This is a genomic window from Oceanobacillus sp. FSL W8-0428, from assembly GCF_038004405.1.
Classification (GTDB): Bacteria; Bacillota; Bacilli; order Bacillales; family Amphibacillaceae; genus Oceanobacillus; species Oceanobacillus sojae.
The window spans coordinates 1326441-1384111 of sequence record NZ_JBBORB010000001.1; the positions used below are offsets into that span (position 1 = coordinate 1326441).

At 37.4% G+C, this 57671-nt stretch carries 54 protein-coding genes (2 of these 54 cut by a window edge); 12 read left to right on the forward strand and 42 right to left on the reverse strand.

All coding sequences use genetic code 11. The features are described from left to right. Both MKY30_RS05840 and MKY30_RS05845 read right to left on the reverse strand, forming a co-directional pair. Positions 1–87 carry the beginning of a betaine/proline/choline family ABC transporter ATP-binding protein gene (locus MKY30_RS05840; protein ID WP_156986288.1) on the reverse strand. The gene continues 1113 nt to the left of window position 1, outside the view, so 87 of the gene's 1200 nt are visible here — the first part of the coding sequence; the start codon lies at positions 85–87; its stop codon lies off the left edge, out of view. A 367-nt stretch (positions 88–454) separates the two neighbouring features. Then, complete coding sequence (locus tag MKY30_RS05845) at positions 455–982, reverse strand: DUF2812 domain-containing protein (RefSeq protein WP_341083085.1); 528 nt, start codon at positions 980–982, stop codon at positions 455–457. A 496-nt stretch (positions 983–1478) separates the two neighbouring features. On the opposite strand from MKY30_RS05845, the gene nikC reads away from it, so the two are divergent. From nikC to MKY30_RS05865, 4 genes are read left to right on the forward strand one after another with little or no spacing between them, the layout of a single operon-like run. Beyond that, positions 1479–2384: a nickel transporter permease gene (gene nikC / locus MKY30_RS05850; RefSeq protein ID WP_147212504.1), complete on the forward strand. Its 906-nt coding sequence runs from the start codon at positions 1479–1481 to the stop codon at positions 2382–2384. Positions 2385–2400: 16 nt separating this feature from the next. Further along, entirely contained in the window at positions 2401–3357 is a 957-nt protein-coding gene (locus tag MKY30_RS05855; protein ID WP_147212505.1) for an ABC transporter permease, read from the forward strand. 40 nt (positions 3358–3397) lie between these two features. Then, positions 3398–4444, forward strand: a complete 1047-nt coding sequence (locus MKY30_RS05860) for an ABC transporter ATP-binding protein (protein WP_147212506.1) — start codon at positions 3398–3400, stop codon at positions 4442–4444. Further along, on the forward strand, positions 4419–5441 hold the full coding sequence (locus tag MKY30_RS05865) for an ABC transporter ATP-binding protein (protein ID WP_147212507.1): 1023 nt from the start codon (positions 4419–4421) through the stop codon (positions 5439–5441). Before MKY30_RS05860 ends, MKY30_RS05865 begins: the two co-directional genes overlap by 26 nt. A gap of 201 nt (positions 5442–5642) precedes the next feature. Here the strand turns inward: MKY30_RS05865 and MKY30_RS05870 are convergent, their stop codons facing one another. The 5 genes from MKY30_RS05870 to MKY30_RS05890 form a co-directional block, all read right to left on the reverse strand. Next, positions 5643–6584, reverse strand: a complete 942-nt coding sequence (locus tag MKY30_RS05870) for an ABC transporter ATP-binding protein (protein ID WP_147212508.1) — start codon at positions 6582–6584, stop codon at positions 5643–5645. A gap of 1 nt (position 6585) precedes the next feature. Next, positions 6586–7632 carry an ABC transporter ATP-binding protein gene (locus MKY30_RS05875; RefSeq protein WP_147212509.1) on the reverse strand — a complete coding sequence of 349 codons (1047 nt, stop codon included), beginning with the start codon at positions 7630–7632 and terminating at the stop codon, positions 6586–6588. A 17-nt stretch (positions 7633–7649) separates the two neighbouring features. Then, positions 7650–8672 carry an oligopeptide ABC transporter permease gene (gene opp3C / locus MKY30_RS05880; protein ID WP_147212510.1) on the reverse strand — a complete coding sequence of 341 codons (1023 nt, stop codon included), beginning with the start codon at positions 8670–8672 and terminating at the stop codon, positions 7650–7652. Next, positions 8672–9601 (reverse strand): oligopeptide ABC transporter permease, encoded by a 930-nt coding sequence (opp3b, locus tag MKY30_RS05885; RefSeq protein WP_147212511.1) that lies wholly within the window; start codon positions 9599–9601, stop codon positions 8672–8674. Before opp3b ends, opp3C begins: the two co-directional genes overlap by 1 nt. Positions 9602–9748: 147 nt before the next feature. After that, positions 9749–11425, reverse strand: a complete 1677-nt coding sequence (locus MKY30_RS05890) for a peptide ABC transporter substrate-binding protein (protein ID WP_147212512.1) — start codon at positions 11423–11425, stop codon at positions 9749–9751. Between the two features lie 391 nt (positions 11426–11816). On the opposite strand from MKY30_RS05890, the gene MKY30_RS05895 reads away from it, so the two are divergent. Beyond that, positions 11817–12155, forward strand: a complete 339-nt coding sequence (locus tag MKY30_RS05895) for a DUF3899 domain-containing protein (protein WP_147212513.1) — start codon at positions 11817–11819, stop codon at positions 12153–12155. Between the two features lie 133 nt (positions 12156–12288). On the opposite strand, the gene MKY30_RS05900 is transcribed toward MKY30_RS05895, so the two are convergent. The 11 genes from MKY30_RS05900 to MKY30_RS05950 form a co-directional block, all read right to left on the reverse strand. After that, on the reverse strand, positions 12289–13908 hold the full coding sequence (locus MKY30_RS05900; RefSeq protein ID WP_341083087.1) for a glutathione ABC transporter substrate-binding protein: 1620 nt from the start codon (positions 13906–13908) through the stop codon (positions 12289–12291). Positions 13909–14442: 534 nt separating this feature from the next. Further along, complete coding sequence (locus MKY30_RS05905) at positions 14443–16047, reverse strand: glutathione ABC transporter substrate-binding protein (RefSeq protein WP_341083089.1); 1605 nt, start codon at positions 16045–16047, stop codon at positions 14443–14445. A 287-nt stretch (positions 16048–16334) separates the two neighbouring features. After that, positions 16335–17246, reverse strand: a complete 912-nt coding sequence (gene opp4C / locus MKY30_RS05910; RefSeq protein ID WP_341083091.1) for an oligopeptide ABC transporter permease — start codon at positions 17244–17246, stop codon at positions 16335–16337. Between the two features lie 11 nt (positions 17247–17257). After that, entirely contained in the window at positions 17258–18223 is a 966-nt protein-coding gene (locus tag MKY30_RS05915) for an ABC transporter permease (protein WP_341083093.1), read from the reverse strand. 74 nt (positions 18224–18297) lie between these two features. After that, positions 18298–20031, reverse strand: a complete 1734-nt coding sequence (locus MKY30_RS05920; RefSeq protein ID WP_341083094.1) for a peptide-binding protein — start codon at positions 20029–20031, stop codon at positions 18298–18300. A gap of 95 nt (positions 20032–20126) precedes the next feature. After that, entirely contained in the window at positions 20127–21119 is a 993-nt protein-coding gene (locus tag MKY30_RS05925) for an ABC transporter ATP-binding protein (RefSeq protein WP_341083095.1), read from the reverse strand. Positions 21120–21123: 4 nt separating this feature from the next. After that, positions 21124–22140 carry an ABC transporter ATP-binding protein gene (locus MKY30_RS05930; protein WP_341083097.1) on the reverse strand — a complete coding sequence of 339 codons (1017 nt, stop codon included), beginning with the start codon at positions 22138–22140 and terminating at the stop codon, positions 21124–21126. 227 nt (positions 22141–22367) lie between these two features. Beyond that, complete coding sequence (gene dnaB, locus MKY30_RS05935; protein WP_147212516.1) at positions 22368–23729, reverse strand: replicative DNA helicase; 1362 nt, start codon at positions 23727–23729, stop codon at positions 22368–22370. 104 nt (positions 23730–23833) lie between these two features. Then, the gene (gene rplI, locus MKY30_RS05940; RefSeq protein WP_147212517.1) at positions 23834–24280 is read right to left on the reverse strand and encodes a 50S ribosomal protein L9; all 447 of its coding nucleotides are present in this window, start codon (positions 24278–24280) and stop codon (positions 23834–23836) included. Beyond that, complete coding sequence (locus MKY30_RS05945; RefSeq protein ID WP_341083099.1) at positions 24277–26262, reverse strand: DHH family phosphoesterase; 1986 nt, start codon at positions 26260–26262, stop codon at positions 24277–24279. The genes rplI and MKY30_RS05945 overlap by 4 nt, the downstream gene beginning before the upstream one ends. 156 nt (positions 26263–26418) lie before the next feature. Then, positions 26419–27351, reverse strand: a complete 933-nt coding sequence (locus MKY30_RS05950; RefSeq protein ID WP_156986299.1) for a DUF2232 domain-containing protein — start codon at positions 27349–27351, stop codon at positions 26419–26421. A gap of 1152 nt (positions 27352–28503) precedes the next feature. On the opposite strand from MKY30_RS05950, the gene MKY30_RS05955 reads away from it, so the two are divergent. The 3 genes from MKY30_RS05955 (at position 28504) to MKY30_RS05965 (ending at position 30930) form a co-directional block, all read left to right on the forward strand. Beyond that, entirely contained in the window at positions 28504–29001 is a 498-nt protein-coding gene (locus MKY30_RS05955; RefSeq protein WP_147212606.1) for a hypothetical protein, read from the forward strand. Positions 29002–29083: 82 nt separating this feature from the next. Then, positions 29084–30454 (forward strand): CitMHS family transporter, encoded by a 1371-nt coding sequence (locus tag MKY30_RS05960; RefSeq protein ID WP_339283862.1) that lies wholly within the window; start codon positions 29084–29086, stop codon positions 30452–30454. A 281-nt stretch (positions 30455–30735) separates the two neighbouring features. Beyond that, positions 30736–30930, forward strand: coding sequence for a BshB3 potential contributor to bacillithiol synthesis (locus MKY30_RS05965; RefSeq protein WP_147212604.1), 195 nt, complete (start codon positions 30736–30738; stop codon positions 30928–30930). A 209-nt stretch (positions 30931–31139) separates the two neighbouring features. On the opposite strand, the gene rpsR is transcribed toward MKY30_RS05965, so the two are convergent. From rpsR to MKY30_RS06000, 7 genes are all read right to left on the reverse strand, one after another. Beyond that, positions 31140–31370, reverse strand: coding sequence for a 30S ribosomal protein S18 (gene rpsR, locus MKY30_RS05970; RefSeq protein WP_077602766.1), 231 nt, complete (start codon positions 31368–31370; stop codon positions 31140–31142). 41 nt (positions 31371–31411) lie between these two features. Beyond that, positions 31412–31924 (reverse strand): single-stranded DNA-binding protein, encoded by a 513-nt coding sequence (gene ssb / locus MKY30_RS05975; RefSeq protein ID WP_147212603.1) that lies wholly within the window; start codon positions 31922–31924, stop codon positions 31412–31414. Positions 31925–31939: 15 nt separating this feature from the next. Beyond that, the gene (gene rpsF / locus MKY30_RS05980; RefSeq protein ID WP_077602768.1) at positions 31940–32227 is read right to left on the reverse strand and encodes a 30S ribosomal protein S6; all 288 of its coding nucleotides are present in this window, start codon (positions 32225–32227) and stop codon (positions 31940–31942) included. Between the two features lie 234 nt (positions 32228–32461). After that, positions 32462–33562 (reverse strand): redox-regulated ATPase YchF, encoded by a 1101-nt coding sequence (ychF, locus tag MKY30_RS05985; RefSeq protein WP_147212602.1) that lies wholly within the window; start codon positions 33560–33562, stop codon positions 32462–32464. A gap of 190 nt (positions 33563–33752) precedes the next feature. Beyond that, positions 33753–33950 carry a DUF951 domain-containing protein gene (locus MKY30_RS05990; RefSeq protein ID WP_341083100.1) on the reverse strand — a complete coding sequence of 66 codons (198 nt, stop codon included), beginning with the start codon at positions 33948–33950 and terminating at the stop codon, positions 33753–33755. 102 nt (positions 33951–34052) lie between these two features. Then, positions 34053–34958, reverse strand: a complete 906-nt coding sequence (locus MKY30_RS05995) for a mechanosensitive ion channel family protein (protein WP_341083101.1) — start codon at positions 34956–34958, stop codon at positions 34053–34055. 237 nt (positions 34959–35195) lie between these two features. Then, the gene (locus tag MKY30_RS06000; RefSeq protein ID WP_147212600.1) at positions 35196–36215 is read right to left on the reverse strand and encodes a YkvI family membrane protein; all 1020 of its coding nucleotides are present in this window, start codon (positions 36213–36215) and stop codon (positions 35196–35198) included. 78 nt (positions 36216–36293) lie between these two features. On the opposite strand from MKY30_RS06000, the gene yyaC reads away from it, so the two are divergent. Beyond that, entirely contained in the window at positions 36294–36893 is a 600-nt protein-coding gene (gene yyaC, locus MKY30_RS06005; RefSeq protein ID WP_147212599.1) for a spore protease YyaC, read from the forward strand. A 43-nt stretch (positions 36894–36936) separates the two neighbouring features. Here the strand turns inward: yyaC and MKY30_RS06010 are convergent, their stop codons facing one another. Then, entirely contained in the window at positions 36937–37641 is a 705-nt protein-coding gene (locus tag MKY30_RS06010) for a DUF554 domain-containing protein (RefSeq protein WP_147212598.1), read from the reverse strand. 530 nt (positions 37642–38171) lie between these two features. Between MKY30_RS06010 and MKY30_RS06015 the strand changes: the two genes are divergently transcribed. Both MKY30_RS06015 and MKY30_RS06020 read left to right on the forward strand, forming a co-directional pair. Beyond that, the gene (locus MKY30_RS06015; RefSeq protein ID WP_341083104.1) at positions 38172–39104 is read left to right on the forward strand and encodes an ABC transporter ATP-binding protein; all 933 of its coding nucleotides are present in this window, start codon (positions 38172–38174) and stop codon (positions 39102–39104) included. Further along, positions 39097–39873, forward strand: a complete 777-nt coding sequence (locus MKY30_RS06020; protein ID WP_147212596.1) for an ABC-2 transporter permease — start codon at positions 39097–39099, stop codon at positions 39871–39873. Before MKY30_RS06015 ends, MKY30_RS06020 begins: the two co-directional genes overlap by 8 nt. 97 nt (positions 39874–39970) lie before the next feature. Here MKY30_RS06020 and MKY30_RS06025 read toward each other — a convergent pair whose 3' ends face one another. From MKY30_RS06025 to rpmH, 16 genes are all read right to left on the reverse strand, one after another. Next, positions 39971–40855 carry a sensor histidine kinase gene (locus tag MKY30_RS06025; RefSeq protein WP_341083105.1) on the reverse strand — a complete coding sequence of 295 codons (885 nt, stop codon included), beginning with the start codon at positions 40853–40855 and terminating at the stop codon, positions 39971–39973. Next, positions 40852–41535, reverse strand: coding sequence for a response regulator transcription factor (locus MKY30_RS06030; RefSeq protein ID WP_341083106.1), 684 nt, complete (start codon positions 41533–41535; stop codon positions 40852–40854). The genes MKY30_RS06025 and MKY30_RS06030 overlap by 4 nt, the downstream gene beginning before the upstream one ends. 106 nt (positions 41536–41641) lie before the next feature. Next, positions 41642–42529, reverse strand: coding sequence for a metal ABC transporter permease (locus tag MKY30_RS06035; protein ID WP_147212593.1), 888 nt, complete (start codon positions 42527–42529; stop codon positions 41642–41644). Further along, on the reverse strand, positions 42526–43452 hold the full coding sequence (locus MKY30_RS06040) for a metal ABC transporter permease (protein WP_341083108.1): 927 nt from the start codon (positions 43450–43452) through the stop codon (positions 42526–42528). Before MKY30_RS06040 ends, MKY30_RS06035 begins: the two co-directional genes overlap by 4 nt. Continuing rightward, positions 43427–44200 carry a metal ABC transporter ATP-binding protein gene (locus MKY30_RS06045; protein ID WP_341083109.1) on the reverse strand — a complete coding sequence of 258 codons (774 nt, stop codon included), beginning with the start codon at positions 44198–44200 and terminating at the stop codon, positions 43427–43429. The genes MKY30_RS06040 and MKY30_RS06045 overlap by 26 nt, the downstream gene beginning before the upstream one ends. Beyond that, a complete protein-coding gene (locus MKY30_RS06050) occupies positions 44193–45143 on the reverse strand; it encodes a metal ABC transporter solute-binding protein, Zn/Mn family (RefSeq protein WP_341083111.1) in 951 nt (316 codons plus the stop codon). The genes MKY30_RS06045 and MKY30_RS06050 overlap by 8 nt, the downstream gene beginning before the upstream one ends. A gap of 479 nt (positions 45144–45622) precedes the next feature. After that, positions 45623–46459 (reverse strand): ParB/RepB/Spo0J family partition protein, encoded by an 837-nt coding sequence (locus tag MKY30_RS06055; RefSeq protein WP_341083113.1) that lies wholly within the window; start codon positions 46457–46459, stop codon positions 45623–45625. Continuing rightward, complete coding sequence (locus MKY30_RS06060; RefSeq protein WP_077602784.1) at positions 46440–47213, reverse strand: ParA family protein; 774 nt, start codon at positions 47211–47213, stop codon at positions 46440–46442. The genes MKY30_RS06055 and MKY30_RS06060 overlap by 20 nt, the downstream gene beginning before the upstream one ends. Before the next feature lie 478 nt (positions 47214–47691). Beyond that, positions 47692–48549: a nucleoid occlusion protein gene (noc, locus tag MKY30_RS06065; RefSeq protein ID WP_147212588.1), complete on the reverse strand. Its 858-nt coding sequence runs from the start codon at positions 48547–48549 to the stop codon at positions 47692–47694. A gap of 587 nt (positions 48550–49136) precedes the next feature. Further along, positions 49137–49853 (reverse strand): 16S rRNA (guanine(527)-N(7))-methyltransferase RsmG, encoded by a 717-nt coding sequence (gene rsmG / locus MKY30_RS06070; RefSeq protein WP_147212587.1) that lies wholly within the window; start codon positions 49851–49853, stop codon positions 49137–49139. 188 nt (positions 49854–50041) lie between these two features. Then, positions 50042–51928 carry a tRNA uridine-5-carboxymethylaminomethyl(34) synthesis enzyme MnmG gene (gene mnmG / locus MKY30_RS06075; protein ID WP_147212586.1) on the reverse strand — a complete coding sequence of 629 codons (1887 nt, stop codon included), beginning with the start codon at positions 51926–51928 and terminating at the stop codon, positions 50042–50044. Positions 51929–51961: 33 nt separating this feature from the next. Next, positions 51962–53338, reverse strand: coding sequence for a tRNA uridine-5-carboxymethylaminomethyl(34) synthesis GTPase MnmE (mnmE, locus tag MKY30_RS06080; RefSeq protein ID WP_156986309.1), 1377 nt, complete (start codon positions 53336–53338; stop codon positions 51962–51964). Positions 53339–53832: 494 nt separating this feature from the next. Next, a complete protein-coding gene (jag, locus tag MKY30_RS06085; protein ID WP_147212584.1) occupies positions 53833–54444 on the reverse strand; it encodes an RNA-binding cell elongation regulator Jag/EloR in 612 nt (203 codons plus the stop codon). A 205-nt stretch (positions 54445–54649) separates the two neighbouring features. After that, a complete protein-coding gene (yidC, locus tag MKY30_RS06090) occupies positions 54650–55408 on the reverse strand; it encodes a membrane protein insertase YidC (RefSeq protein ID WP_147212583.1) in 759 nt (252 codons plus the stop codon). Between the two features lie 82 nt (positions 55409–55490). Continuing rightward, positions 55491–55838 (reverse strand): ribonuclease P protein component, encoded by a 348-nt coding sequence (gene rnpA, locus MKY30_RS06095; RefSeq protein ID WP_156986310.1) that lies wholly within the window; start codon positions 55836–55838, stop codon positions 55491–55493. A gap of 159 nt (positions 55839–55997) precedes the next feature. Beyond that, complete coding sequence (gene rpmH / locus MKY30_RS06100; protein ID WP_080871878.1) at positions 55998–56132, reverse strand: 50S ribosomal protein L34; 135 nt, start codon at positions 56130–56132, stop codon at positions 55998–56000. Positions 56133–57271: 1139 nt separating this feature from the next. On the opposite strand from rpmH, the gene dnaA reads away from it, so the two are divergent. After that, positions 57272–57671 carry the start of a chromosomal replication initiator protein DnaA gene (gene dnaA, locus MKY30_RS06105; RefSeq protein WP_147212581.1) on the forward strand. It continues 944 nt past the right edge of the window, so only the first 400 of its 1344 coding nucleotides appear in the window; its start codon is at positions 57272–57274; its stop codon lies beyond the right edge, outside the window.

Below are 57671 nucleotides of genomic sequence, written 5' to 3' on the forward strand. Positions count from 1 at the left end.
GGTCATACCTTGATCTAACATTTTGATAGATTGGCCGATATTTTTACCAAAAATTTTAGACAGGTTTTTTGCTTCAACTACTGCCATATAATCACCTCTCTATTTTATTTTGATTGGTAGTACATCTGTTTGAAGGCAAATCAATCTATGGTGCTCCTGAACGGTTTATTCTGTAAACAAAAATAAATGAATCAACTATAGACTCATTTATTTTACGGCATCCATTTAGATGTGTTCGCTTGTTTCTAGGCAACTCTATTTATTATAGGTATATTTATGGAAAATCTCAAACAGCCTATAACGTCGTTTCCCAAGAGTTTTAAGCAGTTTATCTCATCTGTTCCATACAATGTGATCTTTTCTGCCTTTTCCTGCGGTTTACTTTTAAATACTCTCTTATATTACAATTCGACATGTTTTATTACTCTAATATTTCCATCTTTTTTCATTGTTATTACGTGTTTTTCAAGTTATACCGTCTATACCTATTTAAAATATACAAAGCCAACACCAGGATAAATGCGATTCCACCCATAATAATTCCTCCAAGCAGAATCATTTTTATCAGATCCCAGCCCACTTTTATATGTAAAATAAAGAAAATAATTAAAAAAATGCTTGAAAGAATTGTATATTTACCTAACAATCTCCCTTCCTGATTCAATTGCTCCAGCAGCTGTTCCTGGTTTCCTTCTATTGACAAGGCTTCCGGCGAGCCCTGAAAAACCGCCATATAATCGAGCGCATCGACCAGTTCCCAGCCCGCGTCTGTTTGAGGCATAGCTTCATCTGTATTTTGAAAAGACTGAAAATCTATATGATACTGTACTTCCTTAGGCTCATCTTCTTTCAATTGAAAAAGCAGGCCGCCCAATCGTAACTTCTCTACACTCCAGCCTTCTTTTGCAAGAGCTTCTAATTTCTCTGTCCCCGTATTATGAAAGAAAATTCTAGCAGGATTCCAAACAAATTTCTTCTTCACGAAATTCCACCTCTTTATAATCACTTAATCATGATATATCTTAAATTATTATCATTATACTAGATTTTCGACAATCCTTCCTGCCTCTTATATAGGAAAGCATATAAATGCATTTTCGTCCCTCTCATATTTTAGAGTGCTTTGAAATCAGGTCATATTCACATTGGCTGTCTTTTCTATTTTATAATTACATTATTATAGAAGAATTAAGTTCTTCAAGTCCGTTAGCATTCCTTAAATTAGATTTTAATAAATTAGAAAAGGGTGTCTTTTTTAATTAATACAAATTTTCGTATTTGAAATAGTATTACAAATTTATTAGCATTCTCACATTATTCGTTTAAATAAACCCTTTTGTATCAAGGTTTTACGTTTTTCGACAATTTTAAAAAATATGTATCTTTTCATGATTTTAAAATCAAATATATTTCTACAAACTTTTTCATGATATAATCAAGACTGACCTATAACACGAGAGAAAGGATGAAAAAAACCGATGAGTCGTTCAAACGAACATATCGAAAAGCCGCAGACAGCTATCAAGCCGCCTAATCCCCGACTTAAAAGCTGGAAAAGCGTCTTTAATAAACTTAAGAAAAATAAGTCGGCTGTTGTCGGCGGTGTTTTAATCATTTTACTTATCATTATTGCTCTTGTCGGGCCTTACTTAACCCCCTACGATCCTCTATATGATCAAGATGTAACCAATAAACTGGCTACACCATCTTCTGATCATTGGTTTGGAACAGATAACTTTGGAAGAGATATATTCAGCAGGGTAATCCAAGGAACTGGATTAACTCTAATGATAGGCTTTTTCTCTATCTTACTCGGGGCAACTATCGGGATATTTCTCGGCATTATCGCAGGATATTATGGAAAACGGACAGACAGTATTATCATGCGTATTATGGATGTTTTATTAGCATTCCCTAGTATTCTATTAGCTTTAACTATTGTTACTGTTTTAGGTGGTAGTATGTTTAATGTAATTATTGCTGTTGCTATTTCATCTATACCTATTTTCGCCAGAATTGTCCGGGGCTCTACTTTATCTGTGAAAAAGCTGGAGTATATTGATGCTATGAGAGCGCTGGGAGCCAGCGATTCCAGAATTATTTTCAAACATATTTTACCTAATATCACCTCTCCAATTATCGTTCAAGCTACGTTAAGTATTGCTACAGCGATTCTATCCGCCAGTGGACTTTCCTTCTTAGGTTTGGGTGCGCAGCCTCCTACACCGGAATGGGGAGCGATGCTGAGTGATGGAAGAAACTACTTATATAACGCACCCCATGTAGCATTATTCCCGGGGCTTGCTATTGTCGTAGCTGTTTTAGCATTTAACTTACTTGGAGATGGATTACGTGATGCATTTGATCCAAAAACGAGAGAATAGAAAGAGGTGAACCATTTTGTTTCAATTTATCATTCGACGTATTTTACAAACGATACCTGTATTAATCGGTGTATCTATTATCGTGTTTAGTATGATGCATTTGGTTCCCGGAGACCCTGCGCAAGTAATTGCCGGCGAAGGTGCTCCACAGGAACAAATTGATAATATCAGAGAGCGGCTGGGCTTAAATGACCCGCTGCCAAAACAGTACTTAGATTATGTAACCAATGCTGTTCAAGGTGATTTAGGAACCTCGATGCGAAGCGGACGGGATGTCTCGTCTGAAATCGGCGCCAGATTTTGGGTAACTGTCGAACTCGCCTTTTATAGTACAGTATTAGCTGTATTTGTAGGATTAATTGTCGGTATTATTTCTGCCACACGTAAATATTCTGCAATTGATACAACACTTATGCTGATAGCTTTATTCGGTTTATCTATGCCAAACTTCTGGCTTGGTTTAATGTTAATTCAATGGTTTGCGATTGGAATTGATTTACCATCCTGGGTACCTTTCTTTAGTAATACAGCTTGGTTCAGCCCTTCAGGCTGGGGCAGCTTCAGTCAAATTGTCTTGCCTGTTATCACATTAGGTACAAGCAGTGCAGCCATTATTGCACGTATGACCCGATCCAGCATGCTGGATGTTATTGGCCAGGATTATATCCGGACTGCCCGTGCCAAAGGGGTAAAAGAACAAATCGTTATTTATCGTCATGCATTGAAAAATGCACTGATTCCTATTGTTACTGTAGTTGGTTTACAATTTGGCGGACTTCTTGGCGGAGCTGTGTTAACAGAGTCTGTATTCGCTGTTAATGGAATGGGTAAATTAATTATCGATTCTATTCAGGCTCGTGATTTCCCAGTTGTTCAAGGTACCATTTTAGTTGCGTCACTTCTTTTCGTTTTTGTAAACTTAGTTGTAGACGTTGCTTACCGTTTATTGAACAAGCGAATTGATTTAGACTAGTATTCTTTAATTACTAGATTTTAGAAAGGAGCTACTTACTATGACAGGTGCACCTGACACTTCATATGATAATATATTAGAAATTAAAAATTTACAGACTTCTTTCTTCACAAAGGATTTAGAAGTAAAGGCTGTAGATGGCGTTTCATTTAGTATTCCAAAAGGGAAAGTACTGGGTGTCGTTGGAGAATCTGGTTCCGGTAAAAGTATTACCTCATTATCTATTCTTCGCCTGATTGAAGAACCGGGAAAAGTCAAAGGGGGAGAAATTCTCTTCAAGGGAGAAAACCTCTTAGATAAAAGCGAAGCACAGATGCGTAAAATCCGTGGTAATGAAATATCAATGATTTTCCAGGAACCAATGACTTCTCTTAATCCAACCTTTACCGTTGGACAGCAAATTGGTGAATCATTCCGTATTCATCAGGGACTCAGTAAGAAAGAAGCAAAGAAAAAATCTGTTGATATGTTAAAGCTTGTAGGAATTCCTTCTCCAGAGAAGCGTGTCGATCAATATCCTTTTGAGCTATCGGGCGGAATGCGCCAACGTGTAATGATCGCAATTGCTCTTGCATGTAATCCTGATCTACTTATTGCCGACGAGCCGACAACAGCCCTGGACGTAACAATTCAGGCACAAATTTTGGATTTAATGAAAGAATTGCAGGAAAAATTAGATATGGGTATTTTATTAATTACGCATGACTTAGGCGTTGTTGCCGAGACCTGTGATTATGTTGCCGTTATGTATTGCGGTAAAGTGGTTGAATTTACCGATAAGAAAACATTATTCACGGAACCAAAACATCCATATACTGTCGGTTTAATGGAATCTATTCCTCAATACGATCAAGATATTGAAGGAGATTTAGCAGTTATTAAAGGGTCTGTTCCCAGTCCTGCTGATATGCCTAAAGGCTGCCGATTTGCACCAAGATGCCCATTCGCAACGGATTTATGCCGAAATAAATTACCTGATTTAGAAACAGATGAAGATGGTAACCAAATTCGTTGCTGGATTTATTCTGATGAATGGGATGGAGATCCGGAGGTGAACGTTTATGAGCGATCAGAAAGTACTTCTTAAAGTAAATGACTTAAAACAATATTTCCCGATTAAAGGCGGGATTTTTGGACGTACTATTAATCACGTAAAAGCAGTAGATGACGTATCCTTTGAAATTTTCGAGGGAGAAACACTTAGTATTGTAGGAGAATCCGGCTGCGGAAAATCAACAACTGGACGAGCCATTCTCCGCCTGGATGAGCCGACTGCCGGGGAAGTAGAATTCGATAATACTAACATTCTTGAGCTGAACAAAAAAGAAATGAATAAATTCCGTAAAGATATGCAAATTATCTTCCAGGATCCATATGCTTCGATTAATCCTCGTCACACTGTACGACAAATCTTAACAGAAGCAATGGAAATTCAAAATGCTGTACCGAAAAAAGAAAGAAATGATCGTGTCAAAGAATTAATGGATACAGTTGGTCTCGGACCGCATCAGGCAGACCGCTATCCGCATGAGTTCAGTGGCGGACAACGTCAACGTATTGGTATCGCCCGGGCCTTATCAGTAAACCCAAGGTTAATTATTGCAGATGAAGCTGTTTCTGCGCTTGATGTGTCCATTCAGGCTCAGGTAATCAACTTATTAAAAAAGCTGCAGCGCGAATTTAAATTAACGTACCTTTTCATTTCCCATGATTTAGGTGTTGTTCGTCATATTTCCGATCGAATCATTGTGATGTATTTAGGAAAAGTGGTCGAGATAGCAGATAAAAATTCATTATTCACCAATAATATGCACCCTTACACAAAGGCTCTGCTGTCAGCAATACCTAGTACAGACGTTGAGAAGGAAAAAGAACGCATTATGTTAAAAGGAGATGTGCCTTCTCCGATTGATCCTCCAGAGGGCTGCCGCTTCCATACCCGCTGTCCATTTGCAACGGATTTATGCCGTACAAAAGTACCTGAACTTCGGAACACAGAAGGTATGAAGGACGGCCATCGTGCAGCTTGTCACCATATGGAGGCAATACGCTCCGGTGAACATCAGCCACAGGTGAATGCTTAAGCAACTTACCTGGGCATACCGACTATAGAGAGATTTCATGTATGCTATGTAATATTATAAAACCAATTGTTCGTTCATAGAGCTGTCATGCTTTTTGTAAATAAAAGCATGATCCTCTACACATGATTAACAAGCAAATACCCCGTATCAAGCCAGGCTTTTACTGGTTTGATACGGGGTATTTTAGTGGGTTAAAATGACTTACTTATTATGATTATAGTTTGCTTTATATTGTTCAAACTCTTTTTCTGAACAGTTAACAAAATGCCCCGGAGAAATTTCACGCATACGGACGTCCTCTCCATCCTCATACTGATGAACATCTGGATGGTATGCTTGCCGTTTCCTTGTGCGTTCATATTCCGGATCTGGAAGAGGTATTGCTGAAAGCAGTGATTGCGTGTATGGATGAACCGGATTCCGATACAAATCATCTGCAGATGCCAGCTCAACCAATTTCCCGAAATACATAACGCCAATCCGATCACTGATATATTTGACCATGGATAAATCATGGGCAATAAACAAATAGGTTAATCCACGTTCTTTTTGCAATTTTTTCAACAGATTAACTACCTGTGCCTGAATAGATACATCCAGAGCAGATATTGGTTCGTCAGCGATAATAAATTCCGGTTCTACCGCAAGTGCACGGGCAATCCCGATTCTTTGCCGCTGCCCCCCGGAAAATTCATGCGGATAGCGATTAGCATGCTCCTTATTCAGCCCTACTGTTTCAAGAAGCTTGTGAACCTTTTCCAATCGTTCTTTTGGCGATTTAGCAAGCCCATGAATATCGATGCCCTCTGCAATAATGTCAGATATCTTCATTCTTGGATTCAGTGATGCATAAGGATCCTGAAAAATCATCTGCATTTTTTGGTTGAATTCTTTTAATTCCTTACCAGATTTTTTACCATGAACATTTACGCCATTATAGAGAACTTCTCCGCCTGTAGCGTTATACAAACGAATCAGTGTTCTTCCTGTTGTTGACTTCCCACAGCCTGATTCTCCAACCAGTCCAAGGGTCTCACCTTTATAAATATCAAAGCTTATATCATCAACAGCCCGTACTTCCTTTGGCTTGCCGATATTAAAATATTGCTTCAGATTTTTTACTTCTAACAGTTTCTCTGCCATTTTACTTGTCCCCCTTTATAGAAGCGCGGAACTTCGCCTGCCGCTCTTGAACTGCCAATGGGGGCTCTACTTTAGGTGCATCTGGATGCAGCAGCCAGGTTGCCGCATAATGCGTATCAGATACTTTAAACATTGGCGGCTCTTCTTCCTTGTCTATTTTCATAGCATAAGGATTTCTCGGTGCAAACGCATCGCCCTTAGGCGGATGGAGCAGGTCCGGCGGTGTACCGGGAATCACAAACAGCTCCTCATCCTGTGAATCCAGACTAGGCATTGAGCTGATTAATCCCCATGTATATGGGTGCTGCGGATTATAAAATATCTCATCTACTGTCCCTACTTCGACAATTTTACCGCCGTACATAACAGCCACACGGTCAGCAACATTGGCTACCACACCTAAATCATGTGTAATAAATATAATAGATGTTTCAATTTTCTTTTGCAGATCCTTCATCAAATCCAATATTTGCCCTTGAATTGTTACATCCAGAGCAGTTGTCGGTTCATCCGCGATTAATACCTTCGGAGCACAGGCCAGTGCAATTGCAATAACCACACGCTGTCTCATTCCACCTGAAAATTGATGCGGATATTGTTTCAAACGCGTCTCCGGTTTTGAAATACCAACCAGATCCAACAATTTTACCGCCCGCTTTGATGCTTCACTTTTACTCAAATCTCGATGTTTTATTAATGGTTCCATAATCTGCTTACCAATAGTCATGGTAGGATTCAGTGAAGTCATTGGATCCTGGAAAATCATTGAAATATCTTTTCCGCGGATTTTTTGCATCTTCTTTTCCGACGCCGTTGCGAGATTCTCTCCATTAAAAAGAATCTCTCCTGATTTAATTTCAGAATTACCCTGCGGAAGCAATCTCATAATTGACTTTGTTGTTACCGATTTACCTGAACCAGATTCTCCAACAATCGCAAGTGTCTCACCTTCGTATAAATCAAAGTCTACACCACGGATTGCCTGCACTTCCCCGGCAAATGTATGGAACGATATATGAAGATCTTTTACTTCTAATAATTTTTTCATATCATTTCACCTCAACTTTAATCGCGCATTTTTGGATCAAATGCATCACGTAGTCCATCTCCAATTAAATTACATACAATCAAAATCACACAGATAAGGATACACGGAATAATCATCAGATGAGGTAAAAATTGAAACGTTTTATAACCGTCCTCAATCAGTGTACCTAAGGATGCCGATGGAGCCTGTAATCCAATTCCGATAAAGCTTAAGAAAGCCTCAAAGAAAATAGCACTGGGAATCGTGAACATTGTGTTTATAATAATAACGCCTGATAAATTCGGCAGCAGATGCTTAAACAGTAATCGATTATTTTTTGCACCTAATGTCCGCGAGGCCAGTATATATTCCTGATCTTTTAATTTAAGAACTTGTCCACGTACGACCCTGGCCATACCGACCCATCCCGTAATAACCATCGCTATCGTGATAGACATGATACCTGGTTTCAGGATTAAAAGCATTAAAATTACTACAATCAGGTTTGGAATACCAGAAATAACTTCCAAAATACGCTGCATCACATTATCTGTTCTACCGCCTTTAAATCCGGAAACTAAACCATAAATAACACCGACCAGCATATCAATGGCAGCTGCTAATACAGCAATATATAGAGAAACTCTCGTTCCAAGCCAGACACGGGTAAATAAGTCTCTTCCAAGGCTGTCCGTACCAAACCAGTAGTATTCTTCTATATTCATTTGTTCGTATTTATTTACTTCTTCCCCGCCGACTTTCTGAGTGCCGTCAAAGATACCCATATTCTCTAAAACTGGTACACGCGGTGGAAGGTTACTTTTCGCGACATCCTGCTCGTAACCATCATGACCCGAAAGATGTGGTCCAATAATAGCCATAATAACTATCAGTGCCAAAATAATTAAACTGACGATAGCAGCTTTATTCTTTCGAACCCGCAGCCAGGCATCCTTCATAAACGAAAGCTGCGGTTTCTCCAGCCTCTCGCCAGCTTCATGATCAATCGGAGCAGGCTCAAATTGTTCTTTCGGTATTTCTTTTATTTCTTCTCTATTCATTATTTATCGCCTCCATTCAGACGAATTCTCGGATCGATAATTCCATACAGGATATCAATAATTAAAATAATAACCGTCAGTAAGAAAGCAAAAAATAAAGTGGTTCCCATAATAATAGGGAAATCATTTGTCATAATTGATTTCACAAATTGCTCACCAATCCCCGGTACAGCAAATACTTTTTCCACAACCATCGAACCGGTCATTAGTCCGACAGCCATCGGTCCTAAAACCGTAATTAAAGGAATTAACGCATTACGAATAGCATGCTTCACAGCTACTTCGCCACGTGAATTTCCTTTTGCTTTTGCTAGTGTAATATAATCAGATCCAAATACTTCTATCAGTTCTGTCCTCATAAAACGCGCTGCTGTAGCTATTGGGAAACAAGCTAACGCAATGGTGGGTAAAATAGATGAAGAGAAACCATTCCATGAGGCGACTGGCAGCCATCCCAATTTTACTCCAATGTAATATTGTAATAATGCTGCTAAAACAAAGGAAGGAATTGATTTACCGAGTATAGCTAAAAAGGTGCTTCCATAATCAATCCATGTATTCTGGAACATAGCAGCAAGTACTCCAAGCGCAATACCGATGATTGTACCTATAATCATAGCCTGTACACCAAGCTGCATCGAAGGTCCAATCCGATTCATCAATAAATCCATAACAGGTTGGTTTTCGAACTGAAAGGATACACCTAGATCACCTTTTACGATATTTACCATGTAGTTCATATACTGAATAGGAATAGGCTGATCCAATCCATACTTCGCATTTAAAATTTCACGTTGCTCAATTGTTAACCGTTCCTCATTTGAGAATGGGGTACCCGGCAGAAACTTCATTAGAAAAAAGGTAACAGAAGCAATAATAAACAGCGTAATAATCAAATAAATTATCCGCTTGGTAATATATTTCGCCATATTGTGTCCTCCTTATATACGAATAAATGAAAATATTCTAAACTTCTGTAAAAATGAGGAAAAGAGAGCACTTTTCACTAAAAGTCTCTCTCTTTTCCATACAATATTAATTTCAGCGGACTTTTGAATGCGCGCTTTTAAGAAACATTATTTTTCGATTGTTACATTTTTTAGTGAATAATCAGGGCCAAACAAATGCTCTTCTAAACCTTTTACATACGGCTTAATAAGTGTTAATCTTCCGCGTTGGTAAATAGGTGCAATTGCTGTGTCTTCCTGAACGAGAATTCTTTCAGCTTCAAGCATTGCTTCCCAGCGTTTTTCAGGATCATTTGCATAAGTTACTTTTGCATCTTCAATAAGCTGATCGTATTCTTCATTGGAAATACTTGCTTGGTTATTCGCTCCATCTGTAACATATAAATCTAAGAAAGTAAGTGGATCCAGGTAATCTGGTCCCCAGCCGTGCATTACTACATCGTAATCTTGAGCTGTTGTTCTATCTAAACGGTTTTTAAATGGTACATTTTCTAAATTAAGTGTTAAACCATCAAGATTTGTCTCTAATTGATTTTTGAAATATTCAGCAGTTCTTTTTGCATTTTCAGTATCATCACTCAAGTAATCTAGAGAAAGTTCATCTACACCTAATTCTTCTAAACCTTTATTCCAGTATTCTTGTGCTTTTTCCACATCATAGCTGATCAGGTTTCCACTTTCTTCACGGAAATCTTCTCCTGTTTCAGGATTTACAGCTAAACCGCGTGGTACATAACCGTCACTAGGAATGGAACCATTTGAAAGAACTTGTTCTGCAAATGCTTCTTTATCAAAAGCCATTGCCAGTGCTTTACGGATATTTTCATTTGCTAATGGTGTTTCTTCGCCATCACGTTCCTGGTTAAATTTAAGATACCAGGAGCTTCCTTCTTCAAATGTTGAAGCATCTTCATGGTTAGCATATTGTTTTGCATACTCTGAGCTTAATGCAGCTGTACGGTCAGCTTCTCCTGTTTCATACAGGTTTACAGCTGTACTTGGCTCTTTAGCAACTTGTACATTTACTTTATCAAGGCTTACATTATCTATATCATAGTATTCTTCATTTTTTTCATATGTCCAGGTTAATCCGGAACCATCCCAACCTGTCAATACAAATGGACCATTTGCAAGCATGTTATCACTGTTGGTTCCGAAGCTGTCGCCTTTTTCTTCTACAAAATCTTCATTTAATGGCAAATACGTACCAAAAGCCAATAATGAATTTAAGTATTCCACGGGTTGTTCCAAAGTTATTTCTAAAGTATAATCATCTACGGCTTCTGCACCTAACTCTTCTACAGCTGCATCACCATTCATAATATCTGTTGCGTTTTCAATAACTCCTGAGAACATATATGCATATTGTGAACCAGTGTCAGGATTTAAGGCTCTTTGCCATGCATAAACAAAATCATGCGCTGTCACAGGATCTCCATTGGACCATTTTGCGTCTTCTTTTAATTTAAATGTATAAACAAGACCATCTTCACTTATTTCCGGATCACCATCAGCAATAGCTGGAACCGGTTGATCTTCCCCATCTAATACATAAAGGCCTTCCATTGTTTGTCCAAATACGATGAAACTGGCAGCATCTGTAGCCAAGGCAGGATCTCCTGTTGGAATTTCTGCTGTTTCTACCATATTTAATACTTGCTCACCTGAAGCAGATGAGTCGCCGTTATCTGAACTTCCTTCATTATCATTGTTTGATCCACATGCTGAGATGACAAACATTGTTAACGCCAAAACAATAATGAGATAATATTTAGACTTTTTCACTTTTTCTGTACACCCCTTTTTTAGATTACAAGTTACATATTACACCACATTTACTTTATATGTAAATTTTTTTAATAATTTCCCCAATACAGAAATAATAGATAATTCAACTTGTTTAATCGCTTACAAATCCATTGCAAAGCCTTTGTATTAACACTTTAACGTCCTAATCTTTGTCATTATTTACGAGTGAAATTTGATTGTTTTTGTATATTTTTCCAAAAAAATAGCTTTTTTAGTCCATTTGTTATGTAATAATTTTGTAAATTTATTTTTTTCGAATTTTCCTATAGAAGGAAAATTGTGTTTTTTCAGTATTCTTTTTGAGATTTTGAACATCCTTATTTAGTGATATACTAATACATATATTTTTTTGGAGGATATTACTGTTATGGTTAAAAAAATCTTGATTTGGATTGGTATTTCTCATTTATTTATATTTTTGTTTTGTTTTATTTTTTACCATCGAGTTGATCTTTTATCCTATATAAATGTTTCTTTTATCATTGGAGCTGCTCTTATTTTATACGCTATGGCCGGTTATGTAATAAAAGGAAGATTTTTTGATATTGTTTTTTACAGCTTTCAGCATTTTTTCAGCAGAATGTCTGATTCAGATCGACGTCCGCTTTCTGAGCTGGTTCCACAAAAGTACATGATTCCATTTATCACAGGAATCATAACTCTATTGCTAATGCTTGGCAGTTTATTTTTTTATCAGTTGTCATGATAAGTCGGGACGGTTAGAAGTCTGCATAACGGATTAATAGTAGCATGAAACTTTATTTATATGGATGTTTTCTGCACATAAAAACAGCCGCTTCTCTTCAATAAAAGAGAAACGGCTATTGATATTTATTTAATTATTGTTTTAAAGATACATCATGTAATTGCAAAATCTGAGTCGGTAATTGTGTTAATCCCTGTACATCATCACTTACACCCAGCAGATACTCTTGATGATGAAGGTAAAGCATTGGAGCAAGCTCTGTTAGTTCCGCCTGAATATCACTGTAAAGCTGCAGACGAGTATCTTCGTCTTCCTCACGGCGGGCATCTTCAAGCATAGCGTCTAAATCATCATTTTCGAGGAAAGTACGGTTACCGGGTTCACCTACATTATCAGAATGGAATAATGGATATAATCCATAATCAGCATCCCCAGTTACAGTTGACCAGCCAAGTACAAACATTTCATGATCTCCTTGAGCTGTTCTGTCTAAATACGTACCCCACTCCATCACTTCTACTTCTACATCAATATTCAATTCTTTTAACTGAGATTGAACGTTTGTTGCAGCATCAATACGTTCTTGTGTATCATTTGTCCAAATTGTTGTAGAGAAACCATCTTCATAGCCAGCATCTGCTAACAATTGCTTCGCTTCATCTAAATTATACTCCAGACCAGGTGCATTTTCGTCATAACCAAATACCGGCGGTGCTAATGGACCAACGGCTGGAATCCCAATTCCATTGTAAATACCATCAATAATTTGGCTTTTATCAATTGCCATATTGATTGCTTTACGTACATCTGGATTATCAAACGGCTCTTTTTGAACATTAAATCCAATATAAGATAAGCTTACACTTTCTTGTGGAGCTACATGAACACCATCAGTTCCTTCTACTTGCTCCACATCATTTACGTTTAGAGGGTCAACAATATGAGAGTCCCCAGTTTGAAGTTCCGCCACACGAGTAAGACCTTCACTTACAACCTTAAACACAACAGAATCTAGGTGTGCAGGCTCTCCCCAATAGTCTTCATTCTTCACTAAACGGATTTCTGTACCAGGGTTCCAGGAATCGAATTTAAAGTAACCTGTACCAACTGGGTTTTCACTAATATAAGTTCCTGGCTCTTCGCCATTTTCCATCGCTTCATAATCTGCGTCAATTGCATCCTTAGAAACCATTCCACCACCGTTATGTGCAATATGTGCCGGGAATGGTGCAAATGGATACTCTGTTACGAAACGTACAGTGTAATCATCTACTACCTCTACTTCCTCTACCATTTCATAAAGGAAGAAACGTGGTGAAGCTACGTCCGGATCTAGAATACGGTCGATGTTTGCTTTGACCACTTCTGCATTAAATTCACTGCCATCGTGGAAGGTGACATCATCACGTAATTTAAATTCCCATACATTATCTTCTACTGCTTCCCACTCTGTAGCAAGACCAGGCTGTAATTGCATATCTGCATCTAAATGTACAAGTGTTTCATAGATATTTGCTTGTACATTACTGGATGGCGTATCGTTTGAACCTGCCGGATCAAGTGAAACTGCGTCAGACTGGTTAGCAATAACAAGCTCGCCGCCCTCAACTACTTCTTCTTCTGAAGTGCCTTCTCCATCACCTTCAGATTTATTGTTTCCGCTTTCATCTGGTTCGCTTGCACACGCCACCAAAACAAAACTGAGTAAAAGACCAAAAACTAAAAATAATAAAGACTTTTTCGAAAATTGCATATTCGTACTCCCCTCTTAATTTATATAATAGTCTTACTTCTCTATTTTAATCTATCTACTTTTAAAATTCAATAATAGTATTAAATTACTAAAATTATGAAATATCTTAATATAATTACTAAAACTATTGGGAATAATAAATTAATTGATTTATTTCTTTTTCAAGGTAAAGTATTAAAGCAATAATGAAATAGAAAGCTTTCAAAAGCCCGTTTTTACAGGCCTTAGCCCCGATCTCCCAACATATAATTACTTTTCGTTTAAATTTACAATTATTTACTTTCCTCTAAAAAATTCTGGTTCAAATGTCCTGTTTTGTCGAATAATCTGAAATACCTAATAAATTTCTTGTTTTTCTCTTTAAATACATAGCAGAAATACTTTTTCCATGCTGAAAAACTATCCTTTTCATGTTATCTTTTAGAAAACTGACATGCTTTCCATTTTTGGAAAACTGCTGCCGTATAATATCATTATGATTCCCTTTTCTTGCAAAAAGAGAGAGGCACATAGCCTCTTCTCTTTCTGTATCTATTATTGAATTGTAATATCATTCAACTGATATAATCCAGATGCATCCGTCCAAAAACCTTGTACTTCATTACGATAACCCATAATTTCATTTGGATGATATAAGAAGGCCATCGGCGATTGTTCATTCAAATAATTTGCAGCTTCCACATACATATCCAGACGAGTTTCTTCATCTTGCTCGATTCGAGCCTCATAAAGCATTTCATCAAATGTATCATCACGCATCATCGTACGGTTTCCTGGAGGTCCAGCATTATCAGAATGAAATAGCATATGCATTGGATAATCTGCATCGTGTGTTCCAAGAGACAATCCGAAAATAAACATATCATGCTCTCCGTTACTTGTCCGCTCGATATAAGTTCCCCATTCAAATTCCTGAATCGTCACATCAATACCAATATCAGCCAGTAAAGATTGAACGTATGTTGCTACATCAATTCTTTCCTGCGTATCATTGGTCCAAATTGTTGTTGAAAAACCATCCTCATACCCTGCTTCTGCTAATAATTCTTTTGCACCTTCAGGATCATATTCAATTGCTTCAATGTCATCACGATATCCAAAATTGGTATCGTTGATAGGCCCTTTAGCAACTTCCCCGGCGCCATTGAGAATTCCTTCTACGATTTCTTCTCTATTAAGCGCCATAGAGATAGCCCGTCGTACTCTTTCATCCGTAAATGGTTCCTTCTCTGTATTGAAACCAAGATAAGTAATAGCTGCGCCTTCCCGCATATAGATACTTGCTTCACTGCTATTTTCTAATTGTTCGATATTATTTGCGATCAGCGGATCAGCAATATGTGCCTGTCCTGTTTCTAATTCAGCCACTCTGGTTAAAGTCTCTGGTACTACTTTAAATGTAACTGTATCTACCTTGGCTCCATCGCCCCAATAATCTGCGTTATTTGTGAGAACAATCTCTGATCCAGCATCCCATTTTTCAAAATTAAACATTCCTGTTCCTACCGGGTTTGCGGAAATGTACGCTCCATACTCATTTCCATCCGCTGCATTCTCATAATCCGCTTCAATTGCTTCCGGGCTGATCATACTTGATGCATAGTGAGCAAAATGAGACGGGAGCGGTGCAAATGGTGAAGATGTGATAAATTGTACCGTATAATCATCGACTACTTTTACCTCATCAATAACCTCGAATAGCACTTTTCTTGGAGAAGCAACATCATCATCCAAAATACGCTCTACATTCATCTTTACGACTTCTGCATTAAACTCGGAGCCATCCTGGAAGGTGATTCCCTCTTTTAGCTTAAACTCCCATACATTATCATCAATCTCTTCCCAGCTTTCAGCCAAAAGCGGTTCTAATTCTATATCTTCATTAAATTTTGTTAACGTCTCATAAATATTAATATTAACATTGCCGGATGAAACATCGTTTGCAATATGCGGATCTAAGGATATAGCATCAGCTCCTACAGCGATAATTAAACCCCCGCCCTCTTTTCCAGCTGCCTCTGTACCATCGCCTGCATTTCCATCAGCGTTCGCTCCGCCCTCATCGGGTTCACTGGCACAAGCAGCAAGCATAATAATTAACACAAAAAGAATGCCTAATTTCCATATGTAATTCTTCATTCTGCTCCTCCTAAGTAGTAAAATAACCATTACAAAAATTGGAATTTTCTAATTTTTTAAATAAGGATTTCGTATTATCTTTTAATAATACATTTTTATTTATATTTAGAATAATTACAATCTTAGTATAAACGAAAAGAAAATCTTTGTCATCGCTCCTTGAAATATTTAATATAAATTGGTTGCATTAGTTTAAACTTTTAAATAAATAATTTGTTATTTAAGATGCTAGGTGACGGCTTTTTAAAGTGTAAAAAAAGAGCAAAATCAGTTGATTTTGCTCTTTCTTATGCTTTTGAATCAAATGCGTCACGTAAACCATCACCAATAAAGTTGATTGCGAGTACAGTTAACAAAATACACAATCCAGGAGGCAGCCATGCTTCCGGATTGTTGCGTAACAATCTGACGCTTTGGGCTTCCGTCAACATATTCCCCCAAGTTGGTGTCGGTTGAGGGATACCAAAACCGATAAAACTTAGGGCTGATTCAGCCACAATCATGGTTGCCATAATAATGGTCGCATTCACAATAATTGGACCCACTGCATTAGGAAGGAAATGTTTGCGTATGATACGGACATCTGAACAACCGATGCTTCTTGCACTTAATATATATTCTTTTTCACGGATCGACATAAACGTTCCTCTCAATATCCGGCAAACTTGTGGCCAGGAAGTAATTGCAATAACCAGGATAAAGATTGGCACTGTTGTTCGTTCAAGAATAGCGACAATCGTCATAAACAATAAAATAAATGGAAAAATCAGGACAATATCAGTTACGCGCATAATGATTGAATCTAATTTCCCTCCATAGTAACCTGCAATCGACCCAAGTGTTCCCCCAATTAAGACAGTAAATAACATAGCGAAGAAGCCCACAGTAAGGGAAATTCTTGCTCCATACACAAGCCTTGAAAAATTGTCACGCCCCGAACCATCTGTCCCCAGCCAGTTTTCGCTATCCGCTTTCGCTTCAACTTTACTTAACTGTGAAGCAGTAGGATCATGGGTCGCAATCACATCAGCAAATATAGCTACCAAAACCATTATTGCTAAAAAGACAGTTCCTAAAAGTGCCAATTTATTCTTTCGGAACCGACGGAAAGCAAGCTTTGTAGGACTAACACTCATTTCCTCAGGTAACTCGGGCCGTGGAGGAGCTATATCAGGCATTTCTTTTAATCTTGTTTCCATTCTTGTTCACCTCACTCAAGTCGAATACGTGGATCAATCACCGCATAGAGAATATCCGCGAATAGATTTCCAAGTAAAACGGATAGGCCGATTAATAAATTCACTGCCATAATAACTGGGTAATCACGATTAGACATACCTGACAAAAACAATGTACCGATTCCAGGATAATTAAAGACGGTTTCGACAATAAATGCCCCGCTTAGAAGCATGCCTATCTCCATTCCAAGTAATGTAACGATAGGAATCATAGCATTACGCAATGTATGCTTGTATAAGACAGACCTTGCTCCAACTCCTTTTGCACGTGCCGTCCGAATAAAATCGCTTCCCTTTATATCAAGCATTTCTGACCGCATATAACGCATAAAAATCGCTGTACTTGAGAGACCTAAGGTGATGCCTGGCAAAATGAGATGTTGGATTCGACTAATAAAAGCCTCCAAGCCGGTGAGACCTGCTGAGCTGATAGAACCCTGCGTCGGGAACCAGCCAAGTCCAAATGAAAACACGTAAATTGCTAATAATCCAGCAAAAAAGTTTGGCGTCGCCAGCCCTATAAATGCAAATGAAGTAGCTGCATAATCTAGCACAGAGTATTTTTTACGGGCTGAGTAAATACCGATTGGGATGGAAACTATCAGCGTCACAAATAGCGCAAATGCACCCAAATAAAAAGTATTGCTTAGTCGTTGTAAAATCAATTCACTTACAGAGCGTCCTGTAAAATGAGTCGACATCCCCAGATCACCGGTCACAGCTCTGCTGAGCCAGCTCCAATATTGGATATGTAACGGATCATTTAACCCTAAAGCCTCCCGCCGCTCCTCGAGTACTTCCCTTGGTGTATTGGGATCAATCGCCTCTCCGCTTAAAGCATCTCCAGGTGCCAGATAAGCAAATAGAAAGACGATCACAGTTAAAATAAAAACCATTGGTATAAATTGTAATATGCGCCTTATAAGAAATTTGATCACGTAGATCACCTCTTAACCCAAAATGAAAGAAAGTTGAAGCAGCTCTTTTAAGCTGCTTCACTTCACACAAAGTTCTATTCCGTCAGATACCATTCGTGTGTATCATCTTTAAATGTAAACGGCTTAATGTTTAACCCTTGAAGTTTATTGTTATACACATGAAGCTCACTTTCAGCATAAAGGGGAACCGTGGATGCATTATCAATAAAGAGCTGAGCCCATTCGCCATATTTTTCTCTTCTGAATTCTTGATTATCAAACGCAAATTCCGGATCAACCGCTTCTCTTAACAATTCATCTTGCGCTTCATCTAAGAATCGTGAATAGTTATAACCTGCTGTTCCAGCGTTATAAACAGCTGGATCCGGATCTGTAGAGCCCAGCGACCAGCCAGCTAAAAATAAGTCAAGATCCGTGTCATTTTCTTCAATAATATCAAAGTGAGCTGGTGCTTCACGTGGCGTATTTAAATTAACCTGAATACCAACAGCTTCTAATTGTTCTTTGATAACAGGCGCCACCTGCTCACGGACCGGATTGCCGACAGGGTAGTCAAGATTAATAATAAGCTCGTTGCCATCTGGATCTTCTACAAACCCGTCGCCGTCTGCATCCTCATAGCCTGCATCAGCAAGTTTTTGCATCGCCAAATCCGGATCGTATGCTAAGCCTTCCACCGCATCTGGATTATAAGCCCAGGAAGCTTCTGGGAATGGTGCATCTAATATTTCACCATGACCATGTAAAAAACCATCAATAAAGGATTGGCGATCAATTGCATGCACGATTGCCTGACGCAGCTCAACATCTTGCAATTTTTCATTTGGCTCCCAAGTTTCAGGGTCTGTTAAACTGTCGTTTGGCCCATGATTAACCTTAAAGCCAAGATACTGATAACCCAGCTGAGGCTGTTCAAATATCGTTAGCGTATCATTTCCTTCTAGTGTAGCAACATCAGCAGCTGGAAAATCCCGGGGAACATAGTCAAGCTCACCTTGTTCAAGCATCCCTGCCGCTACAGAAGCAGAAACAATTTTCCATGTGATCGAATCAAGCTTAGGAGCACCTAAATAATAATCTTCATTTGCTGTTAAAACGTATTGTTCATTTTCGAGCGCTTCTGTTAATTGAAAAGGACCTGTTCCGATAATTTCTCCTGCATCAATTGACGCACTATGAGATGGGATATCCTTCACTGGCACATCCGCAAAAATATGCTCTGGGATAATATCCATAGACGTATCAGCCAACGCCTTCACACTTGGTATTTCAAAAATAAACTTTACCGTATAGTCATCCACTTTTTCTACACCAGAGAATGTATCCGTGTCGCCATTTACATATTCTTCATAGCCTGCCAGTGTGTTCACATAATTTTGTCGTATTCCGCCTGCCCCTCCATATTCAGGATCAGCCATAGCAGTAAATGTAAATACAACGTCATCAGCTGTAAAGTCTTCTCCATCATGCCATTTCACGTCTTGTCGTAAGTTGTAAGTCAGCTCCGTATTATCTTCATTAAATTCCCAATCTTCCGCTAATTCAGGAATGAATTCAAACTCCTCATTTTGTTGAACAAGTGCCTCATGCGTAATTTCAAGAATATGTGCGTCATACAAAGAAGTGTAAAAGATTGGATTAAACAGATTGTCTGGCGGCGAAAACATTGCTAAGTTTACATTTCCTCCTTCAACCTCTTCACCGCCGTTCTCTCCACCTGCTTCGTTCCCTGTATCGTTACCTCCACAAGCAGCAAGCGTTAACGTCAAAGCAGCTGTTGCCAGAAAAGCGTAAAATTTCTTTTTCAAACTAAACTCCCCCTTAAAATTAAGTTTGGCTGTCCGTAATGACTTGATCAACTTTTAGTAAAGGCGTATCGCTTCACCTCCTATACAGCCCTTTGTTAGTCCATCCTTACTTCCGGCTCGGTATATAAATGACAAGCCACCATATGGTCTTCCTTATACTCGACCAATTGAGGCTGTTCCGTTCTGCACCTGTCATGTACATGTGGGCAACGGGTATGGAAGGCACAGCCTCTTGGCGGATTCGCCGGGCTAGGCAATTCACCTTTTAACGCAATTTTTTCCTTTTGAATCGTTACATCCGTTGAAGGGACTGCGGAAATGAGTGCTTGTGTATATGGATGTAATGGCGCTTCATACAAATCCTCTTTTCTTGCAATTTCGACTATTTTACCTAAATACATAACTGCTACACGATCACTAATATGTTTCACAACACTTAAGTCATGGGCAATAAATATATAAGTTAATTTGAATTCCTCTTGTAAATCTTTCATTAAGTTCAATACTTGTGATTGGATGGACACATCAAGAGCCGATACTGGCTCGTCCCCAACAATTAACCGTGGATTTGTACTAAGCGCACGGGCAATACCAATTCGTTGCCTCTGTCCTCCAGAAAATTCATGGGGATATTTATTATAAGATTGCTTAGACAAACCAACCTTTTCAAGCAGATCTTCAGCCTTTTGCTTACGTTCAGCTTTTGTTTTTACTGTTTTATGTACAAGTAAAGGTTCTTCTAGTAATTCGCCAATGCTCATCCGTGGATTTAATGAAGCATAGGGATCCTGAAAGACCATTTGCATATCACGGCGGTATGGTCTTACTTTTCTATTTGATAAATGGGAGATTCGTTCTCCATGGAAATAGACATCCCCGTCTGTAGGATTCTGTAGACTCATCAACATTCTTCCAAGTGTCGATTTACCAGAACCAGACTCGCCAACAATTCCTAATGATTCACCTTCGTATACCTTTAAAGAGATGCCATCAACTGCTTTTATATAGCCAGCGGTTCGCTTAATTACACCTTTTTTGATTGGGAAATACATTTTTAAGTCTTTCGCTTCTATTAGAATCTGGTTCATTAGCTCATAGCCCCTTCCCTTCAGTGATACGATTTCGATCAGCAGTTGTGCTTCCTTCTTCATAAAGGAGACAACGAACTTTGCGATTATCGTTTGCTTGGACTAATTCCGGCATCTTATCTGCACATGCGTCCGTTGCAAACTTACATCGCGCTGCAAAACGGCAGCCTTTAGGAAAATTGTGTGCTAATGGAACCGTACCGCTAATCGCTTCAAGCCTGTCTTTATTGTCTTCCATCTTAGGCATGCTTCGCAATAATCCTTTTGTATACGGATGAAGCGGGTTTGTAAACAAATCAAAGGCGGGTGCTTCTTCGACAATCTGCCCCCCATACATAACAAGAACTCGATTTGCTGTCTCAGCAACAACGCCCAAATCATGTGTGATTAGCAAAATGGAAGATTGAAATTCTGATTTCACCTTCAACATCAAATCAAGAATTTGCTGTTGAATGGTGACATCCAGGGCTGTTGTTGGTTCATCGGCAATCAGCAGCTTAGGATTGCATGACATCGCCATCGCAATCATCACACGCTGTCTCATTCCGCCTGATAACTGATGGGGAAATTCCTTTAAGCTCTCTTCCGCTCTACTAAAACCAACAAGCCTCAATAGTTCAACTGCTTGCTTTTTTGCTTCTTTTTTAGTCACTTTCTTGTGCTTTCGAATCGCTTCTATAAGTTGATTGCCAATTGTGAAAACGGGATTTAATGAGGTCATTGGCTCTTGAAAAATCATCGCCATTTGGTCCCCGCGTATTTTATCTAGCTTTTTCTCTTTCAACTTCAACAAGTTTTCACCATTTAAGCGAATTTCTCCTGTCACTTCACCTGGAGGATCAACAAGTCCCATAATTGACATGGAGGTCATGCTTTTTCCACTGCCAGATTCTCCAACAAGTGCAACAATCTCATCATCATATATTGATAGGCTCACCCCATCAACTGCTTTCACGATACGGTGTTTACTTACATGAAAATAAGTCTTTAAATTCACGAGTTCAAGCAAGGATTTCGCCATAAGCACCTCCACAAAATGAGATTTTATAATTTTTTGATTATTATATCACATCAAAAAACATAATGGCACCCTTTTTTGTTAATTTTCAGTAATTTGTTTCCGTTTCAAAAATTTAAACAATTACAAAAACTAAATATCCACTATATAGTTTGTTAAAAAACTAAAAAAGATATGACTCTCATTCATAAAATGAAAATCATATCTCTTTAGAATAGCACGCAGATTATCTACATCGCCGGCGGAATATCCCCTTCCCCGTAACGATGATCTAAATCCACAAATTTATTATATTCTTTTACAAAAGCAAGCTCTACGGTGCCAGTTGGTCCATTACGCTGTTTAGCAATAATAATCTCAATAATATTTTGCTTCTCAGTTTCTTTATCATAATAATCATCACGATATAGGAAACCTACAATATCCGCATCCTGCTCAATACTTCCTGATTCACGGATATCTGACATCATCGGCCGTTTATCCTGTCTTGACTCCACACCGCGGGAAAGCTGAGATAAGGCAATAAGCGGAACCTCGAGCTCACGGGCTAACGCCTTTAAGGAACGGGAAATCTCAGAGACCTCCTGCTGCCGGTTTTCCTTTGAGCTGCCGCTTCCTTGAATAAGCTGCAGATAATCAATTAGAATCATTCCCAGTCCATGCTCCTGTTTCAGGCGCCGGCACTTGGAACGAATTTCATTCACACGCACCCCTGGCGTATCATCAATATAAATTCCTGCATTTGATAACGAGCCCATCGCCATGGTGAGCTTACTCCAGTCATCTGCCTGCAGCTGGCCATTTCTTAGACGCTGTGCATCAATATTCCCCTCTGCACAAAGCATACGCTGAACCAGCTGATCTGCTCCCATCTCCAAGCTGAAAATAGCAACATTTTCATCCGTTTTTACTGCAACATTCTGAGCCACATTTAGTGCAAATGCTGTTTTCCCCACAGAAGGCCGTGCTGCAATAATTATTAAGTCATTCCGCTGAAATCCCGATGTAATCCGGTCCAAATCTAAGAATCCAGTTGGAACTCCGGTCACATCACCTTTTTGCTGATGAAGCTGCTCAATATTGTCATATACGCTAATCAAAACGTCTTTTATATTTTTAAAAGCCCCTGAATTTTTACGTCCGGAAACCTCTAAAATGCTTTTTTCTGCATCGTTTAAAACATCTTCAACCTCATCTTCTTTTTCAAAGGATGCTGTTACAATATCTGTTGCTTTCCGGATCAAACGGCGGAGTGTTGATTTCTCCTCTACCATTTTACTGTAATATTCAACGTTAGCTGCTGTCGGCACACTCTCAGCCAGCTCTGTTAAGTAAGTTACCCCGCCTGCTTCCTCCAGCTGCTTCCTATCATTTAAAAACGTAGTCACCGTAACAACATCTATCGGTTCACCACGATCAGATAAAGTCATCATTGCAGTAAAAATAAGCTGGTGGCTTGCACGGTAGAAATCCTCTGGAATTAATATTTCAGAAGCTTGTACAAATGCTGTCGGTTCTAAAAAAACAGCACCTAAAACAGATTGCTCTGCTTCTATATTATGGGGCGGTGTTCGATCAAAAGCTGCACTCATTCTCTCTCCTCCGTATTCCTGTTATACGAGTGAGAAAAAAAGAAACCGGCGTACTTCTTTTATGCCAATTTCTTTTCATTTTCTCTGTTTGTATAGATTACTTATTATTTTTCTTTTACATGAACTTTTACAGAACCAGATACCTCCGGATGTAATTTAACCGGAACATTTGTATATCCTAATGCACGAATCGGCTCATCTAATTCAATTTTACGCTTATCAAGCTTGTGGCCATGCTGTTTGTTTAACGCTTCTGCAATTTGCTTACTTGTAATGGAACCGAATAAACGTCCATTTTCACCAGATTTTGCTTCTAGTTCAACTGTTAAATCAGCTAATTTATCTTTTAAATTTATCGCACTCTCTTTTTCTTCTATTTCTAATTTATCCTGTTTTTTCTTTTTCGCATCAAGTGCTTTTAAGTTTCCGGAAGTAGCTTCTTCTGCCAAATTATTTTTTAACAGGTAATTACGAGCATAGCCGTCAGGAACATTTTTAACATCGCCTTTTTTTGCTTTCCCTTTTACATCTTTTAAGAAAATAACTTTCATTCTGAATCTCTCCCTTTTTTATACTCTAATTCATCAATAATCTCTACCAGCATTTCTTTTGCCTGGTCTATTGTTTTGCCTTCAATTTGCGTAGCAGCATTCGTTAAATGTCCGCCGCCATTCATTTTTTCCATAATGATCTGGACATTTACATCTCCCAATGATCTGGCACTGATTCCAACTCTGCCATCGGACCTTTCTGAGATAACAAATGATGCTGAGATACCTTCCATTGTAAGCAGGGTATCTGCAGCCTGGGCAATCAGCACCGGGCTATATGCTTTTCCGCTCGGCGCTTTGGCAATAGCAATATGATCATTGTATATTTGTGTTCTTTCGATAATATGACTGCGCTGGACAAAAACATCCAAATCCTCTTTAAGAAGACGCTGTACCAGTACTGTATCTGCTCCCTGCGATCTGAGATAAGATGCTGCATCAAAAGTTCTGGAGCCGGTACGCAATGTAAAGCTTTTGGTATCAACGATAATCCCGGCTAATAGTGCTGTTGCCTCCAGCATTTTCAGCTTCGTTCCTTTTGGTTGATACTCCAGTAGCTCTGTAACGAGCTCTGCAGTGGATGATGCATAAGGCTCCATATAAACAAGCGTTGGGTTATCAATAAATTCTTCTGCCCGGCGATGATGGTCGATAACAATTTTATAATCGGTATAGTTTAATAAACTTTCCACTGCAACCATATTCGGTTTATGAGTATCCACAACAATTAATAGACTTTGCTGATCTGCCATCAGGTCTTCTGCTTCTTCAGGACTGACAAATTGCTCCCAAAGCTCTTCGTCCCGTCGAATATGATCCATCAGCTTGGAAACACCTGTCTCTACATCGTTCTCATCAAACACAATATAGCCGGGGACATCATTTGTCTTAGCAATATTCAAAACACCAATCGCTGCACCAATTGCATCCATATCCGGTGATTTATGTCCCATAATGATAACATTATCACTTGCACGAACCAACTCTTTAAGCGCATGAGAGATAACTCTGGCTCTTACACGAGTACGCTTTTCCATTGGGTTGGTCTTTCCCCCGTAAAAACGTACCTTCCCATTCTCATCCTTAATAGCGACCTGATCGCCGCCGCGGCCTAAGGCTAAATCTAAGCTCGATTGCGCAACCTCTCCAATTTCAGGCAGCGACATATTTCCAGCACCAACCCCGATACTCAATGTAACCGGATTGCTCTCAGAGCCTCCCATTTCCCGTACTTCATCTAAAATGGCGAATTTTACTTTTTCCAGCTCTTCGAGAATTTCTATATTTCCAACAGCTAAGAATCTCTCCTGTGACGTCCGCTTCAAATAAAGCCCATAACGGCTGGACCAGTTATTGAGAACAGCTGTTACTTGAGAGTTCAATTGGCTCTTTGCCGTATCATCCATATTTTGTGTGATTTCTTCATAATTATCTAAGAAGATAATGGCAAGAACCGTCTGTTCATTATAATAACGTTCCTTCAGCTCCTGATGTTCTGTCCGATCAAGGAAATAGAGCAGCTTTTCTTCCTTTTTAATTACACAAAGAAACGTATAATCGCCAATTTCTACCCAAATCTCGTTCCTGTTATCTATAATCATCGGAATTAAATCCTCTGATAAATTATTAAGAGATTCACCGATAATTGTATCCTTGTTCGTCTTAAATTGATTCATAAATGGATTGGACCATTCTACCTGATAGTTATCATTGAACAGAATAATTCCAAAAGGCATCTCCAGCAATGCCTCAGAACCAACTTTCTTTACGCGATGAGAAATAGTTGATATATATTCCTCTGCTTCATCAAGAAGCACCTTTTCCGTTCGAATACTATAATAAAATGAAGCAGCAAAGACAACTGTCATTATTAAGCCAACTATCCATTGATAGTACCACACACATACAAGCAAAATAAAAGTAAGGATATAAATAATCCATACGTGCTTGCTTAATGCTGGTCTATTCTCTAAATCCGGCACGGCATTCAGCTCCTTCAAAATCCAACAATCTGTCTTGCTTTTTTATTTAGAATTAAAAATGTAGCTTTTATCGCAAATGTATTCTTAAGCAGAAAATCCAACTTACTGATTTTCTGCTTTAAAACCATGAGCTGTCATATAAACTCTCTGTTTTACCTACTTCAACCGGCCTCTTAACCGGAAACCTATATCAATTATACCTAAGATTCGCACGAAATAAAGAAGAAATGTTGGAAAAAGAATTGTTGCAATAACAATTAAAATAGGAAATACTTTTGGTATTTTTTTGATATATGCATAATAAAAAATGAATGAGAACCCCTGCAATGACAAGGCGATTCCAACAATCATCAATAAATTCTGCGCACCAAAATGCATCGTGCTTCCTTCTTGAAAGTCGATAACAGATAGAATTAATGCTAACAGATAAACCCAAATAATCGCACTAGGAAATTGCAGTTCACGAAATGGCGGAAAATAGAGCTTTTCTTTTTCCACCCGGTTAAACCACTTATAGCTGATCCATTGAGTAATAAATGCTGAAATAAAAGCAAAAAGAACCATAAAGGTTGGAATTAATTGCTGCAATAAATTGATTTGTGTATCTATCAGCACCTTTATGTCTTCTTCATTCAGCGAAGGATTAATACTTTCAATCATAGATGTACTGGTATTAACAGATTCCTCTACAACCTGACCAAATTCAGTCATAATATTAACACCCATCAATGTTTGAATAAAGATAAAAGAAATGAGCATTCCAATAATAAAACCAAATGTACCTTGAGCCAGTGTTTCATAGGCAGTATTCTTTTTATACATCGCATGGCCGATAAAAATTCCTCCTGCTGCAGCAACTATTATTAACGGAAGAATAATATACGACAGCAGTAATGTAGAAATAAAAGTAGCTGCCACTGTCACAACAAGACCTGCCTTCACTCCATGACGCTTCACATAGAAAATAAAAGGAACAGGCAATACAAAAGCTGTAATTAAACTAAGTATCGGAAACAAGGAAGCCACTAATATTGCAACTAAAATCGCAATTACCAATGCTCCTTCTGTAATTTTTTTCGATTGGTTCATATACTACTGCACCTCGTTCTAGCAAAAATAAATACTTATAAAAATGAATTTAGCTGCGCCATCCCTTTTCTTTTTCATATCCATAATATTTTAATAAAATTTCCTGGAAGACAACAACATGATAATTCAACACATATTCTACTATAATAACATGAATTTAGCAGAAAGGCTTGTATTGCACCTTATTCATTTATTATTATATTTGTCTTTTGGGCGGGTAATTTATCGGATGCAGCATTTTATAATATAAATGATAAATAAGATATTTCCGAAATAAAGTTTCGTATTATTTCCCGGGAAATTTGTCGAATAACGTTATTTTCTTACCCATCTAAGAGCTGATTCCTTTATAATAGTAGTGTTGCCAACTAGAAATGGATTAAATCATTTCATTTTCTGTTGATTTCAGCTTGTACATATATTATTCACTGAACTTTTGCACCTGAGAATAAGCATCTATACCTTACCATTCTAGGATAAACATGTTCTTCATTACCCTGCTTGCATTTTGTTAAATCATCTTACTATTGAAATGGAGATTGTGTATAGCGCCGCCCTGACCAACCACTACGCTTTCCATGGGGACGGCTTCAACCAACTTGAAAAGAAAACCGCTTTTCAAGTGGATCTTCAGCTCGCCCTGTTCCCATAGGAGTCTTCGTGGTTGGCCTGCGCTTAGTTAGGCTTCTACAGCGAATGAAAGAAATCATATCCTAATGAAGTTGAGCGAAATAATCGCTTTTTGCTTGATGAAAAAATCATTTTAGTGTTTCATATGGTTGATTTGGCAATTTACATGATGACACAACATGGGATAGTAAAATAGCTTTCATGAACAGAAAATAATCATAACGGGACATTTTTATATACACCACGAAAAATAATTCTTTGCTGGTCGAATTTCTATTTGCTCAGTTGTATTAAACAGTATAGAACATCCTGCTAGCGGTGGCCTTACGCGTTATCTTCTTTCTAGATAGAGTTTATGCTTTGTCAAGAGATAGGAACGATCAAAACCTATCACTACAATAAGTAAATTATTTTTTAAGGTGCGAAAGTTGAGTTATTTATTAAAAGTTGGTAGAAATAATATTTCAAATGTTTAAAACTAGAGAAATGAAAGAAGCACAATTGAATTAAAGGATGAGAAAAATGCAGTTTACAAAAATATTAAAAGAAAGCCTCTTACTGCCACAAAAAAAAGCTATGTTTCAAATCAACCGAATTGGAATGGATAGTATTATGATCTATCTTTTCATTTTATTTATAGTGGCATCCTTACCTGAACTATTGTCACGGTTAACAGACTGGACTGGATCGGGTGGAGAAATGAATATTATTTTTCAGCTTATCTATTTCTTTATGTTCTATTATTTAATTTTATCTGTTTTATTACTGGGTGTTATTTCATTCATTGCTTATTTGGGCAGAGGGGTTGTCTATCTTGCAAACCGGAAACTCTACTACGGAACACTATGGAAATTAACTGCTTGCTCCATAACTATTCCCATCCTGGTATTTACTTTTATTTCGTTTATATGGCCGATTCCAGATTGGTTTTTATTTATCTTTTTTATTTACCCTTTTTTATTACTGATACGAATGGTTTTCTTGTATCCGCAAAAAAGAATTCGTAAAAGAAACTATTGAAATTCATCTGTAAACGTTTTATAGTGTTAATATGTATTTTTTAACAATCATGTAAAGCGTTTACAAATGAAAGGAGTTTAGTATGGAAGAAATTTCTGTTTGGCTGACAATTGTCGGTCTTTTAATTATTTTTTCAATTGTTGGTCTGCTTATCTCGAATAAGATTAGCCCTATTGTTGGGATGACAATCATTCCTATTATCGGGGCTTTTATAGCAGGATTTAATTTTAAGGAACTATCTGGATTTTTAGCAGCTGGTTCTGAGCAAGTTATGGGCGTAGTGATTATGTTCATCTTTGCCATTGTTTATTTTGGAATTATGCAGGACAGTGGCTTATTTAATCCATTTATACGTTTTATGATTTTAGTAACTAAAGGAAATGTTATTATCGTTGCTATGGCAACGGCGGTTATTGGAATGATTGCACAGCTGGATGGTGCCGGAGCGTCTACTTTCCTTCTTTGTATCCCTGCATTACTTCCCCTATATAAGGAACTACATATGAGTCGTTATTTATTGCTATTATTAGTTGCTTTAAGTGCCAGTGTAATTAATATGATTCCCTGGGGCGGACCCGCAGCCCGTGCAGCGACAGTTATTAATATGGATCTAATTGAATTCTATCTGCCGCTTATTCCTGTACAAGCGATTGGTGCTGTACTCATTTTAATATTAGCAGCCTTTCTGGGACTTCGTGAAAAAAGAAAAATCAGTAAAAAAGTTGCTGCTGGAGAAATCACAATAAGTGAAAGCGTTAATATTCTTGCAATCGCAGATAACTTTACCAAGAAACAAAATGAAGAAATGGCTGTAGCTAAAGAGCAGCCTCGAGATGTTGAATGGAGAAATATTGCAAACCTCGTTCTTACCATTCTAGTATTAGGAACTATGATGGCAGGTTTACTGGCACCTCAATATGCGTTTATGATTGGTGTTGCTATTGCCCTTCCATTGAACTACAAAGGTGTCGATCAGCAAATGAACCGTGTCAAAGAACACGCGCCAAACGCCTTAATGATGGCTGCTGTTATTTTAGCCGCTGGAGTATTCCTTGGTGTCCTGAATGAATCAGGGATGCTTGAACAAATAGCACTTACTGCCATTACTATTATGCCAGCTTTTGTTGTTCCAATTATACATATCATTGTTGGTATCTTCGGGGTTCCTTTAGATTTATTGACCAGCACAGATGCTTATTATTTCGCTTTACTGCCAATTGTTGATCAGATTGCAAGTACACAGGATATTGCGTCTGTATCCACTGCTTATTCCATGATGATTGGTAATATCATCGGAACATTTGTAAGTCCTTTCTCTCCTGCATTATGGTTGGGAATTGGACTTGCTTCAGCCAACATGGGTAAACATATCAAATACTCTTTCTTCTGGTTATGGGGATTCAGTATTGTACTATTAGGTTGTGCAATATTAATTGGTGTTGTAACAATCTAGCGTGAAAACAATACATTCTTTAGCTCTCTAAGTACAGGAAAATATTCTACTGTACTTAGAGAGCTTTTTTATTATTAGAAAGATATTTATAATTTGTCAAAATTAATATCCTTATTCTTTGATAATCTTAGTATATGACTAAAAGATAGAAAAAAAATGCTGAAGAGCAGATATGATAAAATCAATTAAAATGATTACTTATCTGAGTCATATTAATCATTCTAATTGTATTATATTTTGAATATTTTTATAATAAACCCTATATGGAGGTGAAAAATAATATGGACATGCTGAATATCCTTATCGTTATTGTTATTGTCGTTTGTATTGCTGCTTTAGCCGGCACCATTTATGTAACAAAGCGATTAGATGATAATTACGAACGAAAGAAAAGCTTTTCAAGTCTTTCCTATATTTACTTCATCGGTCTTCCTGCAATTATTTTGGCCTCTGTACTGATATGGGCTTTCATTTAAAAGGATTTTGGGATGAGCTTTTTCTTCATAGTAAGTATACTGCTTTTTTATTGCTATTATTTTGATTTACATTTTTCATTATAAATATGATTCTCTTACCCTTAGGGACTAAAAAATATGTTTGTACTTAGTACATTAAAATTTAATATGCTTTTATCCTTTATCAATAATAAAACCCTTAAGTCCATCAGAACTTAAGGGTTTTATTATTACTCTGCTACGTAAGGCAATAAAGCCATTTGACGAGCACGTTTAATTGCAATTGTTAATTTACGTTGATATTTTGCAGAAGTTCCAGTTACACGACGAGGAAGAATTTTTCCACGTTCAGAAACGAAACGTCTTAGCAAGTCAACATCTTTATAATCGATGTGCGTAATTCCGTTTGCTGTGAAATAACACACCTTACGACGTTTTGCACGTCCGCGACGAGCTGCCATGTGAAACACTCCTTTTATATTATATTTGTTTAGATAACGACTTAAAACGGTAAATCATCATCTGATATATCAATCGGTTCTCCATTATTTTTAAATGGATCTTCCTGATTTTGGTTTTGGTTTTGATTAAAGCTTTGATTTTGATTTGATGAAAATGGATTTTGTTGATATTGGTTCTGATTATTTTGGTTACTCTGGTAGCCATCAGATTGATATTGCCCTCCGCCTTGAGAACCTTTTGTCTCCAGGAATTGAACACTATCTGCAACAATTTCTGTTACATAAACCCGTTTGCCATCTTGTCCATCGAAATTACGTGTTTGAACACGACCATCTACACCAATTAAGCTCCCTTTTTTCATATAGTTCGCCAGGTTTTCAGCTGGTCTACGCCAAACGACACAGTTTATAAAATCTGCTTCGCGATCTCCCTGTTGATTTGAAAAAGGTCTGTTAACAGCAATAGTAAAGTTGGCTACTGCCACACCATTTGGAGTATAGCGTAAATCAGGATCCCTCGTTAATCTGCCAACCAATACGACACGATTTAACATCAGAACCACTCCTTATTATTTTTCATCTCTAATTGTCATATGACGAATAATATCATCATTGAATTTCGCTAAACGATCAAACTCATTTACTGCAGCTTCATCACTTTGGAAATTGATAATAACATAATAGCCATCACGATAGTCATTGATTTCATATGCAAGACGCTTCTTGCCTTTTTCATCAACTTTTTCGATTTCCGCTCCGTTATCAGTAAGGATTTTGTTAAAACGCTCGATTAAAGCAGTTTGTGCTTCCTCTTCGATATCTGGGCGGATGATGTACATAGTTTCGTATTTTCTCATCCGTTACACCTCCTTTTGGTCTTAGCGGCCCTCATCTCTCATAATTCCACGTTGAATCATAGACATAAGAGCAAGGAATAATTATCTAATTACTCACAATGCAATATTATACCAAATAAATTATGTTATGACAAGTCTTCGAGAGAACCTGATTTACCTTTTTCAACTATTACGCTAACGTTCTTTTCATAGGGATATTCTAAAAGCGAGATTGCGACTAGTCAGAATACGCCATTATACATTAAAACGGAAATGAATAACGTCACCGTCCTGAACGATATATTCTTTTCCTTCCAGTCTTACTTTGCCTCTTTCTCTTGCAGTTGCCATATTGCCGGCATCCACTAAATCTTCATAAGATACGGTCTCTGCACGGATAAATCCACGCTCAAAATCAGTATGGATAATTCCCGCAGCCTGTGGTGCTTTTATCCCTTGACGGAAGGTCCATGCACGTACCTCCTGTTCACCGGCTGTGAAGTAAGTAGCCAGTCCAAGTAAGTTATAAGAAGCCTTAATTAATTTGTCTAAGCCTGATTCTGAAATACCTAAGTCTTCCAGAAATTCTTCTTTTTCTTCCGGCTCTAATTCTGCTATTTCTTCCTCAATCCGCGCGCAGACAACAATCACTTCTGCATTTTCATTCGCTGCATATTCTTTTACCTTTTGAACATTTTCATTCGAATCTGGATCTGCTACCTCATCTTCACTTACATTAGCTACATATAATGTTGGCTTACTCGTTAACAGATGAAGGCCCTTAACCGTTTTTTCCTGCTCTTCTGTAAACTCTAAAGCACGGACCGGCTGGTCATTCTCTAAACCTTCTTTAATCTTGTTCAGTAACTCATACTCCACCAGCGCTTCTTTATCCTTTTGACGTGCCAGCTTCTCCACACGATGGAATCGTTTATTTACAGATTCCAAATCTGCCAAAATCAGCTCCAAATTAATGATTTCAATATCATCTATCGGGTCTACCTTTCCAGAAACATGTGTAATATTCTCGTCTTCAAAACAACGGACAACCTGGCAAATCGCATCTACCTGTCTGATATGGGATAAGAATTGGTTTCCTAATCCTTCACCCTTGCTCGCACCCTTTACAATTCCTGCAATATCTGTAAATTCAAATGCTGTCGGGACTGTTTTTTTCGGTTTTACAAGCTCTGTTAATTTATTTAAACGTTCGTCTGGAACCTCCACAATCCCTACATTCGGATCAATCGTAGCAAATGGATAGTTTGCTGCTTCAGCTCCAGCCTGTGTGATTGCATTAAATAGTGTAGATTTCCCTACATTTGGAAGACCGACAATTCCTGCTGTTAATGCCATATTACCTTCTTCAACTCCTTAAGGATTCAATTCGTTCATGAACATTTTCGTAACTCCAATTATAGATAGTCCCTGATAAAAAGACAAGCATGAGAAAACTCAAAACAAGTGCATTCTTTAACACTGTTTTGAGTTTTCTTCTAAGAAAATATTTATTTTTCTCTTATCTTTTCATAAGCAAAATCTTTTTTTACAATTCTTCATGTTTTTCTAGAACTTTTTTAAGCTTCTTTGTAAAATCTCTTCTTGGGATAAGAACACTATGCCCGCAGCCGAGACATTTTATACGGATGTCCATCCCCATCCGAATAATTTTCCAGCGGTTTTCGCCGCATGGATGGGGCTTTTTCATTTGGACAATGTCATTTAAACCAAAATCTTTATCCATACTCCCTGCTCCTTTTTGAAATAATGCTGTCTGGCTCTGAGCACCTGTTTAATCAGACGCTCAGAGGTTTCTTACATCCATTATAGCAAATTTAAGAGAGGTTTATCCTCGATTTTGCTGACGTTCTTGTGTTAATTGATCCATTTCCTTCTCGGAGTAAGTGACAATCCGGGGAGAAGGAATTTTAATACCTGACTTATACAGCTTATCCTGAATCTCTTTACGGATATTCCGTTCTCCTGCCCATTGGAAGACCGGTTCTGTTTCAGCAATAACACGGACAACAAAGTGGGAAACATCCAAATTCTGAACACCGATAATCTCCGGAACACCTAAAATAAACTCATATTTATCAGGAAGTGTTTCTGCTACCTCCTGAATAATTTGTTCCACTTGTGCAACATCACTTTCATAAGGCACATTTACATCAACAACAGAAAGACCATTTCGAGCTGAATAATTGATCACCTGATCAATATTTCCGTTGGGAACAATGTTCAGCTCCCCTGTCCAGGAAACAATTTTTGATGTACGTAATCCAATTTCTTCCACAGTTCCTTCTATTCCAGCAGCTAACACATAATCTCCTACTGAAAATTGATCCTCAAAAATAATAAAGAAGCCTGTAATGATATCACGTACAAGGTTTTGTGCCCCAAAACCAATTGCCAGACCTGCAACACCAGCACCAGCTAGTAACGGTCCAATTTCAAAGTTAAAGACTTCCAATATCATAACAAGTGCCATAAAGTAAACAACATATGCCACGACACTCTTAATTAATTTCTTCAATGTATCTTCCCTGCGTTTTGGAATCCTTATCGGTCCGTGCTGTCTTTGTACAAATAACTTATCTACAATTTTCCGCACAATACCGACAACCAGCCAGGAAATAAGGAGAATCAAAACAATCCGGATCGCTCCTCCTAAAATAGCTAACCACAATTCAGGATCACTTAAATAATCCCATACCTTGTCAATTTGATGGCTTATAAAATTCAAGTTCATGCGTATATAACTCCTTTCACTTCCCTATAAACAGCTCTTCCAGTGGATGTTAAAAAATACTACCATAATGTTTTTCCCATCTGCAAAAAAATAAACATATAAAGCTAATATTTTGCATTTTTGATGCGTTGGCAGTTTGACCTTAGAACATCGGGATTATACTATTCTCCAATACCTTCATTTTTTTAACAGTCCTTTACTTAGAAGTTATATACATAATACCCATAAATGAAATGATTATTTTGTTTTTTTCCAAAATGGATAGGTTAACAGCCTCGCTAAAATATATAAATTAAGTATACCGTAAAGCGGATAGAGGAAGCTCACCAAATTCGCAAAACCAAATCCTGTCAATGGCAGCATGAGCAATACTGAAATAAGTACAATAAGATACATTGGCTTTTCTTCTTTTAAAAAAGACTGTACTCTCGTAGCAATTCCCAGCATTCCCGCCGCCGCAGTCGTAAAAATTGCCAGCCAGAGAAGAATAGACATAAATAGAATCATACCTAATGGAAATTCCTTTAAAATAGCGAATAAAGGAATCTCATACAGGATGATTTCATCTGCAATTTGAATCAGGCTGCTATTATAAATATACGAGACAACTCCTAAACACAGTCCTGTCCCAATACAGCAAATAATGATTTCGCCCCTTCCTTTCACCTTATTTCCAATGGCTCCTAAAATAGCTATTAGAGGAAGGATATTTAGTGCTGTAAAAGGTAACGAAGCAAACCAGTTGCGCTGCTCGTGCCAATATGCAAACAGCTGTAAATTTTCTTTAGAGACATACACCACTAATACGTACAAAAGTCCACCAATCAAAATGGGCAATATAAGCTCATTAAAAGTCAATAAACCTTTTATCCCTTTAATAAATAACAACACGAGGACGATTCCGGTAATCCCAATGCCCATAGAATATGGTAAATGAAACACCTGCCCTGTTGCCCCGCTCCCGGCAATCATAATCATCGTTGTCGTAAAAAGATATAGAAGAATAAATCCGTCAAATGCTTTCGTCAGCTTTGTTCCCGCAATAATTTCTAATACAGGTAAATAATTAGCACTTTTCAATTGGTAGCTGATTACCATAATCACATAACAGGAAAACGAAAAAAGAAAAGAAAATATGACGATAGCCAGTCCACTTTCATGTCCAAAAAACTGCCACAGTTCTCTTCCTGACACATATCCGGCACCAATCGTTGCACCAAGAATTAACGCCGTCCATTGCAGGCCTCTTCTCCACATAGTACTTCCCCCAATTCATACGTATAGTTCTTCGTAATTTACCGTATACTGTAACAATATGATTTTGGAGGAACTGCTATGAATCTAAAAAATCGCCTGCGCATACAATCAAACCATTTCAGAGCAAATTATAAAGAACCCGACGTAGTTAAAACATTATCTGATCAAATATTTCCATGGTTTCCTTTGAAAGCAAATAATTATATTGCCATCTTTATTGGCACAGATCGTTCTACAGGAGACGCGTTAGGTCCGCTCGCCGGGACATATTTTGAGGAAATGCGTCCCAGGAATTTACATGTATATGGGACTGTTCACGACCCAGTACATGCTGTTAATTTACAAGAATCACTCTGCAATATTTATAAAAAATACGATAAACCTTATCTGATTGCAATTGATGCCTGCCTGGGCAAGAGCAGCTCTATCGGAAGTATTATTGCTGAAAATAAGCCTTTGAAGCCCGGCTTAGCATTAAATAAACAACTCCCACAGGTAGGAAATATGAATATTACAGGGGTTGTCAACGTCAGCGGTTTTATGGAGCACACTGTTTTACAAAACACCCGCCTTTCGCTCGTCATGGATATGGCTTTAGAAATAGCAGGTATACTCAAACAAGTTGATAACCAACTAACCCATTCCCTGATTACACATACAGCTAAAAAGACGATTTAACACAGTAAAAAATCGGGCAATAAAAGCCCGATTTTTTTCATTTCTAAAATAATGTAAATACATAATAAACAATCACTACCGTCAAAATACTGGGTAATAAATTTCCGATACGAATTTTGGTGATATTTAATAAATTTAGACCGATCGCCAAAATAAGAAGTCCGCCAACTGCTGTCAGCTCTACAATTAAACCATCTAAAAAAGCGGTCGGCACCCACTTGTCAATTTGTGTTGCCAAAAGTGTAATCGAACCCTGATAAAGTACAACTGGAATTGCTGATAAGATAACACCAATACCTAATGTTGTTGTTAATACAAGTGCAGTAAATCCATCAATAATTCCTTTTGTAATCAAGATACCATGATCTCCTCGGATACCACTGTCTAAAGCTCCGATAATCGCCATTGCTCCGACACAAAATATAAGAGAAGCTGTAACAAACCCTTGAGAGATGCTTGTGTCATTTTCATTAGCGGCAAAACGGTAACCTATCCATTTCCCAAAACGGTTTAACCCCTCTTCTACCTTTAAGCCCTCCCCAATGATTGCTCCCGATAGCAGGCTTAGTAAGACAACAATGATTTGCTCCGTCTGCAAAGCCATTTGCAATCCAATCAAAACAATGGCAAGCCCTATTCCATTCATAACCGTCTCTTTAAACCGTTCGGGTATTTTTGTGAAAAATAATCCAATAATACTTCCAATAATAATAAATGCTAAATTAACAATTGTTCCAAATAAAGCCACTTTCAGACCTCCCGTTTAAAGAGGTTTTACCACACCGCAAAAGGTTTGCCTGAATGAGCAATCACATTCTCAGTCCCCCACCCAAAAATCTCTGTAAAACAACAATATCAAGCTTATTTTACAAAGTCCTCTCAAGAAATGTTCCACGTGAAACATTTCTGTTTAAATATGTTTTATATAATGATAAATAAGTCTATAAACACAATTCAGCTTTTTTATTATGCAGTCCGTAAAACTCCCAATAATTAAAGTTTCTTTTTATATACGATTAAAATTTATATAGTAATTTTATCTGTTTATACTCTTATATGTAGCAGTATTTTATCCTGTTTTCAAGCCTTCCTTTCGGATAAAGAGTTAAGGAGCATTATAATCAAATTTCAATTAATTTGCAATCCTTTTTCTTGATCATAAATCTATTAAAAATTACCCTGAGCTTATGATTTTTTAGAAACATTTGAGAATTGATTGAGCAAAATCTGAGAAACACCCTTTATGATATAAATTATAAAGAATGGGAGGCAAGCGAAATGGAGACTGTATTAGAAATTAAAAACTTAAATAAAAAATATAAAAGCCAATATGCTCTTAAAGATATTTCTTTGTCCATACAAAAAGGAGAAATCTATGGTTTAATCGGCAGAAATGGAGCGGGGAAAACAACATTATTAAAATCCATTGTGAAGTTAATTGATCCCACTAATGGACGGATTGCTTTATTCGGGTCTTCATCAGAAAAAACCTGGGTAAAGGCTTTACGCAGAACCGGCAGTGTTATTGAGATCCCAGTTGCCTATGAATCACTTTCCGGTTGGGAAAACCTTGCCTATTACTGCAAATTACGGGGAATTACCGACGAAAAAGCTATTATCCAGAAGACGCTGGATATCGTAGGATTGGATCCAAAAGATAAAAAGAAATTCAAAAATTATTCTTTAGGAATGAAACAGAAGCTGGGGATTGCCATCGCCATTTTGTCCCGGCCTGATTTTCTTATACTGGATGAACCGATTAACGGGTTAGATCCCCTCTCCATCATAGAATTCCGCCAATTGTTAAAAAGGCTGCAGCAGGAACAAGGTATGACCATCATTATTTCAAGTCATATTTTATCTGAACTTTATCATGTGGCTACCCGTTTTGGAATTATCCATCATGGTGAATTAGTGAAAGAAATCTCAAAAAATGAATTTGAGACACTGAGTCAAGAGTATATTGTATTACAGACTTCACAGATGGAGAATGTCAGTCGTGTATTGAAAGAAAAAAATCATTATCAAATTAAGATTATTGCCAAAGATACGATGCATATTTTCGATGACTCACATCAAATCAATCACATTGTTGTTTTGCTGGTGCAGCAGCAAATTCCTATCGATGCGATCTATTACCAAAAACAAGATTTAGAAAAATATTTCACAAGCTTAGTTCGTGACGAGATGGAGGAGATTACCTATGGTTAATGCGGTACGTGCAGATCTTTATCGTTTATTTCACACAAAAGGATTTTATATTACCCAGTTTTTATTAATCCTGTTTGTAGTCATTAGCGTCTCAGCAGAAGCTACAGGGAATGTTGGTGTAAATACTTTAGAGGAACCTACAGATATGCAAAGCCATTTGCAGGTTCATGATTGGGACAGCTATCAGACATTCATCGCTTTTTCCAGCATGGCCAGCTTCCTGATTTATTTCTGTCTGCCATTACTTGTTATGATTGCAGGCTATGATTTTGTCCATAAGAGTTATAAAAATCAACTGACTTCCGGTGTTTCCCGTCTTCAATACTTCGGGTCGAAGTATTTGATTTTCATCGTAGTCACAGCCCTGCAATTTCTTTTTTATTATACTTTTGCTTTTCTTACCGCTGCTGTTAAGAATGGAATTGGTACCGCTCCAAAGGATTTCTGGATGAATGCTTTACAAACAATAGGAATCCAATTTATAGCTTTCCAGGCCATTTTTATCATTGGCCTTTGCATTCTGGTTATCACATTTTCCAATGTAAGCAGTGTTATCATTATCATTGTAATCCCATTGATTATCAATGTTTTAAGCGCTTTTTTCAACATCGGCTGGCTCAAGTATTTCGACTTTCAATATGGGATTAATTTTGCTTGGATACGTGACTTACCAGATTTTTCCTGGCTGACTTTCCTGGGCTTCAGCTTAGGTGTTATTATTGTTATGAATTATATCGCTTATCAGGCTTTTCGCCATAAAAGCTTATAAGAACAATGTTTGTATTACAAAAGAAATAAGGTTCTATTACTTCTAACAAGCATAGAACCTTATTTCTTTTATTTAACCCGACACTCTCCCCTGCTTTTTATGCATGCGGCCAATCTAAGATCACCATAAATAAATCTTCTTTCTCTTGAATAATCAGGTAACCGCCTGTTAATTCGGCCAGTTCTCTTGCAATATATAAACCTAATCCAGAGGAATCCTCTGTTTTTGACATGTTTTCTGAATAAAAACGTGTCGTCAGCTTTTCTAAATTCTTAATGGGCTGCCTCTCCCGATTGACTACTTTTACCTGGATCCTCTCTTGTGTTTCACTTACACGAACCTGTAAACAATCTCTGCCATGTTTTAAAACGTTTCCAAAAATATTTTGCATAATCCGCTTTAACAAATCGATATCATTTGTAATAATATACGCCTGTTCTAAATCAATATCAACGTCAAAATCCTTTTCCTGAAGAGCATCATAGTATTGTAATAATTCCTGCTTCACAAGCTCTGTAAGATTCACTGTCTGAAAGATAGGTTTAATAGATTGCTCTAAAAGGTTTTGGTATTCTAATAAAATATCTACACGCCCAGAAACTGTGCGTATATTATCTTGAATTTTCTCTAGTATTTCCTGTTCGTTTGTTTTCTTTCTCAAAAGCTGCTGCGTATAACCGCTGGCAACTGTCAACGGCGTACGAATATCATGGGTAATATTGTGAAGAGCTAATTTTAATGTCTCCTGTTCTTGCCGGCTTGTCACTTTCGTCTCTCTCAGCTCTTCAAAAAGCAGGTTAAATGCATTTATTACTTTTTCTACTTCCGTATTCTGTGTCTTACTTGTTAACAGCAAATTAGTTTCAGAGACTTTCTTCGCTTCTATATCAATCAATAATCTTTTTAGAGCGTTTTTTTGCTGAAAATAGAGAAAAGCAAAAAAACAGCATATACCGATTGATAAAATAACCAGGATGATCATCTCTTATCACCTGCCAGACGTACACCGATGCCCCAGATTGTCTCAATATATTCTTCTTCTGAATCTAACACAGCAATCTTTTTCCGCAAATTACTCAGCTGTGCATTTAAGGAATTATCTCCCGGCAAGTAGCTCTCCTTCCAAATGATTTCGTACAACTGCTCTTTCGTAAAAATCTGATTAGGATGCTCTAACAAATATGTTAGAATTTCAAATTCCTTCTTACCAAGCCGCACGCTTTCCTCATTACGTGAAATTTCAAAATTAGACATATCTACCATAATATTTTTAATGTACCGCAGACTATCTGTCTTGAGATCCTGTCTAAAATGACGTAACTGGACCGTGACCCTGGCAAATAATTCGTCATCATCAAAAGGCTTCGTAATATAATCATTAGCTCCATTCAGCAAATATTCACTGACAAGTCTTTTCTCTCCCAAAGCTGTCAGCATAATCACAGGTACTTGGCTGGCTTTGCGAATCTCTGATAATACCTGATCACCATTCTTTCCAGGCAGCATGATATCCAGCATTACTAGATCAGGAGATTCCTGTTGAAACAAAAGTAATCCTTCCGTTCCCGAATAGGCCCCTACTACATGATAGCTTTCTGATAATAGCTCTACTAACATTTGATTGATTTCGTTATTGTCTTCCACTACTAAGATTTTCGCCATACGTTGATTACTCCCACTATTTTTCTTTTATTAGTAGTATAGCAAAAGAAAAAGGAATTCCATATCCTATCTCAGATACGAAACTCCTTTATTTCACAAAAATATTTTATGCTTCCTGTTCCTCTCTTAACTCCGCCGGACGCACCAATCTTGAAATCAGACCGTGCTTTGGCGAAAGCAGAAAGGTTACAAAAAAGATACATCCTGTCGCAAGTGCCATGGAGCCGGAAATAGATGTATCCAGCCATGTTGCAATCCAATAACCGATAATGGCTGATAATACACCGAATCCGCCGCTAAGAAACAGCATTACGATTAACTTATCTGTCCATAGATAAGCTGCAGCTGCAGGCGTAATTAGCATCGCAACCACGAGTATCGCACCGACTGCATCAAAGGAAGCAACTGTTGTTACTGATACAAGCGTCATAAATAAATAGTGAAAGAATATCACCGGAATTCCTAAGCTCGCTGCCAGCGCTGCATCAAACGAAGTAATTTTCCATTCTTTATAAAAAGCAACGATGAAGAATATCACTACCAACAATACGAGTAAAAGTAATGCTGTCGCTTTGGGAATAGACCCAATCAAAGGAATATCCATCGTTGTAAATGGAATAAATGTAATCTCTCCCATCAGAGCGTGCTTTACATCTAAATGGACATTACCGACCGAAGTAGAGATTAGAATAACACCAATAGCAAACAGTGACGTAAAAACAATACCTAAGGAGGCATCATGCCGAACCTTCAAGCTCGATAATGTTTGAACCAGAAACGCAGTAAGAATTCCTGCAAAAATACCACCTATCAGCATCGCCGGCCCACTGACCTCCTGTGTCACCATATAAGCTAATACGATACCTAATAATACGGTATGGCTGATTCCATCTGCCATCATTGCCTGTTTTCTAAGAATAAGGAAGACCCCAATCAATCCGCAGGATAAACCGACCAGAGATGCTGTTAAAATAATCCACATGGAGTAGCTCATTGTGGTCTTCCTCCTTTCTCTGTCATAACTTGCTGATGATCCAGACGTGAGGATCGCTGTTGCATTTTAAACTGGATATAGCGAATAACAATCCCATGCTCTTTTCCGAAAAATAATGATATAGTAAACACTGCTGCGGAAGTAAGTACGATAAATGGTCCAGTTGGCAGACCACTGCCAGTTGAACTTACCCATGTACCAAATGCACCCGATGCTCCCCCAATAACGGAGGAGAGTAATATCATCATTTTAAAAGAATGGGTCCAATACCTCGCGCTTACAGCTGGAATAATTAACATTGCCGCCATTAAAATAACACCGACAGCCTGTATGCCAATAACAATCGTTGTAACCAGTACAATGGTATAAAGCACATTCATACCACGTATGGATAATCCGATGCCTTTCGCAAAATCAGGATCAAATAAAAATAATTTCCATTCCTTAAAAGCAATGAATATGATAAAAATAACAATTGCTGCCAGTACAACCATAGTAATAACATCGGAACGTACCATTGCCGCAGCCTGCCCGTAAATAAAGTTATTTAACCCGCTCTGATTTCCCCCGGGAGAACGGTTGGCAATCGCCAAAAGCATCACTCCGACACCATAAAAGACAGATAATGTCATCCCCATGGCTGTGTCTTCAGTAATTCGGCTTGCACTTGTAAACCATTGAATAAAGAACGCTCCTAACAGAGCGCTAAGAGCAGCACCAATGACAAGCAATAACAGATTTTTTTCCTGAATAATCAAGAAAGCTACAACAACCCCGGGAAGAGCCGCATGGGACAAGGCGTCACTCATCAGATTTTGTCTCTTCCAATAAGCTAAACAGCCAATTCCGCCGGCAGCAATTCCCAGAATCATTGTACTCGCCATCACCCACAGCGTATTAATGTGAACTAGATTGGATAACATATTGATCTCCCTTTCCAACCCATTGCATATCTCCACCATACGTTGTTGCAATATTATCCTTTGTAAATACTTCTTCTGTTTCACCATATGCATATACTGTTTTATTTAAAAATAAAACATGGTCAAAATATTCAGGGACGGTTTGTAAGTCATGATGGACGACTAAAACAGTTTTTCCATTGCTTTTTAATTCTTTCAAAATTGTCATAATCGCTTTTTCTGTGGATGCATCTACTCCTGCCAATGGTTCATCCATAAAGTATAGCTCCGCATCTTGGGCCAGCGCCCGCGCTAAAAATACACGCTGCTGCTGCCCTCCTGATAACTGGCTGATTTGCCGATGTGCGTATGCTTCCATTCCCATTTTCTTTAAGGCATTCATCGCTTTCTCTTTATCTTTTTTTGAAGGAATCCGAAACCAGCCAATCTTTCCATATAGACCCATCGTTACCACATCAAGCGCATCCGTAGGAAAATCCCAGTCTACAGATCCGCGCTGAGGAACATAACCGATTTTCTTCTTTGCGGTTTTAAAAGAACTGCCCCAAAAACTGACTTTTCCGGTCAGCTTAGGGTGAAGTCCTAACATAGTCTTAATTAATGTTGATTTACCGGCTCCATTAGGACCGACAATTGCTGTAATTGTTCCTTCCTTCACTTCAAAACCTACATCATTTAATACTTTATTTTTTTGGTAGGAAGCAGATAAATCATCCACATTTATAACAGATGATACCACTTTACTCATCTCCTCCAGATAATGCGTCATAAATTGTATTTATATTGTGTTCATACATTCCGATATAAGTACCTTCCGTTGTACCTTCTTCTCCCATTGCATCAGAGTATAATTCTCCTCCAATTTCAACATCAACACCTTGATTGGCAGCTCCTTCGATTACTGCATTTATCGTATCCTGATTAACGCTGCTTTCTACAAAGATAGCTGGAACATTATGTTCTACAATTGTAGCTATTGTATCATTGACGTCAGAAACTCCTGCTTCACTTTCTGTACTTATTCCTTGCAAGCCCACTACTTCAATGTCATTCATTCTTCCAAAATAACTAAATGCATCATGTGCAGTTACCAGGTAGCGCTGATCTTCAGGAATGTCTTGTAATTTTTCTGCTTCTGCCCCTAATTGGTCCAGCTTTTCGAAATATGCTTGTTTATTTTCTTCCAATTGATCAGCATATTCTGGTGCGTACTCTTTTAACTCTTCCACACCCGCATCCAATGCCTGCTGCCATAATTCGTAATCAAACCATACGTGCGGGTCAGTTGCCCCTTCTTCATCCGTTAGCAGTTCATCTTCCGGTAACGTATCAGCAATTGCTAATACTGGCTTTTCTTGACCAATAGACTCTAATGGTTCAACCATATTAGCTTCTAAATTTAAACCGCTATACAATACTACATCTGCTTCTTGCAATTTTGATATATCACTCTCTGTAGGATCATATAAATGCGGATCAATAGAAGGTCCCATCAAGCTTTCAACATTAACAAGATCACCGCCGATTTCAGATATCGGCTCTCCGATTTGTGCAATAGTTGTAACAACTTCAATCGGTTCACCATCTGCAGCTCCTTCTTCGCCTTCATCATTATCTGAGCCGCAAGCTGCTAATAATAATACCCCCATTAATATAGCAAAGCCCAATATCCTCTTCCAAGCTTCCTTCATCTTTCTTCCTCCCTCGTTTTTTGCGTAAGGCAAACTTTATTATCTACCACCTACTTTATGCATTGTATTTCGTTTTGTCAAGTAAATTTTATCTTGTCTATTATTTTTCGTTAGGGAAACTTTATTTCCATTATATTGAAGTTAGCGGTTACACCTTTGTTTTGAAAGCCTTATTGTCAGAACAATCAAGCTATAAATGAGACAGCAGCATTAATACTATTCTGTCTTACTGACTGCTTATTTATTTATCATTTTATGCTTTATTCAAATTTATAGTCACATGTCAAAAGTTTACGGATTATTAATGTTTTAGTTCATATTTGATTGATAGCTGCCGTAACACCGTCGTATTATTGATTGACATTTTTTGGCGGCTCATTCTCTTCCATATCCACTTACTATTATTTACATCTATAATCGTATAAAAATAGCCGATATATATTCTAATGAATGGTCACAGAATATATATCGGCTATTTTTTATTTTTCAAGATATTCCAGAATGCGATTTAAATCATCGTCATTATAAAATTCAATTTCAATTTTACCCTTCTTTTTTCCTTTATGAATATGAACCGCTGTTCCAAGAGCATCACGAAGTACAGTTTCTCTCTCCCGAATAAATATATCTTTTTTAGGCTTCTTCTGTTTTTTCACCTGTTTTTCGTTCATTTCTATTATAAGCTTTTCTACTTGCCTTACATTTAACTTCTCTTTGCGTATTTTATCTGCTAAAACAACGATAGCTTCCGGATTCTTTAACCCAAGAAGTGCCCGTCCATGTCCCATCGACAGCTCGCCATTATTTATATAAGCAATAACTTCTTCAGGTAATGATAATAAACGAATCATATTCGCAATATGTGAACGGCTTTTTCCTAATCTTTCAGAGAGTACATGCTGGGTAATATTCAGCTTCTCTACTAAATTGGCGTAGGCTTGTGCTTCTTCAATTGGAGTCAGGTTTTCACGTTGGAGATTTTCTAACAACGCGATTTCCATCATTCGCTCATCCGTTAATTCCCGAATGATAGCAGGAATTGTCTTGAGTCCGGCTTCTTTCGCTGCCCGGTATCTTCTTTCTCCGACAACAATTTCATAGCCTTTAAGACTTTTCCTTACAATAATTGGTTGAATTACACCATATTCTTTGATAGAATCCTTTAACTCTTCGATGGAGTCTGCTTGAAAGCTCTTTCTCGGCTGATAAGGATTGGGACGGCATTTAGATAATTCAATCTCTTGAATATTATCTTTATTGTCTTTTTCTACTTCTGGAAACAACGCATTAATCCCTTTACCTAACCCTCTCTGCATTTGTCATCACTTCCTTCGCTAAATCAAGATATACCTCTGCACCGCGGGATTTGGGGTCATAAGAGATAATTGGCTGACCATGGCTTGGTGCTTCACCTAAACGAACATTTCTTGGAATAATTGTTTCAAATACTTTATCCTGGAAATACTTTTTCACTTCTTCAATAACTTGAATTCCAAGATTAGTACGTGCATCCAGCATTGTTAAAAGAACACCTTCAATCATTAATTCTTTATTTAAATGCTTTTGCACCAGTCTTATCGTATTTAGTAGCTGACTCAGTCCTTCTAATGCATAATACTCGCATTGTACCGGAATCATTACAGTATCTGATGCAGTTAATGCATTAATTGTCAGTAACCCTAATGATGGCGGACAATCAATAATAATGTAATCATACTGGTCTTTTATCTCACCTAATGCAGATTTTAAACGTATTTCTCTTGATATAATGGGAACAAGTTCAATTTCTGATCCTGCAAGCTGTATTGTAGCAGGAATAATATCTAAGTTCTCTAAATTTGAAGAAACAATGACATCTTCTGCTGGCGTATCCTCTACTAACACATTGTAGATACATTGATTAACATCTGCCTTATTAACGCCGACACCACTCGTTGCATTTCCTTGAGGATCTGTATCAACGAGCAGTACCTTATTCCCCAATGAAGCTAAACAAGCGCTGACATTCACAGACGATGTTGTTTTTCCAACGCCACCTTTTTGATTTGCGATGGATATAATTTTCCCCATGTTGACACCTACCTTACTCGGAGGTTGTTCAAATCTTTCTTGATAAAATGAAAGTTCATTCAGCAGAGTTCATCAAACTTTTGCCGCTAAATGATAGTACTTCAAAGGCGCCTCATAAAGGCCCTTGAACAAATCAGGCAGTATGTGTCCAGTCCATTATCTATTATCTTTTCTTCATCTTAGTTAAGAAATCAAATTTTTCACGGACACTTTTACCATGATAAATTGAATAAATCCAGCATTTTTCATTCTTTTTATCAAAAAAACTTGAGCAATCACTTCTCTATTCACTATCATAGCATTTATTTATAAATTACGATGCTTTCTAGCAAATTTTAATTTAATTTTAATATAGAATTATCCAAAGTACCACCTGCGAATTCTAATATCTCCTATTATATATTAATTCTCTTCAAAATAAATACCCATCTCAACTAAAGATGGGCAATAAAAAACATAAATGCCGATAATTCCGCAACTATTTTTGTTTAGGTATTTTAATAGTTATTTGATAATAATCTTCCAGTTCCTGTTCATCTGATTCCACGTCAACACCAGTATCTGATACCATATTAAGCGACTGCCTGATTGTATTCATGGCAATTCGGACATCTTTATTGATACCTTTCAATTTAGGTCTTGGCTTCCGCTTCTCTTCTTTTGGCTCATTGATTTTAGCAATTCGCTCTTCTGTTTGTTTCACATTCCATTCTTTTTCAAGAACTTCTTTTAAAACAAGAAGCTGCTGCTCTTCGTCTTTTAACTTAATTAAAGCACGGGCATGTCTTTCTGTAATTAATTTCTTTAATAAAGCATCCTGTACCTCTTTTGGCAGCTTTAATAACCGCAGCTTATTCGCAATCGTAGACTGATTTTTACCAAGACGCTGTGCTAATGCTTCCTGTGTCAAATCATGCAGCTCAAGCAGCTTGTTATATGCGATAGCTTCTTCAATGACAGTCAGTTCTTCACGTTGTAAATTTTCAATCAGCGCAACAGAGGCCGTTTCTGTATCGCTCATTTCACGAATAATTGCGGACACTTTCTTCCAGCCTAAATGCTGAACTGCCCGCCATCTTCTTTCCCCTGCAATTAATTCGAAAGAATCATCATCTATTTTACGAACGACAATTGGCTGGATCATACCATGTGTGTGTATGGTTTGAGCTAACTCTTTAATCTTTTCTTCCTGAAAAATCGTTCGTGGCTGGTAGCGATTGGCCTGAATTTTATCGATATCGAGTTGAATCACTTCATCTGAAGAATAGGAAACCTTGTCCGTATCAATTGGATCCTTATCGCTTTTTCCAAATATCCGATTAAAAGGACTCACCACTTGCTGACACCACCTTCTAAAATTAACAAACTATTTCTTTATTCCATCTATATAAAATAAAAGCTCGAGGCTTTACGCAATAATTATTTTAACTGAGCCCATTCATGTTAATTTCATACCTGATCTTCACTTAAAAGATAATGTTTCACGTGAAACATTATCTTTATTGGTTCTTTATCCTGTCATTTTTTCTATATTAAAAATAAATAACGCCTATCATCAAGCCTTTACATTTTTTATAGAAGCACTATACATTCCCCAATAAATATCTGATGAATTCATCTATTATAAGCACATGTTCAAATGGGTCTGAATTCATTCTTGAAGATAAAGACGATATAATCTGTTACCTCCTGCTTCCCCCACTCAACATGGACAGTTTTAGTAGAAGGTCATTACCTCACCGCTTATCATTTAGAGACTTTTAAAGTATCTCTATATACATCATAAATCCACACCTATAATATTCCTATAATAGCATCTATGCTTCACAAAATACAACAACGAACAATCGATATGTATAGTTTTATTTTACCATACCTGCCGCTGAAAAAATATAAAATGAGTTTAAATAATCTAAAGAGTATTTATTCAATTGGTTCTTTATTTGGCAATCCTGCTTTTCTTGGATATTTTTTTGGTGTCTTACGCTTTTTAACCACTTTAATAATAGAGCGTTCACCTGCATCCTGAGGAAGTGTAAAAGTATCAATAGATTCTACTTCTCCGCCAAGCAATTCAATTGCTGCTTTTCCTGCCTCCAGTTCTTCTTTTGCCTGTGAACCTTTCATTGCAATAAAATAACCGCCTTTTTTTACAAACGGGAGACATAATTCACTTAATACGGACATTCTGGCTACTGCTCTTGCAGTTACCAAATCATACTTTTCACGAAAAGCCTCATTCTTTCCGGCAATTTCAGCACGGTCATGGTAAAATGCTACATCTGTCAATTCCAGCTTATTCGCTAAATGATTCAAGAAAGTAATCCGTTTTTTCAAGGAATCAATGATTGTTACTTTTAGATGCGGAAAGCATATTTTCAATGGAATACTGGGAAATCCTGCACCTGCACCAATATCACAAATAGATAATTCCTGCGTCATATCTGTGTAGAAAGCCGCAGTAATACAATCATAGAAATGCTTTTCATACACTTCCTCTTCTTCTGTAATTGCTGTCAAATTTATTTTTTCATTCCATTCGACCAGCTCTTTGAAATAAATGTCAAATGCTTTTTGCTGTGCTTCATTTAATATTATCCCTTTTTCTTCCAAATATTGTACAAATATTTCTGGTTTCATAACAGTCTCCTTTATCACGCCATTATTTTTTCAGAGGTTGTAAGCTTATTATATAATTTCTTTTATTCAGGAAGAAGATAATTCCCTCCCTTAAAGTATTATGTTCTTATATGTATATATCAAAATAGAGAGCACTATACAATTTAGAAAAATAGCGACGTATCTATAACGCCGCTATTTTCTTCATTTTAATTTGCAATTCGGGCAATATTTCCTTGTTCAATGTAAACAAGAAGGATGGAAATGTCTGCAGGGTTTACTCCTGAAATTCTGGATGCTTGGCCAACAGACAGCGGACGGACTTTTTTCAGCTTCTCAATCGCTTCTGTTGCAATCCCGTTGATAGCAGTATAATCAATATCTGCAGGGATTTTCTTATCCTCCATTTTAAGCATTCTTGCTACTTGCTCTCTTGCTTTTTTAATGTAACCTTCATACTTAATTTGAATTGCTACCTGTTCTTTTACATCCTCACTAATATTCTCTCCATTTTCAATCATTTTTTCTACATGCTCATACGTTAATTCCGGGCGTTTTAATAAATCATATGCTTTTACTGCTTCTTTCATTGGCGCAGCGCCGGCAGATTTCATTACGTTCTGTACTTCTTCTGTCGGTTTGACAACAATTTTATTTAAACGTTTTTTCTCAGCTTCCACCTGCTCTTTCTTCGCGGTGAAAGCTGCATATCTTTCCTCAGAAATTAACCCGTAGTCATATCCAATATCAGTAAGACGCAAATCTGCATTATCATGACGAAGTAATAAACGATATTCTGCACGTGATGTCAGTAAACGATAAGGCTCGTTTGTCCCTTTTGTTACTAGATCATCTATCATTACACCGATATAAGCTTGTGAACGGTCTAAGATAATCGGCTCTTTTCCTGTTACTTTTGCCGCTGCGTTCATTCCAGCCATCAATCCTTGACCAGCTGCTTCTTCATAACCAGATGTTCCGTTAATTTGACCAGCGGTAAATAAACCTGGTAAACGTTTAGTTTCCAATGTCGGCCAAAGCTGTGTCGGCACGACAGCATCATATTCAATGGCATAGCCTGCCCGCATAATTTCGGCATTTTCCAGACCAGGAACAGATTTTACCATTTCATGCTGAACAGATTCCGGTAAAGATGTCGACAGTCCCTGTACATAGACCTCTTCTGTATTTCTTCCTTCCGGTTCTAAGAAAATCTGGTGTCGCGGTTTATCATTAAAACGGACAATTTTATCTTCAATAGATGGACAGTATCTTGGACCTGTTCCACGTTTCATACCGGAATACATCGCAGACAATGTCAGGTTTTCATTAATTACCTGATGTGTAAATTCATTTGTATACGTTAACCAGCAAGGAATTTGATTTTCAATAACTTCCGTTGTTTCATAAGAGAAGCTTTTCGGATTCTCGTCCCCCGGCTGAATTTCTGTTTTTGAATAATCAATTGTATGACTGTTTACCCGCGGCGGTGTACCAGTTTTAAAACGTGTCAGGTTAAAACCAAGCTCTTCCAGGTTTTCAGATAATTTAATGGATACACGCTGGTTATTTGGACCACTTTCATACTCTAAATCACCCATCAACACTTTCCCGCGCATAAATGTTCCAGTAGTGACAATGACAGATTTTGCATAGTAAGCAGCCTTTGTTTCTGTAATAACTCCTTTACAAATACCATCCTCTACAATAAGAGAATTAACCATTCCCTGGCGCACAGTTAAGTTTTTTTCATTTTCAACGAGATTCTTAACTTCCTGCATATATACCGGTTTATCTGCCTGGGCACGCAATGCTTGTACAGCTGGCCCTTTCCCGGTATTCAGCATACGCATTTGAATATAGCTTTTATCAATGATTTTCCCCATAATTCCGCCGAGTGCATCAATTTCACGTACAACAATACCCTTTGCAGGTCCACCGATGGATGGGTTACAAGGCATAAAGGCTATCATATCTAAGTTCAATGTCAGCATTAATGTTTTTGCTCCCATACGGGCAGAAGCATACGCAGCTTCTACTCCAGCATGGCCGGCTCCAACAACAATGACATCATAATTTCCTGCATTGTAAGTCATTTTATTCTTCCTTTCCTTTATTAAACATATCCCTTATTTTCCTAAGCAGAATTGAGAGAACAATTGATCAATTAAACTGTCGCTTGCTGTATCGCCAATAATTTCTCCCATAAACTCCCATGAGCGTGTCACGTCAATTTGGACAATATCCATAGGCATCCCCAGTTCGATTGCTTCACGGGCATCATCTAATGCCTGCTTTGCCTGCTTCAGCAGCTGGATATGGCGTACATTGGATACATAAGTTAAATCTCCTGCATCTACTTCACCAGAAAAGAAGGTATTGGCAATTGCCTGCTCCAGCTCATCAACACCCTGCTCTTCAATTAAGGAAGTTGTTACGACAGACTTCCCTTCAGCAAATGCCTTTACCTCTTCCAAATCTAATTTCTGTTCTAAATCTGTCTTATTAATAATAACAATATATTCTAATCCTTGAACGGCTTCAAATAATTTTTTATCTTCCTCGCTCAAAGCTTCATTATAATTTAATACAAATAAAATTAAATCTGATTCCTTCAATACCTGTCTGGAACGATCCACACCGATGCGCTCTACAATATCCTCTGTTTCCCGGATGCCGGCTGTATCGACTAAACGTAATGGAACGCCGCGGACATTCACATATTCTTCAATAATATCTCTTGTTGTTCCTGGAATTTCCGTTACAATTGCTTTATTTTCCTGGACTAATGTATTCATTAAGGAAGATTTCCCGACATTTGGCCGGCCAATAATGGCTGTTGCCAGTCCTTCACGCAGAATTTTCCCCTGCGCAGCAACCTCCAGCAGCTTCTCTATTTCGAGCCCTACCTCTTTGGTCTTTTCTTCCATTAAGGTATGCGTCATTTCCTCTACATCATCATACTCTGGATAATCGATATTTACCTCTACATGAGCAACTGTTTCCAGTAATTCCTGTCTTAACGTCTGAATAAGCTTCGATAAACGTCCATCCATTTGCTTTAATGCCACATTCATCGCCTTATCTGTCTTTGCACGAATTAAATCCATAACAGCTTCCGCCTGTGATAAATCAATACGCCCGTTTAAAAAGGCACGTTTTGTAAATTCACCCGGCTCAGCCAGTCGAGCTCCTTTTGCCAGCATAATCTCTAACACACGGTTCACAGATACTAAACCGCCATGACAATTAATCTCAACAATATCTTCACGCGTAAACGTTTTGGGAGCACGCATCACAGATACCATGACCTCTTCTGCTAATTCCCTCGTTACCGGATCAACAACTTTTCCATAATGAATCGTATGAGAATCTACCTCTTTCAGACTCTTTCCTTCAAACACATCAGAGGCAAACGAGACTGCTTCTGGCCCGCTTAGACGCACAATTGCAATAGCTCCCTCGCCAATTGGAGTAGATATTGCCGCTATTGTATCTGTATCCATTTTATTCACCTGCCTTACCTTCATTCTATATCTATAATTAAATCGTTAATTTTTATTATCACTAACAATCAAGAATAACATAGATTTTAAAAAAAAGAAACTTATCCACATGAATACTTTTAAATCCTTAACACTCTTGTTATCCACATGTGTATAACGTATTTCTTTGTTTTTTCTGTTAGTGGATAAGTGAAATGATAAATAGAAAACTATTTAATTTGCTTCTAGCTTATAGAACTGAGGCTAAGATTATTTTTTCGAGACGTGCTATTTATGATATATTACAATGGAATAATTCATTTTAAACCATAGAGGTGGATGCGATGAATAAACCTTATATAATTGTTGTTGGAGGAGTTTCAGGAAGTGGAAAAACAACGGTATTAAAAATCACTAATACAATTTTAAATACATTGTTAAAATCTTCTTCTTAATGGTGGATGAATATAAAAAACCAAAACCTGAGAGATCTGACGCATTCTCAGGCTTTGGTTTTAAGGTTTAATAACAATATGACGATGAGGCTCGACACCATCAGAATAAGTAGAAACCTGCTTATCCTGCAGAACACTATGGATAATTTTACGTTCAAATGCCGGCATCGGCTCCAGTACAACTCGTTTCTTTGTTTTCTGTGCTTTATCTCCCATTTTCAACGCAAGTGATTCCAAGGTTTCCTTTCTTCTCGCACGGTAACCTTCCGCATCCAATGTTACTGTATAATACGTATCATTATGCTTATTAATGACTAAATGCACTAAATATTGCAACGCATTTAGGGTCTGACCCCTTTTTCCGATAAGCTTTGCAATATTTTCATGATGCATTGTATACGTTACATGATTTTCTTTCACTTCTGTATCTATTTTTACTGAGAGATTCATGTTGCTAGTAACTTCTTTGATAAATTGAGCTGTCTCTTCAATCGGGTCCTTTGCTACTGTTACTTTTACAAAAGCTCGTTTAGATCCAAAAATTCCAAATACTCCTTTTTTACCTTCATCAATGACCTCAACATCTACTTGGCTCTTCTCTACTCCTAATTGCTCCAGAGCTGATTGAACCGCTTCTTCAACTGTTTGACCACTTGCAGTTACTTCTCTCAATCGTTTCCCCTCCATTTTTCAGCATAAGCGTCCGTAATTTCCTTTATTTAATAAAGAAATATAACCATAAATTATGCGGAAAATAGACGCTATATTTAATTTCTGAAGAGCTTCATAATTGCTATGAGTATTTTCATAAAACTTAAAACTGTTTAACTATTTCACTTATTAATAATGAGGGAATTTCTTCCCTCATTATAACATTTTATTTTTTTGACATCATTGGCTTATTAATAAGAAGCGTTTGGAACACCATAAAAATGTTACCTGTTACCCAGTATAATGCTAATGCTGCCGGGAAGAAGAATGCCATTACACCAATCATAATCGGCATCACATAAAGCATAATCTGCAGCTGTAATCTCATTTGCGGATTACTGTTTGCAGCTGAATTCGTAGACATCATTAATTTCTGCTGTAAGAAAGTAAACAGTCCTGTCAGAATCGGCAAAATGTAATCCGGTGTTCCAAGCTGGAACCAAAGAAAATCATGTGTAGCAATTTCTGTCGTACGTCTAATTGCATGATACATCGCAATAAATATTGGCATTTGTACAAGAATTGGTAAACACCCAGCTAATGGATTAACTCCATTTTTTTGGAATAATTGCATGGTTTCCTGCTGTAATTTCTGCTGTGTATTTGCATCCTTAGAAGCATATTTTTTCTGAAGCTCCTGTAATTGCGGCTGAACTTCCTGCATTGCTTTCGTACTTTTAATTTGTTTGACGTTTAATGGCACTAATATTAAACGGATAACTACTGTTACTAAAATAATTGCCAAGCCATAGTTTTCATTTAAAAACACTGCAATCTTTGTTATAACCCAAGATAATGGATAAACGAAGACTGTATTCCAAAACCCTTCACTTTCAGGTGTAATCGGTTCATCAATTTGGGTACACCCAGCTAAAAAAACCGCTAACACGAGAAAAGTGATTAATATCCCGTATTTTTTGCGCAAAGCTTTTCCTCCTTAATATTCCCAATGCTTCTACTTGTTATTTTAGCTTATTTACATTGTGAATTCTATCTTAAACTTGTCCTTACTTCGAGTGCTTAAATAGTTTTTCTTTATATAATAAATGCGAGAGACTTTTTTTCATCATTTCGTAACTCATTGTTTTCGTTGGGTTTCTGGCAATGATTACAATATCATAACAAGGTTTAATATCCTTCTCTAACTCTTGAAAAGACACCCGCAGCAACCTTTTTATACGATTTCTGACAACGGCATTGCCTATTTTTTTCCCAACAGACAAACCGATCCGGATATGATCCTGATCTTCTTTCTTTCTATAATAAATAACCAGCTGTCTATTTGCGAATGAATTCCCATGCTTAAAAGCTGCCTGAAATTCTTCATTTTTTTTAATCCGAAATTGTTTTTTCACCGTCATCACCTTTTAATTTAACCCACATACATCTTCTTCTATTCATTATATTCCAGCAAAAGCCTGTCCATCCTTAAACGCATAAAGTATGTAATTCGATACAGGAATCACAATATCCTTTAAATAACAGAAAAAAAACCACTGATAGTTGTCAGTGGCTTATGCAGATAAAACTTTACGTCCTTTACGACGACGACGAGCCAATACATGACGACCATTTTTTGTGCTCATACGCGCGCGAAAACCGTGAACTTTTTTACGTTTGCGATTATTTGGTTGAAACGTTCTTTTCATGAGTGTGCACCTCCTTGGAAAATCCAAGTTTCATATTTAAACTATAAATAGCTTATAACTTATCCATTAGACAGTCCTTGATATTATACGAAAAATGTATTCATTTTGTCAACCGGCTATTTAATAAAATTCCGCTTCATTTCTTTCTCACACATTTTTCAATGCTTTCTTTTAAATTTTTCCCGGAGAATCTTTCTTACTAATTTTTATCAAATGAAGCTCCGCTTTATTTACCCTTTCTTAATTAATGATATCTCTATTTCATCTACAATAGTTTTTGAAGATACTGCACTCTTCTTCTAAATAAACAGTATTTCCATCCATCCCTCTTTATATTCTAAAGTGACACAGCTATTAGTACAGATATTATTAAATTTCTATTTCAGCAATCCTCTTTATTATCCACAGTCCGCAGCGAATAATTTTCTTCTCCTTTTTTCTATCCACACAAAAAATAAACAATTTAACCACAAAATATAGCGTTGTTTACAAATGAAACACACAACAGATAGAATATGTGGATAACTATTTGAAAGCCATTGATTTATTCGGTTTTATTTGGTATTATATTTATGTTTTAGTTTGTGGAAATAATTAATGCTAATAAAACTTATACACAGAATGTGGATAATGTGTGGATAGTTTTTCCACTGATTTTTGATAAAGTTTTCTACATGGCTGTGGATAGCGTTTATAATTTTAGATTTTCTTTAAAATTATCTTCATTGAATGTAAAAACATTCCTTGGTAAATCTTGAATTGCGTATGTAAGTTATTATTTTTCTGTTTATCCACAGGCCTTTTTTCATTTTTTATACATTTGCCTTTCCATCTAACCCCTGAGATAGATTGAGAGAGGCTTTTTTCTTCTAAATAGAGCTTCATAAAAAGGGTATACAAGCAAACTGTATCGAGCTTTGCTTTAGCATAATGTGTATGAAATAGCTATCAATAATATCTATTTTTATTCTCTTTAGTCCTGAGCGGCGAATATCCCGCTCGGTTCTTTAGCATCCTTTTTTAACATGAACTTCTATTATCTATAGCAATGAGACAAATGATTTTTAAAAGTCACCCTTTACTATGTCCATCCTTACAACTATATTTCCTAACTTAGGTCGAAAGGAGTGAAAGTAACTTTGGAAAATATTGAAGAACTTTGGGATGCAACATTGAACACCATCCAGGATAAATTAAGTAAACCGAGCTTTGACACTTGGCTGAAAAACACAAAAGCCCTTCATCTAGAAAAAAATACATTGGTTATCACCGCTCCAAATGAATTTACAAAGGATTGGCTGGAAACACAGTATACAGATTTAATTACCCAGACTTTAGAAGAAATCACTGGTACTAATCTGAATGCCAAATTTATTATTCCTGATTCTGTGGAAGAACCGTCAGATCAAAAACCAATGCCAAAACCGAATATTGACGCTAAAACGACAGATTCTCCAAAATCAATGCTGAATGATAAATATACATTCGATACTTTTGTGATTGGCGCCGGGAACCGCTTTGCGCACGCAGCATCTTTAG

What these genes read in the sequence shown, in the direction of transcription:
- MKY30_RS05900 (WP_341083087.1), bottom strand. Translation starts at nt 13,908, where the DNA reads ATGCAATTTTCGAAAAAGTCTTTATTATTTTTAGTTTTTGGTCTTTTA.
- MKY30_RS06055 (WP_341083113.1), bottom strand. Translation starts at nt 46,459, where the DNA reads ATGCAGAGAGGGTTAGGTAAAGGGATTAATGCGTTGTTTCCAGAAGTA.
- opp4C (WP_341083091.1), bottom strand. Translation starts at nt 17,246, where the DNA reads ATGGAAACAAGATTAAAAGAAATGCCTGATATAGCTCCTCCACGGCCC.
- MKY30_RS06000 (WP_147212600.1), bottom strand. Translation starts at nt 36,215, where the DNA reads ATGTGGAGAAGAGGCCTGCAATGGACGGCGTTAATTCTTGGTGCAACG.
- ychF (WP_147212602.1), bottom strand. Translation starts at nt 33,562, where the DNA reads ATGGCATTAACAGCAGGAATTGTCGGTCTTCCAAATGTAGGGAAATCT.
- MKY30_RS06050 (WP_341083111.1), bottom strand. Translation starts at nt 45,143, where the DNA reads ATGAAGGAAGCTTGGAAGAGGATATTGGGCTTTGCTATATTAATGGGG.
- MKY30_RS05955 (WP_147212606.1), top strand. Translation starts at nt 28,504, where the DNA reads ATGCAGTTTACAAAAATATTAAAAGAAAGCCTCTTACTGCCACAAAAA.
- MKY30_RS05860 (WP_147212506.1), top strand. Translation starts at nt 3,398, where the DNA reads ATGACAGGTGCACCTGACACTTCATATGATAATATATTAGAAATTAAA.
- MKY30_RS06015 (WP_341083104.1), top strand. Translation starts at nt 38,172, where the DNA reads ATGGAGACTGTATTAGAAATTAAAAACTTAAATAAAAAATATAAAAGC.
- yyaC (WP_147212599.1), top strand. Translation starts at nt 36,294, where the DNA reads ATGAATCTAAAAAATCGCCTGCGCATACAATCAAACCATTTCAGAGCA.
- opp3b (WP_147212511.1), bottom strand. Translation starts at nt 9,601, where the DNA reads ATGGCGAAATATATTACCAAGCGGATAATTTATTTGATTATTACGCTG.
- MKY30_RS05870 (WP_147212508.1), bottom strand. Translation starts at nt 6,584, where the DNA reads ATGGCAGAGAAACTGTTAGAAGTAAAAAATCTGAAGCAATATTTTAAT.
- dnaB (WP_147212516.1), bottom strand. Translation starts at nt 23,729, where the DNA reads ATGAGTGCAGCTTTTGATCGAACACCGCCCCATAATATAGAAGCAGAG.
- mnmG (WP_147212586.1), bottom strand. Translation starts at nt 51,928, where the DNA reads ATGACTTACAATGCAGGAAATTATGATGTCATTGTTGTTGGAGCCGGC.
- nikC (WP_147212504.1), top strand. Translation starts at nt 1,479, where the DNA reads ATGAGTCGTTCAAACGAACATATCGAAAAGCCGCAGACAGCTATCAAG.
- MKY30_RS06060 (WP_077602784.1), bottom strand. Translation starts at nt 47,213, where the DNA reads ATGGGGAAAATTATATCCATCGCAAATCAAAAAGGTGGCGTTGGAAAA.
- MKY30_RS05995 (WP_341083101.1), bottom strand. Translation starts at nt 34,958, where the DNA reads ATGAACTTGAATTTTATAAGCCATCAAATTGACAAGGTATGGGATTAT.
- opp3C (WP_147212510.1), bottom strand. Translation starts at nt 8,672, where the DNA reads ATGAATAGAGAAGAAATAAAAGAAATACCGAAAGAACAATTTGAGCCT.
- MKY30_RS05930 (WP_341083097.1), bottom strand. Translation starts at nt 22,140, where the DNA reads ATGGCGAAATCCTTGCTTGAACTCGTGAATTTAAAGACTTATTTTCAT.
- MKY30_RS05965 (WP_147212604.1), top strand. Translation starts at nt 30,736, where the DNA reads ATGGACATGCTGAATATCCTTATCGTTATTGTTATTGTCGTTTGTATT.
- MKY30_RS05950 (WP_156986299.1), bottom strand. Translation starts at nt 27,351, where the DNA reads ATGAACCAATCGAAAAAAATTACAGAAGGAGCATTGGTAATTGCGATT.
- MKY30_RS05895 (WP_147212513.1), top strand. Translation starts at nt 11,817, where the DNA reads ATGGTTAAAAAAATCTTGATTTGGATTGGTATTTCTCATTTATTTATA.
- rpsR (WP_077602766.1), bottom strand. Translation starts at nt 31,370, where the DNA reads ATGGCAGCTCGTCGCGGACGTGCAAAACGTCGTAAGGTGTGTTATTTC.
- MKY30_RS05865 (WP_147212507.1), top strand. Translation starts at nt 4,419, where the DNA reads ATGAGCGATCAGAAAGTACTTCTTAAAGTAAATGACTTAAAACAATAT.
- ssb (WP_147212603.1), bottom strand. Translation starts at nt 31,924, where the DNA reads ATGTTAAATCGTGTCGTATTGGTTGGCAGATTAACGAGGGATCCTGAT.
- rsmG (WP_147212587.1), bottom strand. Translation starts at nt 49,853, where the DNA reads ATGAAACCAGAAATATTTGTACAATATTTGGAAGAAAAAGGGATAATA.
- MKY30_RS06020 (WP_147212596.1), top strand. Translation starts at nt 39,097, where the DNA reads ATGGTTAATGCGGTACGTGCAGATCTTTATCGTTTATTTCACACAAAA.
- MKY30_RS05875 (WP_147212509.1), bottom strand. Translation starts at nt 7,632, where the DNA reads ATGAAAAAATTATTAGAAGTAAAAGATCTTCATATATCGTTCCATACA.
- rpmH (WP_080871878.1), bottom strand. Translation starts at nt 56,132, where the DNA reads ATGAAAAGAACGTTTCAACCAAATAATCGCAAACGTAAAAAAGTTCAC.
- rplI (WP_147212517.1), bottom strand. Translation starts at nt 24,280, where the DNA reads ATGAAAGTTATTTTCTTAAAAGATGTAAAAGGGAAAGCAAAAAAAGGC.
- rpsF (WP_077602768.1), bottom strand. Translation starts at nt 32,227, where the DNA reads ATGAGAAAATACGAAACTATGTACATCATCCGCCCAGATATCGAAGAG.
- MKY30_RS05990 (WP_341083100.1), bottom strand. Translation starts at nt 33,950, where the DNA reads ATGGATAAAGATTTTGGTTTAAATGACATTGTCCAAATGAAAAAGCCC.
- MKY30_RS06030 (WP_341083106.1), bottom strand. Translation starts at nt 41,535, where the DNA reads ATGGCGAAAATCTTAGTAGTGGAAGACAATAACGAAATCAATCAAATG.
- MKY30_RS05925 (WP_341083095.1), bottom strand. Translation starts at nt 21,119, where the DNA reads ATGAACCAGATTCTAATAGAAGCGAAAGACTTAAAAATGTATTTCCCA.
- MKY30_RS06025 (WP_341083105.1), bottom strand. Translation starts at nt 40,855, where the DNA reads ATGATCATCCTGGTTATTTTATCAATCGGTATATGCTGTTTTTTTGCT.
- mnmE (WP_156986309.1), bottom strand. Translation starts at nt 53,338, where the DNA reads ATGGATACAGATACAATAGCGGCAATATCTACTCCAATTGGCGAGGGA.
- MKY30_RS06035 (WP_147212593.1), bottom strand. Translation starts at nt 42,529, where the DNA reads ATGAGCTACTCCATGTGGATTATTTTAACAGCATCTCTGGTCGGTTTA.
- MKY30_RS06045 (WP_341083109.1), bottom strand. Translation starts at nt 44,200, where the DNA reads ATGAGTAAAGTGGTATCATCTGTTATAAATGTGGATGATTTATCTGCT.
- MKY30_RS05960 (WP_339283862.1), top strand. Translation starts at nt 29,084, where the DNA reads ATGGAAGAAATTTCTGTTTGGCTGACAATTGTCGGTCTTTTAATTATT.
- MKY30_RS05905 (WP_341083089.1), bottom strand. Translation starts at nt 16,047, where the DNA reads ATGAAGAATTACATATGGAAATTAGGCATTCTTTTTGTGTTAATTATT.
- MKY30_RS06040 (WP_341083108.1), bottom strand. Translation starts at nt 43,452, where the DNA reads ATGTTATCCAATCTAGTTCACATTAATACGCTGTGGGTGATGGCGAGT.